Annotated in this window: 50 protein-coding genes and 2 tRNA genes (1 of these 52 cut by a window edge); 19 read left to right on the top strand and 33 right to left on the bottom strand. The window is 62.6% G+C overall.

Annotated elements, in window-relative coordinates; all coding sequences use genetic code 11:
• The 5 genes from hisB to AADW18_RS00470 all read right to left on the bottom strand — a co-directional run.
• Positions 1-663 carry the 5' portion of a bifunctional histidinol-phosphatase/imidazoleglycerol-phosphate dehydratase HisB gene (gene hisB / locus AADW18_RS00490; RefSeq protein WP_337341388.1) on the bottom strand. Its footprint begins 411 nt before the window's first position, so only the first 663 of its 1074 coding nucleotides appear in the window; its start codon is at positions 661-663; the stop codon falls past the left edge of the window.
• A gap of 178 nt (positions 664-841) precedes the next feature.
• Positions 842-1954 (bottom strand): histidinol-phosphate transaminase, encoded by a 1113-nt coding sequence (gene hisC / locus AADW18_RS00485; RefSeq protein WP_337341387.1) that lies wholly within the window; start codon positions 1952-1954, stop codon positions 842-844.
• Positions 1951-3252, bottom strand: a complete 1302-nt coding sequence (gene hisD, locus AADW18_RS00480) for a histidinol dehydrogenase (RefSeq protein WP_337341386.1) — start codon at positions 3250-3252, stop codon at positions 1951-1953. The genes hisC and hisD overlap by 4 nt, the downstream gene beginning before the upstream one ends.
• Before the next feature lie 8 nt (positions 3253-3260).
• Positions 3261-4175, bottom strand: a complete 915-nt coding sequence (gene hisG / locus AADW18_RS00475) for an ATP phosphoribosyltransferase (protein WP_337341385.1) — start codon at positions 4173-4175, stop codon at positions 3261-3263.
• Positions 4176-4186: 11 nt separating this feature from the next.
• The gene (locus tag AADW18_RS00470) at positions 4187-4513 is read right to left on the bottom strand and encodes a YerC/YecD family TrpR-related protein (protein WP_337341384.1); all 327 of its coding nucleotides are present in this window, start codon (positions 4511-4513) and stop codon (positions 4187-4189) included.
• 243 nt (positions 4514-4756) lie between these two features.
• On the opposite strand from AADW18_RS00470, the gene AADW18_RS00465 reads away from it, so the two are divergent.
• The gene (locus AADW18_RS00465; protein WP_337341383.1) at positions 4757-6574 is read left to right on the top strand and encodes a diguanylate cyclase; all 1818 of its coding nucleotides are present in this window, start codon (positions 4757-4759) and stop codon (positions 6572-6574) included.
• Positions 6575-6686: 112 nt separating this feature from the next.
• Here the strand turns inward: AADW18_RS00465 and AADW18_RS00460 are convergent, their stop codons facing one another.
• The gene (locus AADW18_RS00460) at positions 6687-8579 is read right to left on the bottom strand and encodes an aromatic amino acid ammonia-lyase (RefSeq protein ID WP_337341382.1); all 1893 of its coding nucleotides are present in this window, start codon (positions 8577-8579) and stop codon (positions 6687-6689) included.
• Between the two features lie 102 nt (positions 8580-8681).
• Entirely contained in the window at positions 8682-10109 is a 1428-nt protein-coding gene (gene hisS, locus AADW18_RS00455) for a histidine--tRNA ligase (RefSeq protein WP_337341381.1), read from the bottom strand.
• Positions 10110-10234: 125 nt separating this feature from the next.
• Between hisS and AADW18_RS00450 the strand changes: the two genes are divergently transcribed.
• Positions 10235-10311: transfer RNA gene (locus tag AADW18_RS00450), tRNA-Pro, on the top strand.
• 239 nt (positions 10312-10550) lie between these two features.
• On the opposite strand, the gene AADW18_RS00445 is transcribed toward AADW18_RS00450, so the two are convergent.
• Together AADW18_RS00445 and AADW18_RS00440 are read right to left on the bottom strand one after the other, a co-directional pair.
• On the bottom strand, positions 10551-11474 hold the full coding sequence (locus AADW18_RS00445) for a hypothetical protein (RefSeq protein ID WP_337341380.1): 924 nt from the start codon (positions 11472-11474) through the stop codon (positions 10551-10553).
• A complete protein-coding gene (locus AADW18_RS00440) occupies positions 11471-12895 on the bottom strand; it encodes a glycosyltransferase (protein ID WP_337341379.1) in 1425 nt (474 codons plus the stop codon). Before AADW18_RS00440 ends, AADW18_RS00445 begins: the two co-directional genes overlap by 4 nt.
• Before the next feature lie 524 nt (positions 12896-13419).
• Between AADW18_RS00440 and AADW18_RS00435 the strand changes: the two genes are divergently transcribed.
• Positions 13420-14688, top strand: coding sequence for an MFS transporter (locus tag AADW18_RS00435; protein ID WP_337341378.1), 1269 nt, complete (start codon positions 13420-13422; stop codon positions 14686-14688).
• Positions 14689-15152: 464 nt separating this feature from the next.
• Here AADW18_RS00435 and AADW18_RS00430 read toward each other — a convergent pair whose 3' ends face one another.
• From AADW18_RS00430 to AADW18_RS00380, 11 genes are all read right to left on the bottom strand, one after another.
• The gene (locus tag AADW18_RS00430) at positions 15153-16412 is read right to left on the bottom strand and encodes a glutamate-5-semialdehyde dehydrogenase (RefSeq protein ID WP_337341377.1); all 1260 of its coding nucleotides are present in this window, start codon (positions 16410-16412) and stop codon (positions 15153-15155) included.
• 105 nt (positions 16413-16517) lie between these two features.
• Positions 16518-17669 (bottom strand): glutamate 5-kinase, encoded by a 1152-nt coding sequence (gene proB / locus AADW18_RS00425; protein WP_337341376.1) that lies wholly within the window; start codon positions 17667-17669, stop codon positions 16518-16520.
• An 8-nt stretch (positions 17670-17677) separates the two neighbouring features.
• Entirely contained in the window at positions 17678-17932 is a 255-nt protein-coding gene (locus tag AADW18_RS00420) for a YciI family protein (protein ID WP_337341375.1), read from the bottom strand.
• A 135-nt stretch (positions 17933-18067) separates the two neighbouring features.
• Complete coding sequence (argH, locus tag AADW18_RS00415; RefSeq protein ID WP_337341374.1) at positions 18068-19366, bottom strand: argininosuccinate lyase; 1299 nt, start codon at positions 19364-19366, stop codon at positions 18068-18070.
• Positions 19367-19447: 81 nt separating this feature from the next.
• Positions 19448-20398, bottom strand: coding sequence for an N-acetyl-gamma-glutamyl-phosphate reductase (gene argC / locus AADW18_RS00410; RefSeq protein WP_337341373.1), 951 nt, complete (start codon positions 20396-20398; stop codon positions 19448-19450).
• Complete coding sequence (locus AADW18_RS00405; RefSeq protein ID WP_337341372.1) at positions 20395-21021, bottom strand: GNAT family protein; 627 nt, start codon at positions 21019-21021, stop codon at positions 20395-20397. Before AADW18_RS00405 ends, argC begins: the two co-directional genes overlap by 4 nt.
• A gap of 9 nt (positions 21022-21030) precedes the next feature.
• Positions 21031-22362 carry an acetylglutamate kinase gene (locus tag AADW18_RS00400; protein ID WP_337341371.1) on the bottom strand — a complete coding sequence of 444 codons (1332 nt, stop codon included), beginning with the start codon at positions 22360-22362 and terminating at the stop codon, positions 21031-21033.
• A gap of 100 nt (positions 22363-22462) precedes the next feature.
• Positions 22463-23545 (bottom strand): acetylornithine deacetylase, encoded by a 1083-nt coding sequence (locus AADW18_RS00395; protein WP_337341370.1) that lies wholly within the window; start codon positions 23543-23545, stop codon positions 22463-22465.
• A 164-nt stretch (positions 23546-23709) separates the two neighbouring features.
• Positions 23710-24945, bottom strand: a complete 1236-nt coding sequence (locus tag AADW18_RS00390) for an argininosuccinate synthase (protein WP_337341369.1) — start codon at positions 24943-24945, stop codon at positions 23710-23712.
• Positions 24946-25000: 55 nt separating this feature from the next.
• On the bottom strand, positions 25001-26026 hold the full coding sequence (locus AADW18_RS00385) for an N-acetylornithine carbamoyltransferase (protein WP_337341368.1): 1026 nt from the start codon (positions 26024-26026) through the stop codon (positions 25001-25003).
• A 292-nt stretch (positions 26027-26318) separates the two neighbouring features.
• The gene (locus AADW18_RS00380; protein ID WP_337341367.1) at positions 26319-26801 is read right to left on the bottom strand and encodes a hypothetical protein; all 483 of its coding nucleotides are present in this window, start codon (positions 26799-26801) and stop codon (positions 26319-26321) included.
• Between the two features lie 142 nt (positions 26802-26943).
• On the opposite strand from AADW18_RS00380, the gene cysS reads away from it, so the two are divergent.
• From cysS to AADW18_RS00365, 3 genes are all read left to right on the top strand, one after another.
• Complete coding sequence (gene cysS / locus AADW18_RS00375) at positions 26944-28308, top strand: cysteine--tRNA ligase (RefSeq protein ID WP_337341366.1); 1365 nt, start codon at positions 26944-26946, stop codon at positions 28306-28308.
• A 120-nt stretch (positions 28309-28428) separates the two neighbouring features.
• Complete coding sequence (locus tag AADW18_RS00370) at positions 28429-28869, top strand: SufE family protein (protein ID WP_337341365.1); 441 nt, start codon at positions 28429-28431, stop codon at positions 28867-28869.
• Positions 28862-30100, top strand: a complete 1239-nt coding sequence (locus AADW18_RS00365) for an MFS transporter (protein WP_337341364.1) — start codon at positions 28862-28864, stop codon at positions 30098-30100. Before AADW18_RS00370 ends, AADW18_RS00365 begins: the two co-directional genes overlap by 8 nt.
• A gap of 221 nt (positions 30101-30321) precedes the next feature.
• Here the strand turns inward: AADW18_RS00365 and dksA are convergent, their stop codons facing one another.
• Positions 30322-31392, bottom strand: coding sequence for an RNA polymerase-binding protein DksA (gene dksA / locus AADW18_RS00360; protein ID WP_337341363.1), 1071 nt, complete (start codon positions 31390-31392; stop codon positions 30322-30324).
• A gap of 330 nt (positions 31393-31722) precedes the next feature.
• Between dksA and yidD the strand changes: the two genes are divergently transcribed.
• From yidD to AADW18_RS00345, 3 genes are read left to right on the top strand one after another with little or no spacing between them, the layout of a single operon-like run.
• Complete coding sequence (yidD, locus tag AADW18_RS00355) at positions 31723-31971, top strand: membrane protein insertion efficiency factor YidD (protein ID WP_337341362.1); 249 nt, start codon at positions 31723-31725, stop codon at positions 31969-31971.
• A complete protein-coding gene (locus AADW18_RS00350; protein WP_337341361.1) occupies positions 31971-33323 on the top strand; it encodes a dihydroorotase in 1353 nt (450 codons plus the stop codon). Before yidD ends, AADW18_RS00350 begins: the two co-directional genes overlap by 1 nt.
• Positions 33324-33361: 38 nt before the next feature.
• The gene (locus tag AADW18_RS00345; RefSeq protein ID WP_337342085.1) at positions 33362-34171 is read left to right on the top strand and encodes a M23 family metallopeptidase; all 810 of its coding nucleotides are present in this window, start codon (positions 33362-33364) and stop codon (positions 34169-34171) included.
• A 261-nt stretch (positions 34172-34432) separates the two neighbouring features.
• Here AADW18_RS00345 and folE2 read toward each other — a convergent pair whose 3' ends face one another.
• The 7 genes from folE2 to efp form a co-directional block, all read right to left on the bottom strand.
• Positions 34433-35365, bottom strand: a complete 933-nt coding sequence (gene folE2 / locus AADW18_RS00340) for a GTP cyclohydrolase FolE2 (protein ID WP_337341360.1) — start codon at positions 35363-35365, stop codon at positions 34433-34435.
• A 122-nt stretch (positions 35366-35487) separates the two neighbouring features.
• Positions 35488-36213, bottom strand: coding sequence for a phytoene/squalene synthase family protein (locus AADW18_RS00335; protein ID WP_337341359.1), 726 nt, complete (start codon positions 36211-36213; stop codon positions 35488-35490).
• Positions 36214-36372: 159 nt separating this feature from the next.
• Complete coding sequence (locus AADW18_RS00330) at positions 36373-37095, bottom strand: phosphoglycolate phosphatase (protein WP_337341358.1); 723 nt, start codon at positions 37093-37095, stop codon at positions 36373-36375.
• Positions 37088-37822: a bifunctional 2-polyprenyl-6-hydroxyphenol methylase/3-demethylubiquinol 3-O-methyltransferase UbiG gene (ubiG, locus tag AADW18_RS00325; protein WP_337341357.1), complete on the bottom strand. Its 735-nt coding sequence runs from the start codon at positions 37820-37822 to the stop codon at positions 37088-37090. The genes AADW18_RS00330 and ubiG overlap by 8 nt, the downstream gene beginning before the upstream one ends.
• A gap of 104 nt (positions 37823-37926) precedes the next feature.
• Entirely contained in the window at positions 37927-39264 is a 1338-nt protein-coding gene (locus tag AADW18_RS00320; RefSeq protein WP_337341356.1) for a TRZ/ATZ family hydrolase, read from the bottom strand.
• A gap of 7 nt (positions 39265-39271) precedes the next feature.
• Positions 39272-39487 (bottom strand): hypothetical protein, encoded by a 216-nt coding sequence (locus AADW18_RS00315; protein WP_337341355.1) that lies wholly within the window; start codon positions 39485-39487, stop codon positions 39272-39274.
• A 16-nt stretch (positions 39488-39503) separates the two neighbouring features.
• Entirely contained in the window at positions 39504-40070 is a 567-nt protein-coding gene (gene efp, locus AADW18_RS00310; protein ID WP_337341354.1) for an elongation factor P, read from the bottom strand.
• 99 nt (positions 40071-40169) lie between these two features.
• Here efp and epmB point away from each other — a divergent pair, with 99 nt between their 5' ends.
• Together epmB and AADW18_RS00300 are read left to right on the top strand one after the other, a co-directional pair.
• The gene (epmB, locus tag AADW18_RS00305; RefSeq protein WP_337341353.1) at positions 40170-41189 is read left to right on the top strand and encodes an EF-P beta-lysylation protein EpmB; all 1020 of its coding nucleotides are present in this window, start codon (positions 40170-40172) and stop codon (positions 41187-41189) included.
• A 239-nt stretch (positions 41190-41428) separates the two neighbouring features.
• Positions 41429-43504, top strand: coding sequence for an EAL domain-containing protein (locus tag AADW18_RS00300; protein ID WP_337341352.1), 2076 nt, complete (start codon positions 41429-41431; stop codon positions 43502-43504).
• 146 nt (positions 43505-43650) lie between these two features.
• Here the strand turns inward: AADW18_RS00300 and htpX are convergent, their stop codons facing one another.
• Positions 43651-44535 carry a protease HtpX gene (gene htpX / locus AADW18_RS00295; protein WP_337341351.1) on the bottom strand — a complete coding sequence of 295 codons (885 nt, stop codon included), beginning with the start codon at positions 44533-44535 and terminating at the stop codon, positions 43651-43653.
• Positions 44536-44650: 115 nt separating this feature from the next.
• Between htpX and gluQRS the strand changes: the two genes are divergently transcribed.
• The 6 genes from gluQRS to AADW18_RS00265 all read left to right on the top strand — a co-directional run bounded on the left by gluQRS (position 44651) and on the right by AADW18_RS00265 (position 49144).
• Positions 44651-45562: a tRNA glutamyl-Q(34) synthetase GluQRS gene (gene gluQRS, locus AADW18_RS00290; RefSeq protein WP_337341350.1), complete on the top strand. Its 912-nt coding sequence runs from the start codon at positions 44651-44653 to the stop codon at positions 45560-45562.
• A gap of 46 nt (positions 45563-45608) precedes the next feature.
• Positions 45609-46349, top strand: a complete 741-nt coding sequence (gene phbB / locus AADW18_RS00285; protein WP_337341349.1) for an acetoacetyl-CoA reductase — start codon at positions 45609-45611, stop codon at positions 46347-46349.
• 53 nt (positions 46350-46402) lie between these two features.
• Positions 46403-47323, top strand: a complete 921-nt coding sequence (locus AADW18_RS00280) for an oxygenase MpaB family protein (protein ID WP_337341348.1) — start codon at positions 46403-46405, stop codon at positions 47321-47323.
• A 267-nt stretch (positions 47324-47590) separates the two neighbouring features.
• Positions 47591-48103: a polyhydroxyalkanoate synthesis repressor PhaR gene (gene phaR, locus AADW18_RS00275; RefSeq protein WP_337341347.1), complete on the top strand. Its 513-nt coding sequence runs from the start codon at positions 47591-47593 to the stop codon at positions 48101-48103.
• A gap of 80 nt (positions 48104-48183) precedes the next feature.
• Positions 48184-48915 (top strand): acetoacetyl-CoA reductase, encoded by a 732-nt coding sequence (gene phbB, locus AADW18_RS00270; RefSeq protein ID WP_337341346.1) that lies wholly within the window; start codon positions 48184-48186, stop codon positions 48913-48915.
• Positions 48916-48973: 58 nt separating this feature from the next.
• On the top strand, positions 48974-49144 hold the full coding sequence (locus tag AADW18_RS00265) for a hypothetical protein (RefSeq protein ID WP_337341345.1): 171 nt from the start codon (positions 48974-48976) through the stop codon (positions 49142-49144).
• Positions 49145-49249: 105 nt separating this feature from the next.
• Here AADW18_RS00265 and AADW18_RS00260 read toward each other — a convergent pair whose 3' ends face one another.
• From AADW18_RS00260 to AADW18_RS00250, 3 genes are read right to left on the bottom strand one after another with little or no spacing between them, the layout of a single operon-like run.
• Positions 49250-49789 (bottom strand): SRPBCC family protein, encoded by a 540-nt coding sequence (locus tag AADW18_RS00260; RefSeq protein ID WP_337341344.1) that lies wholly within the window; start codon positions 49787-49789, stop codon positions 49250-49252.
• A complete protein-coding gene (locus AADW18_RS00255) occupies positions 49786-50700 on the bottom strand; it encodes a M48 family metallopeptidase (RefSeq protein WP_337341343.1) in 915 nt (304 codons plus the stop codon). Before AADW18_RS00255 ends, AADW18_RS00260 begins: the two co-directional genes overlap by 4 nt.
• Before the next feature lie 9 nt (positions 50701-50709).
• Positions 50710-52452 (bottom strand): formylglycine-generating enzyme family protein, encoded by a 1743-nt coding sequence (locus AADW18_RS00250; RefSeq protein ID WP_337342084.1) that lies wholly within the window; start codon positions 52450-52452, stop codon positions 50710-50712.
• 445 nt (positions 52453-52897) lie between these two features.
• Between AADW18_RS00250 and rnd the strand changes: the two genes are divergently transcribed.
• On the top strand, positions 52898-54007 hold the full coding sequence (rnd, locus tag AADW18_RS00245; RefSeq protein WP_337341342.1) for a ribonuclease D: 1110 nt from the start codon (positions 52898-52900) through the stop codon (positions 54005-54007).
• A 16-nt stretch (positions 54008-54023) separates the two neighbouring features.
• A tRNA-Ala gene (locus AADW18_RS00240) sits at positions 54024-54099 on the top strand.
• A 134-nt stretch (positions 54100-54233) separates the two neighbouring features.
• Here the strand turns inward: AADW18_RS00240 and AADW18_RS00235 are convergent.
• The gene (locus AADW18_RS00235; protein WP_337341341.1) at positions 54234-56993 is read right to left on the bottom strand and encodes a TonB-dependent receptor; all 2760 of its coding nucleotides are present in this window, start codon (positions 56991-56993) and stop codon (positions 54234-54236) included.
• Positions 56994-57427: the final 434 nt, after the last annotated feature.

The following is a 57427-nucleotide window of genomic DNA, read 5'->3' as shown; positions in this document are numbered from 1 at the left end:
CCTGATATTCAGTGCGAAACCACCGTGCTTGCCGATCTGTTCCAGCATGTGATCGAAGAACGGCAAACCCGTGTGTACGTTGGGATCGGCAATACGGTCCAGGTCCACTTCCACTCGGATCTTGGTTTCCTTGGTATCGCGCTGGACTACCGCGCGACGGGGTGCGTCCGCCAATTCATGCGCGATGCCGCTCCAGTCCCATTCGCCGCCGAATTGCGGTGTCTTCAACTGGAAAGCGCGGATGCGCAGGTTCTGGGCGAAGGCGATATCGGTTTCGCGATCACCGACCATCGCCGAGCGCTTCCAGTCGATGCTGCGGTCCTGCAGATAGTGCAACACCATGCCGATGCCCGGCTTGCGGGTCGGCTTGTTCTCTTCCGGCCAGCTACCGTCCACCAACACTTCGCGGAAGCGGATGCCCTGGCTTTCGAAGATCTGCAACATGAGGTTGTTGGGGCCATCGAACGTTGCCTGCGGGTATTGTTCGGTGCCCAGTCCGTCCTGATTGCTGACGATGACGAACTGGTAGCCCGCGTCGCGCAGTTTCAGCAGCGCTGGTATGACGTCTTTGACGAAGCGGATCTTTTCGTAGGCGTCGATCTGGAAATCGGCGGGCTCTTCGATCAGGGTGCCGTCGCGGTCGATGAACAGGAGGGGGGTCATCGAATGTTCTCGTTGGGAAGCGGCTCGCCAAAAGCAAATCCCCCTCGGTCCCCTTTGACCAGCCATTCGGCTGTTGAGAAGCGCCGCAAAAGGGGAGGCAATGCATCATCGCCAAGGGTATCTAATCCGTTCCCCCCTTTGAAAAAGGGAGACGGGGGGGATTTGCTTTTCGCCCAGGTCATGCCGCCATCTCCAACGCCCGGAGTGCGGCAACCACCCGGTCATTCTGTTCCGGCGACCCGATGGTGATGCGCAACGCGTTGCCCAGTTGCGGTGCAGCGCGTTGGTCGCGAACTACCACGCCGGCTGCCAGCAACGAGCGGAATGCCGCTTCGGCATCGCGGAAACGCGCCAAAAGATAATTCCCTTGCGACGGATACACGCGCACGACTTCTGGCAGCACCGCCAGTGCGGCTTGCAGGCGTGATCGCTCCGATTTGACCAGTTCAGTTCGTTGACGCGTTTGCGCCAAAGCTGCGTCCGACAAACCAGCCAGCGCGAGTTCGGCGCATGGTGTGGGCACCGGATACGGCGCCTGGCAACGACGCAGCACGTCGATCAGTTCCGCGTCCGCGATAAGGCTGCCGATGCGTGCGGCAGCTAGCGCATGCGCCTTGGACAAAGTACGCAGGACCGCGATATTGGGGTGCGAAGCCAGCAAGGTAGTCGCCGACGCGCTATCAGAGAACTCGCCATAGGCTTCGTCCACCACCACGAGCGCCCTGCCCTCCAGGCGCTTGGCCAACAATGCGATATCGGCCAATGCAATGACTGAACCTGCGGGATTGGACGGGGAACATAGAAAGACCAGTTTGGCTCGGCCAGCGATGGCCGCTTCGGCAATCGCCTGGAGATCCGCGACGAATCCAGTTTCGCTATCGATCAGCGGCACCTCGGCGATACGCGCATCCTGCAGCCGCGCGCAAACGGCGTACATGCCGAACACCGGCGGCGTGACGACGACAGCGTCGCGCCCAGGGACACAGAGCGCACGCACCAGCAGATCGATGGCTTCGTCGCTTCCGCGGCCGATCAGCAGTTGATCCACTGTGCAGCCGTACAACTCCGCCAGCCGTTCGCGCAGCGCCTGCGGCTGCGGATCAGGGTAGCGGCGGCAAGAGGCTTGCGTGTCGGCGGGATTGGCCCAGGCGGACTCATTGGCGTTCAACCAGATATCGCCGCGCAGGGTTTCGCTGCGCGCGGATTTGTAGCCGGCGAAACCGCGTAGATCTTCCCGCACCAGGTCGAGGACGCGGCTGTCTGGCGCAGGGCTATTGGGCGTCGTGTTCATGCCGCCACCTTGCGAAGGCGCAACGACACCGCATTGGCATGCGCATCCAAACCTTCGGCCTTCGCCAGGACCACCGCGCAAGCGCCGATCGCCGCGATGCCGGCGCGGTCGGCCGATTGCACGCTGACGAAATTCTGGAAGCTGGTCACGCTGACACCGCTGTAGGCCCGCGCCGCGCCGCTGGTAGGCAGCACATGGTTGGTGCCGCTGCAGTAATCGCCCAGTGCTTCGGGCGTGAAATCGCCCAGGAACACCGAACCGGCCGCTTCCACTTTATCCAGCCAAGTCCGCGGCTCGCGCAGGGCCAGGATGAGGTGCTCCGGCGCGTAGGCATTGCTGATGGCGAATGCGTCTTCCAGTGCGTCTACCCGGATGAGTCGTGAAGAGGCCAACGCACCTCGTGCGATGTCCGCGCGAGGCAACCTGACCAGTTGCGTCTCGATTTCCGCCGCGACTTTATCGATGAGCTCGGCGGAATCGGAGATCAACAGTACTTGCGAATCCGGGCCGTGTTCGGCCTGCGAGAGCAGATCGGCGGCGACGAAAGCCGGGTCGGCGCCAGCATCGGCAATCACCAGCACCTCGGAAGGGCCGGCCGGCATGTCGATGGCGGCCGCGCCGCTTTGAGCCACCTGCTGCTTGGCTTCGGTGACGTAGCTGTTGCCCGGCCCGAATATCTTGTCGCACTTGGGCACCGAGGTGGTGCCGTAAGCGAGCGCCGCGATGGCTTGCGCACCACCCAGCTTGAACACGCGCGTCACACCGGTCAGCTGCGCCGCGACCAGCACCGCCGGATCGGCGCTGCCGTCCTTGCGTGGCGGCGTACACAGCACTACTTCGCGACAACCGGCCAAGCGTGCGGGCACGCCCAGCATCAATGCGGTCGAAGGCAGCGGTGCACTGCCGGCAGGTACGTACAAACCGACGCGTGCGATGGGGCGAATGATCCGCTCGCACACCACGCCCGGTGCGGTTTCCACAGCGTAGGGCTGCGCGATACCGGCTTTATGAAAGGTTTCGATGCGTTGCGCCGCTTGTTCCATCGCCGCGCGCAACTCTGCGCCCACGGACGCCTCGGCGGCGGCGAACTCCTCCGCACTCACTTCGAAACGTTCGATCTGCGAACCATCGAAGCGCAGGGTGATATCGCGGAGTGCGGCGTCTCCGCGTTCACGCACATCCGCCAGCAGTACCGCCACCGACTCGCGCGTTTTTGTCGCCACTGTTTGCACCGGCCGGGTTAATGCCGCCCGGCGTGCGGACTCGTCCAGCGCGGACCAATCCAGCTGCTCGCTCATCAACGCACTCATGCCAACGACCTCTCGACCGAAAGCACCATCAGGCTCTGCGCGCCAGCACGTTCCAGTTCTTCCAGGCGCTGCCAAGTAACCGCACCATGGCACATCGTCTGCAACGACAGCGGGCCATCGCCTTCCATCGGCAGCAAAGTGAGCGGGTCGGCATCGGGCAGCAAGCGCGACAGTTCCGCCACCGTATCGCGGTGAGCGCGGAACATCAGCAGCTTGCTGTCCTTGAGTTTCAGTACACCGTCCAGGCGTCGCAACAGCATCGCCGCCAGTCCGGCGCGCGCATCCTCGAATTCGCGAGTGGGCCCCGCCAGTACGGCTTCGCTGTCCAGCAGCGTTTCCACCGGCTTGAGCTGGTTGGCCGCCAAAGTGGCACCGCTGGAAACCAAGTCGCAGATCAGATCGGCGGTGCCCAGCTTGGGCGCGATTTCCACCGAGCCGGACAATTCCACGACACTCGCATCCACACCCTGCGCTACTAGCCAGTTGGCGAGAATCGCCGGGTAGCTGGTGGCGATGCGCATGCCCTGCAACTGCGCCGGTCCATCCCAGTTCCAGTTTTCCGGGATGGCGAGCATCAATCGGCAGGCGCCAAAACCGAGCGGTCGTAGTTCGCGATAAGCCTGCGGCAATCCAATACGAGCGCGCGCACCCGCTTGTTCGTCCAGTTCATTGCGACCGACCACGCCAAAATCGCAGACGCCATCGGCGATCAGGCCGGGAATATCGTCGTCGCGAACCAATAGCAGGTCCACCGGCAGCGATTCGCCGTAGCAGAACAGCTTGTCGCGGCTTTCGCGCCAGCTCAGCCCGCAGGCGGACAGCAGCGCACGCGCCGGCTCGGCCAGCCGGCCGCTTTTCTGGATAGCGATGCGCAGACGGTCGCGCGTCGCGGGAGCGACTATGGGGCTCATGGTGTTCGGACTCAGTGGGAAGCGGGCAAGGAACGCGACGACTGGCTACGCATCGCTCGCGCGTAACCGCCGGCGCCGCGTTCCAGCGTGCGGGCGACCCGGCCGATCGTGGTGACACTGACCTGGGTCAGCTCATGAATTTCCCGATAAGGCACGCCCTTCAGCAATAACGGGACCACCCGCCAGCGGTCCGCCATGGCTTCCAGCTCAGCAGGCGTGCACAGATCCTCCAGGAAGGCGCGAACATCTTCCGGCCGCGTCAGCGTCGCCATTGCGCTCGAAAGCGCCTGCAATGAGGCGCTTTCGGCTGGTTCGGCGGCAGGGGAGCGGCGTTTCATCGGTATCGACCATTCAATGTACTAATGTATTATCACATTAATACACTCTGGGCTCGCCGTCAACCCGCTGCCCTGCGCTGGCCGCGGTTTGCGTTGGAAGGTGCGGACCATCGCAAAAACGGAAGGCGACTCGATGCACAACGGCAGGCGGGACCCGGAACGATGAGTACACTGCGATGCAAGCGGCTCGGGCAGCCGGACGTGGCACGGCCCGGCGAACCGCTTGGGGGAAAGGCGCTGGGCATGAGCCGTTGGCACTTCCGCTGGATTGGCCTACTGATCTTGCTGGTCTGCGGATCGGCGCAGGCACAGCCACGACTGGAACAATCCCGTCTAGAGATGGCCGCCGACTCCACGCAAGAATCGCTGAGCCCATACACCGCTTATTTTCACGACACCGATGGGGGGGCGAACCTTGACGCCGCCCTCGCCCACTTGTCCGCGCAACGCTTCCAGCCACTGCCTGACGGCGATTCCTCTTTCGGCTTCCAGACCGGTGCCTATTGGTTCCATGCCACGCTGCTGAACCACAATCCCACGGAACAGCGCTGGCTACTGGTCCAGGACTACGCGCTAAGCGACAAGATCGATGTCTATGCGCGGTATCCGGATGGACGCGTGGTGCATTACATCGGCGGCGACAACCATCCGTTCGAACAGCGCAGCATTCGTTATCGCCATCCGAACTTCTGGTTGAACCTGCCGGTCGACACGCCAGTGCAGCTGTTTGTGAGGGTGGAAAGCCAGAGCTCCATGCAAGTGCCGCTTTCGCTTTACACGCCCACGGCTTTCACCGAACTGGCACGCAACAGCGAACTGGGCATCGGCATCTATTACGGCATCCTGCTGGCACTGTTCTTCTACAACCTGGTGCTATGGCTAGCGCTGCGCGATGCCAGCTACTTCTGGTACCTGTTCCATATCAGCGCGTTTGGCCTGGTGTTGTTCACGCTGAATGGATTGGGGTTCGAGTATTTCTGGCCGCAGTCGATGTGGCTGGCGGACAAGTCCGTGCCTTTATCGATTTGCCTGGCGCAGATCGGCATGCAGCAATTCGCGCGGAAGTTCCTGGACCTGCGGCAACGTTGGCCGCGAGGCGATCATGTCAGCCTCGGTACGATCGTCTTCTTCGTGCTGCTGGGCATCGCGTCCACGCAATTGCCGTACCACATCTCGGTTCCAGTCGCGTCCGCAGCGGTTTTTCTTAGCATTGCCTGGATCGCCGCCATCACCATCGCGGTGATGCGCACCGGTTATCTCCCCGCGAAGGTCTTTCTGCTGGCCTGGGCCATGTTCCTGTTGGGAACGGCGGTATTTGTAGCGTTGGCCTTCGGCCTGCTGCCCAAGACCTTCATCACCGAGTACGGCGTGCAGATCGGTTCGGCGCTGGAAATGTTGCTGCTGTCGGTGGCGCTAGGCTATCGCTATGCCGCGTTGCGCAATGAAAACGAGCGCATCGTAGGGAACGCCAAGATCCAGCTGGAACAGGAAGTGCAATTGCGTACTGCCGAACTGCGCAGCGCTTTGGGCCAGTTGGAAGACGCGCATCAGCGCCTGCGTGAATTCAGCAGGCATGACGGTCTGACGGATCTATACAACCGCACGCATTTTCGTGAAGCATTCGAACAGCTGCTGTCGCAAGCGCGCAACACGCGTCAGCCGATTTCACTGCTGATGATCGACCTGGATCACTTCAAGCGTATCAACGACACCTACGGCCACCTGGTGGGCGATGACTGCCTTCGTTGGACCTCCGATACGCTGGCCGAAGCGCTGGAGCCTTACAACGCGCTGCTGGCGCGATTCGGCGGCGAAGAGTTCATTGCCGCACTGCCCAACCTGGGACCCGAGCAAGCCCGCGCCGTTGCCGAGCAGCTGCGGCAGAGGCTGCGTGAGCGTCCTTGCCACAGCGGCGAATTCAATATTTCCATTTCCGCCAGCATCGGCGTGCACAGCGTGGATATCGAAGCCAAGAACAGCATCGACTCCGCGCTGCAAGTCGCCGATCAGGCGCTGTATGCGGCGAAGGCCGAGGGGCGGGACTGCGTGAGAGCCTTGTAGAACACGTTTGCCGTAGGAGCGCCGTCTCGCCGCGAGCTCTTCCCTTGAGATCGCGATAGGAGCAAAAAGCCGGCGCCGGGACGACGCTCCTGCCGCAAGATTTCCCAGACGATTACCCGTTACGCACCGCCGCCAGCAACTCCCCTGAGTCAACCAGATGCACCGCGGTAGCGACTTCGCCATCCAGCGCGCGATCGCGTTCCAGGAATGAAATCGATTGGCGGATGACGGCATGCGCAGCGGCGACGGCGGCGCCAGGATGGAACTCTTCACTTGCCGCCAGTTCCGCTCGCAATCCCTCCACCTCGGCAATGAAGGTCTCATGCCCTGCTGCTGTCGGCAGCGGCCCACCGGATATTTTCGATGCCAGTGCCGCAGCGTCCGCGCGACGCGCCAATCCACGCGCGGCATTGATCATATCGCGACGCAGATCGAGGGCCTGGGCGGCGGTGTAAAGCTCCAGCGCCAGCACCTTGGACAGATCACGTGTCATCGCCAGCACGTGCCGCGCTTCGTTGGCGCCCATCGACACATGGTCCTCCGCGTTGGCGCTGGTCGGTATCGAAAATACCGAAGCCGGATGCGCGCGGCTGGCCAGGTCGTTGACGATCGCCGCGGCGGTGTACTGCACGATCATATGGCCCGATTCGGTGCCATCTTCATTGCCGATCAGGAACGCGGGCAGGCCATCGTTCGTAGCAGGGTCGACCAGCTTGTTGAGGCGGCGCTCGGAGATTGATGCCAATACCGGAATCGCCGCTTTCACGTAGCTCATCGCCAACGCCAGCGGCATGCCATGGAAATGGCCGGCGGAGATGACTTGTTCTTCCACGTGCGCCGCATCGGCCTTGTCGGGGAACACCAGCGGATTGTCGGTGACGGCATTCAATTCCACTTCCAGCACGCGCTTGGCTTGCGCGACCGCATCGCGCACCGCGCCGTGCACCTGCGGAATACAGCGAAGCGAATAGCTGTCCTGCGGCTGGTGCTTCTTGCCGCCGCGGAACGGCCGGAACCGCAAGTAGAACTTTTCGCGGCCATGACGCTGATCGGCAGGCACCCAATCCCAGCCGATATCGAAACGCAACTGCTGCGCTTCCTCGGTGTCCCAGCTTTGTGGCAACCACGAACGGAACTTGGGCACCAGGTGATAGGGAATATCCGCCAGCGTGGAACCATGCAGCAGTTCGCGCAGGCGCGAAGCCACATGGACTTGCCCTGGATGCGGTCGCAGAGCATGCACTTCCTCGGCGAAAGCGCCCAGTCGGCCGGCGAAGGCATCGATGGTCATCGCGGCTGCCAGGTCGGCGGTGTCCAGCAGGTTGTCCAGCCGATACAGCGCCAGCACGCCCATCGCCAGCATCTGCGCGGTGCCATTGTTCAGCGCCAGACCTTCCTTGTACGACAGCCGGATGGGCGCCAGGCTGGCGCGGCGCAGCGCTTCGCCACCCGGCATGCGCTCGCCGTTGTAGAAGGCTTCGCCGCCGCCCAGCAATACGATGGCCAGATGCGACAACGGCGCCAAATCACCCGAAGCACCCACGGAGCCCAATTCAGGCACCACCGGCACGATGCCGGCATTGAGCATGGCCGCCAGCGCCTGCAGCGTTTCCACACGAATGCCGGAGTGGCCCTTCAATAGGGTATTGATGCGGATGCCCAGCATGGCGCGCACTACTTCCTGCGACATGGGCTCGCCCACGCAAACGGCGTGAGTGACGATCAGGTTGTGCTGCAACTCTTCATGCAGCGAACGGCCCGAAGGTACGGCTCCAGGCAAGGCATCCCGCAGCGGATGCGCGCCCAGCAGTTTGTCGGCGTTGCTGCCGAATCCGGTAGAGACGCCGTAGATCGGTTCTTCGCGGCGCACTTGTTCGGCAAGGAATTCGGCGGCACGCGCTACCGCTTTCAACGCCTCGGTATCCAGCTCCACGCTGGCGCCAAAGGCAATTTCGACCAGTTTGTCACGGGTCAGGGATTTTCCGTCCAATCGGATCGGCTTCATCGTTTCGCTTCCCAAAAAAGACGGATCGTTTGTGCCGGCGGTTTGCCGGCAGGCATGCCATCGATCAAGCCGATCGGCAGCGCAACAACGCGGATCCGCATGTCAATGTCCTGCCAGCGAGCGGGCCCGCTCCAGTCGGGCCTGCTCCAGCTCCACCTTCAGGCTGCTGGCCAACTCGTCGCGCGTCACTTCGAACTGCTGCTCGCGTTGCAGATCCTTGACCGTCACCACGCCGCGCGCCAGTTCGTCTTCACCGGCGAGTACGACAAAGCGCACGCCAGCGCGCGATGCGTATTGGAATTGCTTGGCCAGCTTGCGCGGCTCCATCTGCACCTCGGTGTTGATGCCACCGGCGCGCAGACGCCGCGCGATGTCCAGCGAATCGGCAAGCTGGGTTTCGTCCATCAACGCTACCAGCGCCTGCACACTGCTTTCCTCACTGCCGGCTATCAGTCCGGCTTCGCGCAGCTGCCAGAACAAGCGTGTCACGCCGATGGAGATGCCGACGCCAGGCAGCTTCGACTTGGTGTAATGGCTGGCCAGATCTTCGTAACGGCCGCCGGAACAAATGGAACCGATCTGCGGGTAGTCGTCGAGCTGCGTTTCGTAAACGGTGCCGGTGTAGTAATCCAGCCCGCGCGCGATGGAGAAATTCAGGCAATAGTCGCTTTCCGGCACACCCAGCGCCTTGACCAGTTCCAATACCTCACGCAGTTCGTTCGCGCCTTCCTGCAGCGATGCACTGGCGCCGGAGGCAAGCTGGACTTGGCTCACCACTTTTTCGATCTGCAGCAGCGCGTCGCTGTGCGAACTGGAGCGCAGCGCGACAAAATCCAGGATCTTCTGGGTGGCGTCGGCGGACAAGCCAAAGCCTTCGCCCATCAATGTCTCGCGCACGTAATCGGCGCCGCGCTTATCCAGCTTGTCCACTTCACGCAATACCAGCGCCTGCAGTTCACCGTTGGCGATGCCTTGCGCTTCGAAGAAACCACGCATGAACTTGCGATTGTTGAGCTGGATGGTGAAAGCACCAATGCCCAGATCACTGAAGACCGCATGTATCACCGCCAGGATCTCGGCGTCGAAGCGGATGGACAACGCGTCCTTGCCGATCACATCGATATCGCACTGGTAGAACTCGCGGAAACGTCCGCGCTGCGCACGTTCACCGCGGTAGACGCGCTGGATCTGGTAGCGCCGGAACGGGAAGGTCAGCTCGTGTTCGTGCTCGGCCACATAGCGCGCCAAGGGCACCGTCAGGTCGAATCGGAGGGCCAGCTCGGGCAACCCTTCCGCACTATCACTGGACTTGGCGAGCGCGCCGGTGGACTGCACGAAATAAACCTGCCGCTCGGTCTCGCCGCCGGACTTGGTCAGCAGCGTTTCCGACAGCTCGAATACCGGCGTTTCCACCGGCAGGAAACCGAACCGCTCGTAGTTGCGACGAATCGTATCCAGCATGCGTTGGAACGCGATTTGCTCGCGAGGCAGCAGTTCCATGACTCCGGGCGGCGTACGCGGCTTGATCAAGCGAAAACTCCAACGGGCGGCAAACTTCCATTTTAAGGCTGAATGCCTATTGGTGCCGGATCCTGCGGAATCTTCGTCGCCCTATTGCCGAGTGACCGGTCGACTGAATACAATGGCGAGCTTCACGGGGTGTAGCTCAGTCTGGTAGAGCGCTACGTTCGGGACGTAGAGGTCGCAGGTTCGAATCCTGTCTCCCCGACCAGCCAGGTGCCTTGCCACCAGCTGTTTTCGGTTTCCCCCTTCTGTTTTGCCCATCTTTAGACCACCAGCTGCTCCGTTCATGCGCTCAAAGTGCATGCGGCGTGCGCGGCTGTGCCAGCTGCGCTCGGCGAATGGCTTGCCAGCCACTGGGTTCATGAACGTGACAAGCCGGACCGGCAATCCGCCCGTCTGTCTTCCAGCCGCCGCGCCGCATTCACCTGCGACGGCGAGCGTCAGTAATCAGAACGCGACCAGCGCCTGCAATCGCAGGTATCGGTAGGCATAGCTGCCAGTACCGGTATCGGTCAGCACCGGAGTGTCGGTGTAGCCGGCGTCCAGGCGCAGCCACGCGTTTTTCCAACGCGGTGTTTCCACTCCGAACTCGACCATCCGCGCGCGCTTCCAGTTTTCTTCCGAACTGCGCTGCCGGCCCCAGCCGGCCTTCGCCGACCATTGGTAGCCGCCCACGTACCGGCGCCAAGCCAGTATCCCCAAGGCTTCGCCATACCACGGCGGCGAGTAGTAATCGCCCTCGAAGGCTTCGCTATTGCGATAGTAGCGAGTGCGCAGCTGCACGCTGATGCCCTGCTCCGGCGCTATCGCGTACACCAGATTGCCGCGCAGGTGCGTGCGCAGGTTGTCGCCCGAACCGAAGTCCTGCGCACCGGCCAGAACGCTGGCAGACCAACGGTCTCCCATCGGCAGATCGATCGCGGCGCCAGCGAACGTCTGTACCAGATCCTGCTCGGTACCCCGACGAGTCTCCAGTACGTCGCGTTCGACAAAGAACTCCTTGCGTCGCGCATCCCGGCTATGCACCGAGAAGTTGCCCAGCAGGTCCTCGCCGTTGCTGCCTATGTCCGCGTCCCAGCGCCACTGCCCCAGATCGCCCGCGCCACTCAGGTATAGCCGCTGTTCGCTCTCGGACCAGCCATCGCCGGAAAAGCGCGCGTATTCGACCTTCGCGCCCTTCCAGTGCTCCAGGTCCCGATGCTGAAAATCCCAGCCCAATGCGTACTTTTGTGTTTCGTTACCGTCGGCGTCGGAGCCGATCCATGCCTCCGTGCGCACGGCCTGGCGCACCGGCGCCTCTTCTTCGGCCGCCATGGCCGGAGTAGTTGCCAGCACCAACAGCAGTGCGGTGGCGATACCACTTGCTTTCATTTCGTTCCCCAGGTCTTGCGGAAGCGCAGTAGTTCGGCGGCGTAACCCATCACGCACACCGGCTGCAAAATCATGGTGTAGGCCATCGTGTAGAAGATGAAACCAGCGATGTTGCGCCGTACGCGCAAGTCCTGGTTTTTGAACATCTTGGACTGCACGCGGAAGATGATCAGATTCCAGATGGCCGCCAGCGGAAGCACCAGCAGCGTCATCACACCCGCGATCCAGTAGTAGCCGAACAGCGCCAGGATCACGCCTGGAATGAAAGCCAACGTGTAGACCAGATCAAGTGGCAGGAACAAGAGGTTCCACCAAATGAACAAGGTCGTCATGCGCGGCTTGACCAGCAGATTGCCGTGACGTGCGAAAGCTTCCATCAATCCGCGCGACCAGCGCTGACGCTGGCGTGCGAACTGGCCGAGTTCGGTTGGCACCTTGGTGAACAGGCAGGCTTCTTCGCAGTAGCCGATGCGCGCGCCGGTCTTCAGCAGCGCCCACGAAACCACGATGTCTTCGCCCACGCACTCCGGCCAGCCGCCGACTTGCTCCAGCGACGCCCGGGTGTACAGCGAGAACGCGCCCTGCGCGACCAAAGTGCCGTGGTACATGCTCTGCATGCGCTTCACCGCGGCGATACCGTGGAAGTAATCCCATTCCTGGCTGCGAGTCAGCCAGTTTTCGCGAGAGTTACGCACCAGTACCGCACCGGCGACGGCTACCGTGCCAGCAGGATCGGACAGGAAGCGCTCCACCAGCTTGCGTAGCGCGTCCGCGCGAAGGTAGGAGTCGCCATCCACGGTGATCACCAGCGATTGCGTGGTCTCCGCCAACCCACGGTTGAGCGCTTGCGATTTGCCGCGATTCTTCGGCTGAGCCAGCACCCGGATGCTCAAGCCAGGACGCGAGTATTCCGCGGCCTTGGCTTGGGCGATGGCGAGGCTGTCATCCACGGAACCATCGTCGATCACCACTACTTCGACGGAGCCCGCATAGTCTTGCCGGGCCAGGCTGGCCAACGTATCGGCGATGTTCTCGCTCTCGTTGTAGCAGGCCACCAGTACGCAGACGTCCGGCAACTCGGTGAATGTGCGAAGGCGAGGACGGCGATCCGACAGGATGGAGCCGATAAGGAAGGCATTCATGAATCCCGGCACGTAGGCGATGAACGCGATCACGAACAGCGCCAGACCGAAGCCGATCGGCTTGGACAACTCATTGAGCCAAGGCTGCGAAAGCTTGACGCTGGCCGCTACCCACGCAAGAGCGACGATCAGTACCAGCACGTATTTCAGACGCACCGGCACATAGAAGCGGCGATGCCCGCCAACCGGCTCCACAACCGCGGGTAGTGAACTGTCCGGCGGGGTTGGGACGATGGTGTCCGCGACAGTGAGTGGCGATGGAGCGTGCGTGTCGTACATGGCGGCGTGCAATCCGGACAGCGGGATAGGTCCCTTGTTGTCCCAACCGAGCAAATTTCATGCCAATCGTCGCCGTCGCGCCACTCGCGGGCCATTCTTGCAATAGTTACTAGTGAAAACATTAACGTGACGTGCCGCACAAAAAAGTGACGCGGTTCGTCACCTTTTACTAGGCCTGCATCAGGTTGATGCTGACCTTAGCCAGCATCGGAGGTACCCAAGCCGCTTGAGGGGCGTGATGCCACGGCCAAAGACTGACGCCCTGAGCCAAGAAGACCAAAAGAATGCCATTTCCCACAGTCCCTCTTGTCGGAGAGCGGATGGGCTGCCGGTTGACCATGACCAGCCACTGCTCGCTGCCGCTTGAGAAAACGTCAACGCGCGTGATCACTCAAGTGAGCCGTCATATCTCGGCGAATAATCGCGCATGGCCAAGTAGTGCTGAGACCAAGAGGGCAACGCGCGTTCGGTGACACAGTGTTCCAAGTCGGATTCCGCCACGCGCGTAGCCGATAATGACGGGAATGAAATCCCCTAGCGCGTCTTCTACATCTCTTCCCGCCAGCGCTTCATTTTGGTCCGGTCGCGGCCTGGTGTTGGCCGGCATCATCTTGTCGGCCTTCAACTTGCGCACGGCTGTGACCTCGTTGACACCGTTGCTGGATCAGCTCGGCGATCTGTTCGGTTTCGGGGCGACCATGACCGGTGTTTTCGGCATGCTGCCCACGGCAGCCTTCGCTGCGTTTGGCGCCCTGACACCCACCATTGCACATCGCATCGGCTTGGAGCGCACCGCATTGTTGGCGATGCTGCTGGCCATGCTGGGTTTGTTGTTGCGCAGTTGTGCAGGTGGAACGGGCGCCTTGCTCGCCGCGTCACTCACTGCGCTCGCCGGCATGGGCATCGGCAATACAGTGCTACCGCCGCTGGTCAAGCGTTACTTCGCCGACCGGGTGGGCACGGTCAGCACGCTCTACATCACGGTCCTGCAAGCCGGCACGATCCTGCCGGCCTTGTTGGCGGTTCCGGTGATGGCTGCGCTGGGTTGGCGAATATCGCTGGGCATGTGGTCGTTGGTCGCGGCTGCCGCGGTGCTGCCATGGTTGGCGGTGCTATGGCGGGAACGTCGCCATGACTGTGCGCTGGCCCAGCTCCATGACCAGGCAGTCACTCCAGGCGATGAAGCGCCGGAATTCACCGCACGGCCTGCGAATGGTCGCGCATGGCGTTCTCCTATCGCGTGGGGTATGGCGTTGATGTTCGGCATGACCTCGCTGATCACCTATTCGATGTTCACCTGGTTACCGAAACTGCTGATCGAATCCGGCGGAAGCCAAGCGCTGGGCGGCGCCATGGTGGCGTTGTTCTCGACCTTCGGTTTGATTTCATCCTTGACCATGCCCGCGCTGGCGGTGCGGATGCGCAATCCATATCGGGTGGTGGTGGCGTGTGCCGGCTTCTACCTGGCCGCGTTCGCGGGCCTGCTTTGGGCGCCGACCACGCTGCCAGCATTGTGGGTGGCCTTGCTCGGCTTGGGGCCCAGCACTTTTCCGCTCGCGTTGACCATGATCAATCTACGCACACGTACTCCGGCAGGTTCTGCGTCGCTGTCCGGCTTCATGCAGGGCGTGGGCTATTCGCTGTCCTGCATTGGTCCGGTCGCCTTTGGGCTGTTGCACGAGCACTCGCACGGTTGGTACTGGCCGTTCGCATTCCTGTGCCTGTGCATCGTGGTGCTGTTGATTGGCGGCTATCTCGCCTGCAAGCCGCGTTATCTGGAAGACACCTGGTAAATAGCTCAGAAGCGAATAGCCGCTGAGGGCGGCTCTCGTAGACCGGAACAAGGTCGGCTCTCCGTTCGCGCCGAAGCAAGAGCAGCCGAGCGAGCTCGGCTCTACGAAAGCGCCCTGCTCGGCGAAGTTCCCTCGGGCTGTCGTGTAGAGCGGAGCTTGCTCCGCTGCTCTTGTTCAGACGGCACATTGGCCGGACGCGGATCGGAGAGCAGCCGAGCGAGCTCGGCTCTACGAAAGCGCCCTGCCCGGCGAAGTTCCCTCGGGCGGTCATGTAGAGCGGAGCTTGCTCCGCTGCTCTTGTCAGACGGCACATTGGCCGGACGCGGGGATCGGAGAGCAGCCGAGCGAGCTCGGCTCTACGAAAGCGCCCTGCTCGGGGAAGTTCCCTCGGGCGGTCATGTAGAGCGGAGCTTGCTCCGCTGCTCTTGTCCAGACGGCACATTGGCCGGACGCGGATCGGAGTTTTAAAGAAGATCAGGGTGACGAACCTGCCCTTCCCCGCGCACGACAAAGCGTTCGACCGTCAACGATTCGGCACCCATGGGGCCGTAGGCGTGCAGGCGTGTCGTCGAAATGCCGATCTCCGCGCCCAAACCTAGTTCGCCGCCATCGGAAAAACGCGACGAGGCATTGACCATCACGACGGCCGAACGTAGTGAATGAACGAAGCGATCGGCGGTGGCTTGATCTCGCGTGACGATCACTTCCGTATGGTCGGAGCCATAGCGGCGAATGTGCGCAATGGCATCATCGAAACTGCCGACCACGCGCACGGCCAGGATCAGATCCAGGAATTCGGCGGCATAGTCCTCTTCGGTGGCCGCTTTGGCGTCAGTCAACCATTCGCGTGAATGCGAGTCCCCACGCAGCTCCACTCCGCGTGCGCGCAGCGCTTCACCCGCCTTGGGCAGGAATGCCGCAGCGACGTCGGCGTGCACCAGCAACGTCTCCAAAGCGTTGCAAACGCCAGGACGCGATGCCTTGCCATCCAGCAGCAAGCGCAGCGCCAACGCCAGATCGGCGCTCTGGTCCACGTAGAGGTGGCATACGCCCTTGTAGTGTTTGATCACCGGCACTCGCGCGTGTTCGGCGACGAATCGGATCAGACCCTCGCCGCCGCGGGGAATGGCCAGATCGATGATGTCAGTAAGCTGAAGCAGTTCCACCATGGTGTCCCGGCGCAGGTCTTCCACCAAGGTCACTGCAGCCTCCGACAGCCCCGCGTCGCGCAACGCGCGTTTCAGTGATGCAGCGATGGCGGTGTTGGAATGGATGGCCTCGGAGCCTCCCCGCAAGATCACACCGTTGCCGGCCTTCAAACACAGCGCGGCGGCATCGGCGGTAACGTTGGGGCGGGCTTCGTAGATCATCGTCACTACGCCCAATGGCACCCGCACACGTTCGATCGCGATCCCGTTGGGCCGTACTTCGCGACGGGTGACCTGCCCCACCGGGTCGGGCAGTTCGGCTACCTCGCGAACTGCATTGGCTATGCTGGCCAGACGTCCTGCATCGAGTCGCAGCCGGTCCAGCATGGCGCCAGTCACGCCCTTGGCGTTGGCTGCTTCCATGTCCCGAGCATTGGCTGCCAGGATGGCTTCGGCATCAGCGGCCAGTGAGGCTGCCATTGCACGCAACAAGTCATTTTTAGCGGCCGTGGACAGTTGCGCGATGTCCTGCGCGGCGTCGCGGCATTGCAGCGCTTGTTGCTTGATGTCAGTCATGGTTGTTCCGAACACACCTAAAAAGATTCTGTAGAAGCGCGATCCCGGCGCGATCTCTTGCCAGGCAACCGGGGAAGAGCTCGCGCCGCGCTCCTACCGACATACTCACAGCAGCGCCAGATCATCGCGGTGGACGATGTTCTCGCCGTAGCTGTAGCCGAGTATGCCTTCGATGTCGCGCGAGTGCCGTTGGGCAATTCGCCGAATATCGACCGCCGAATACTGGACGATCCCGCGGGCGACGCGGCGTTCGCCTTCGCCGTCGCGCAGCGACACCTCCACCATATCGCCGCGGCGAAAATCGCCTTCGGCGGTAACCACGCCTCCGGGCAACAGCGAAGCGCCTTTTTGCGCCAGCGCCTGTGCCGCGCCCGGGTCTATCAGGATTTTCCCACCCGCTTCAGCCGGTGCGTTGCGCAACCAGTACTTGCGTGCGGCCAACCGGTTCTGCGCCGGACGGAAGCGGGTACCTCGCAGTTGCCCTTGCGCCAATAACCGCACCGCCTCAGCGCTGGTGCCGTCGAACAGGTAGGTTTCGATGCCAACCGCGGCTGCTTTGGCCGCCGCTTCCAGCTTGGTGCGCATGCCGCCGGTACCGGCGCCGCTGCCGGCATCACCGGCCATGGCGAAGAATTCGGGCGTCAGCGCTTCGACTTCATCGATAGGTCGCGCGTCAGGATCCAGGCGCGGATTGGCGGAATAGAAGCCAGCGATATCGGTGGCGATGAACAAGGCATCGGCATCGATCAGCGCGGCGACCATGGCCGCCAGATTGTCGTTGTCGCCCAGCTTCAACTCATCCACCGAAACCGTGTCGTTTTCGTTGATGACGGGAAGCGTGTGCAGCGCCAGCAGCTCCCGCAGAGTGGCGCGTGCGTTGAGATACCTGCGGCGGTTGCGCAGATCGTCGTGAGTCAGCAGCACCTGCGCGACGGGTCGCTCGAAGAAACGCTGCCATAACCCTATCAGCTGCGCTTGCCCAAGCGCGGCTAACGCCTGCCGTTCGGCCATCGCCGCGCCGGATTGCGGCTTGCGATGCAGGATGGCGCGGCCTGCCGCCACGGCGCCGGAAGATACGATCACCACTTCACGCCCCGCAGCCAAGCTGGCGGATACGAATTGCGCCAAGCCCAGCGCGTGACGCGGACTGAGGCCTTCGCCATCGGCCGCCAGCAGGCTGCTGCCGACCTTGAGCACGGCCCGGCGCCAATTGGGCAGCGACTGTTCGATAAAACGGGGCACGATAGGCGGGGTCATGGGCTGGCTCAGCGAGTGTTCCATTCGTATATGGTGAGCGTCGAAGATCCGTAAGTAGTTAGCGGATCGCGATGAACGATAGCTTGCGCTTCTTCCAGGTTATCCGCCTTCAGCACATAGGCGCCGCCGCTCTTGTCGCTGAAACCACCGGTCATTTCCAACTGACCAGCACTCCTGAGTTCATCCAGAAAAGCCAGATGCGGCGCGATGACTTCATCGCTGAAGGTTGGTTTGCGCATGGCCATGACTAGGTATCGCTTCATTTCGTCTCGTCGGTTTCTCTGTTCAACGCTGCGGAAGTCATCGCAAGAGAGCCTACCTTGTGGGAGCGACGTGAGTCGCGACCGGAAACATCAACGTCGCGACTCACGTCGCTCCCACAAGGAGGGCCTACGAAATCAGCTGTCCAAGTCAGCTAGCCGCGCGCGCAATTCATCCAAACGCAAATCTGCAGCCGCACCTGGTGAAACACGCGCGGCCAGACTCGATTCCGGCGTACGCCCTTCGCCCGCACTTCCGGCGGACGCCGCCGCCGCTTTGTAAGCTTCGCGAAACGGCACGCCAGCCACCGCAGCATCCACCGCCACATCGGTCGCATACATGCCTGAATCGATCGCCGCGCGCAGCTTGTCTTCGCGCCATTCCAGGTTGGCCAACAAAGCCGGCAGCAGTTCCAGCGCGGGCAGGCCGCGGCTGAAGCCATGGAAGATGGCACCCTTGCTGGCTTGCAGGTCACGGTGGTAGCCGGAAGGCAACGACAGAAGTTGCTCGATCTCAGTGCGCGCCGCGGCGACACTGGCATGGGTGGCCCGCATCAGTTCGATCACGTCCGGGTTGCGCTTGTTGGGCATGATGGAACTGCCGGTGGTGTACTGCGCGGGCAGCGCCACAAAACCGTATTCGGCGCTCGTGAACAATGACAGATCCCATGCGATGCGGCGCAGGTCCAATGTGGCGCTACCCAGGGCCTCCAATGCCGCCATTTCGAACTTGCCGCGCGACAGCTGCGCGTAGATCGGGCTGATCTGCATCCGTGCGAAACCGAGCGTGGCCGTGGTGTGTTCCCGATCGAGCTTGAGGTTGACGCCATAGCCAGCGGCGGTGCCCAGCGGATTGGCATCGACCAGCCTCAAGGTGTCGTTTGCGCGGATGGCATTGTCGATGAACGCCTCCGCCCAGCCCGCCCACCACATGCCGGCCGATGACACTACCGCGCGCTGGATATGCGTGTAGCCAGGAATCGGCAGGTCGCGCTCGGCTTCCGCGCGGTCCAGGGCGACCTTGGCGATACTGCGGGATAGGCCGGCGACACGCCCCAGTTTTTCTTTCAGCCACAAGCGCGTGGCGACCAGAATCTGGTCGTTGCGGCTGCGGCCGGTATGGATCTTGCGGCCGGCATCGCCCAGACGTTCGGTCAGACGTGCTTCGATGGCGGAGTGGCAGTCTTCGTAACGTTCGTCCAGTACAAATCGACCTGTACGAAAGTCTTCCGCCAGCGCTGTGAGTTCGCGCCTCAGGCCTTCCAACTCGTCCGCCGACAGAATGCCGATCCGCTGCAATCCTTCCGCATGCGCGCTGCTGGCCTGGATGTCGTGCAGGAAGAACTCCCGGTCCAGCACCACGTCATCGCCCGCCAGGAATCGCTGGATTTCCGCATCGACGGTGACACCCGGTTTTTGCCACAACAAATCAGACATTACGGTTCTCCTGCGTAGGGCGGGTCTCGGCCCGCCATTCTTCTATGTCGCGATGTTCGAAAGGCGGGTCGAGACCCCGCCCTACGCCACCGAAATCGAGGTCAGTTCCCCGAACCCGAACGCCAGATTCAAATTCTGCATCGCCTGCGTCGCTGCGCCCTTCAGCAGGTTATCCAGTGTCGCCACCACCACTAGCCGCTTGCTGCCCGGCGCCACCGTGAATCCACCGATCTCCACGCCATGCTTGCCGGCAATGCGGCTGACCCAAGGCGCGTCGTCGAGAATGCGAACCAACGGTTCGCCGGCATAGCGTTGTCGGTATAGCTCACGGACGGCTTCCACCTTCACCGGCTGCTGCAGCCACAGGTTTACCGTCATGGTGATGCCACGGAAGTGCGGCGCCACATGCGGCATGAATTCAACCGGCACGCCGAGATGACGCGAAACCTCGCGTTCGTGCATGTGATCGGCCAGCGAATAGGGCATCAGGTTATCGCGCAACAGTTCCGGATTGTTCTTGTCCGAAGGCGTGGTGCCAGCACCGGAATATCCGGACACCCCGAAACACTGCGGCGGACCCGCCAGCTGATCGAGCAATGGTGCAATGGCTAGCTGCATCGCCGTGGCATAGCAACCGGGATTGCTGATGCGCTTCTGTCCGTCATACCGGTCGCGGGTCAGTTCCGGCAAGCCGTAGTACCAGTCCTCGTTGAAGCGGTAGTCCGCCGACAGGTCGACGACGACCGTCGCCGGCGCCTGTGCATCGATCGCGGCCACCAGTTCGGAAGCCTTGCCATTTGGCAACGCCAGGATCACCGCGTCGACGCTGCTGCCGCCAACCTGCTCGTGGCTGAGGCTTTCGTAACGCCTATCGCCCGAGAATTCGGCGATATGGTCGCTGACCTTCTGCCCGGCCAACTCGCGCGAAGAAACGAAACCCAGCTCCAGCTGCGGGTGGCGGGCAATCAGCCTGATCAGTTCGGCGCCGGTGTGGCCGCGCGCACCGACGATGCCGACGGTCTTCTTGCTCATGGGGTGGCTCCTGCCGATTCGGTATGTTGTTCCAGCTTGGACAGCAGATTGCGCTTCACGCCCGGCCATTCGCTGTTGATGATGGAAAAGATCACGGTATCGCGCGGCGTGCCGTCGGGATGGCGACGATGATTGCGCAGCACACCATCCTGTTTGGCGCCCAGGCGAGCGATAGCGGCCCGCGAACGGTGATTGAACCAGCTGGTCTCGAACACCACGCTGATGCAGCCCAGCGTTTCGAAAGCATGGGTCAGCAACAGCAGCTTGGTTTCAGTGTTGACGCCGGTGCGCTGCACCTTGGGCGCATACCAGGTGTAGCCAATGCTTAACTTGGGCACTGTCGGTTCAAGATCGTAGAAGCGGGTACTGCCGACGATCTCACCCTGTGAGTTGCGGATGACGAAAGGCAGCCAGCGGCTTGCAGCCTCGCCCTCCATCACCGCATCGAGGTAAGCGCCCACGTCGGCTGCCTTCGGCACCTGGGTATACCAGAGGCGAGACAGTTCATCGCCCGCTAACGCGGTGCGCAGGCCGTCGATATGGTCGCGTTGCAAGTGTTCCACCGACGCATGCTGGCCTCTCAACCGCGGCACCGTACGCCAAGCTTCGGGAAAATGCTCCATCGTCATCGCTCAGTCGGTCAACGTTACGGGCAACGTACGGCAATGCGCAACGCAGCGCTCGATATCGCGGAAATCTTCGATGCCGTACCAAAACACCTTCCAATTCTCCTGCTTGTAGCAGCCGTCGGATTCGGCGTAGTAGAAGATGTTGACCTGGTTGTTGTGGCGAGAACGCCAGAACAACCGCGGATTTTCCTCACGCATCACATGCCAAACGGCGCGCCCCAGGCCCTCGCCTTGCGCATCGTCCAACACCGCGAACTTGTCGAGGTAAGTGGCGGTGCCATCGTCGAGCAGTTGCTCCTGGGTCAGGATCAGAGCGGTGCGGTAGTTCTCGCTGACGTAGACACGATGCGGTTGTGTACGCTCGAAGTAATCGGGCAACAGCTTGCGGCCGAAACTGGATTCGATCAGGCCACGCAGCCGGTCCAGATCGATGCCTTCCCAGCTATCGAAGCGCAGCACGCGCTCGCCTCGCCGCACCAGCGTGCCGGAACCGCGGTGGGTAAACAGTTCCTTGGCCAGCTCGGCCGGCTTGGTAATCGACACCGACGACGTCAGCGGCAGCTTGTCCAGCAGCGCCTTGATCTGTTCGATCTTGACCCGCATGCCGCCGTTGATCCACGGTTGCGCCATCAGCTCGTCGTACTCGGTGGACAGGTTGATTGAGTCGATCACCTTGCCGTCCGCGCCCAGCAGCCCGCCGGTACCGGTGAGAAAGATGATCTTGTATGGCTGAAGTACCTGCACCAATTCGTTGGCGGCAAAATCGGCATTGATGTTGAGAATCTGGCCGCCCGCCGTTTCGCCCAGGCTGGCGATGACCGGAATGGAACCGGCATGCAGGCTGGCTTCGATAGGCGCCAAGTTGATGCGGTTGACCTCGCCCACCAACCCATACGTGTCCTTGTCCAGGTACTCGGCCTCGAACACTCCGGACACGATGGACGTCGCGCGTGCGCCGGCCTGCTGCAGCGCCTCCACCAGCGCCAGATTCTGCTGCAGGAACACCTTGCGCACGATCGCCAGCACTTCCGGCGTGGTCACCCGCAGGCCGTTGACGGTCTGTTTTTCGATGCCGGCCGCGGTCATTTCCTCATCCAACTGCGGGCCGGCGCCATGCACGACGATAGGCGTCAGCCCTACTTCCTGCAGGAAGGCCAAGGAGGAAGTCAGCGCCTCCAGGTCGTCGCGCAGCACCGCGCCGCCTACTTTGACCACGGCGAAGCGCTTGGCATCCAGCTGCGAGAATCGCTTGACGTACTGCGATATCTCTTTCGCGCTGGCCATGCTGGACAGCAGGCGGATGATGGTCTGGCGGGTTTGTTTGTGCGATTCCATGTCTTCTTTTTCAGTTCTGTAGGGCGGGTCTTGACCCGCCATGTGCGGATTGTTGATCCGTCGTTGACACCCGATACCTGGCAGCGGGTCGAGACCCGCCCTACGCCAATATCCGTACCACGCTATCGGCGTAGCTTTGCAGTTGTTCGAGCGACACCCACTCATCCGCGGTATGCGCCTGCGCGATATCGCCGGGGCCGTACACCAGCGCGGTCAGGCCGGCTTGTGAGAACAACGAGGCCTCCGTCCAGAAATCCACTGCGTTGCCGATCGGCAGACCCAGCTCGTCGGCCAGATCGCGCGCAGCCAGCCGGCGTTCCTCCGCCCGCGCCACGTCGCCGGAAGGCAGTGATGGACCGCGGAAGGTTTCTTCGTATTCCGCCAGCGCATCGGCATTGGCGAAGGCGCGGAACTGCGCGTGCAACGCGTCCATGTCCTGCGAGGGCAACGGACGGAAACCGAACCGCACCTCGGCACTGGGCGCGATCATATTCGCCTTGATGCCGCCTTCTACCCGTCCGATATTGAAGCGCAAGCCGGTGAGCCCGCCGAAACGCAGATGATGCTGGGCCTGCACGAAATCCAGCGTGGTGGTGCCCCAGCGCATGGCGTTATGCAGTGCGCTCAGCGACAACGCGTTCTCGGCCGAAGCGTGCCCCGCCTGCCCCTTGAACGCCATCCGTACCGCACTGATACCACGGTGCGCCAACACGGCCTGGCCTTGGGTAGGCTCGGCGATGATGGCTTCCTGGAATCCGTGATCGCGCGCCAGGAAGGCGGCAATACAACGTGGGTCGTTGGCTTCTTCGTCACTGCTGAAGAGGAACGCCGCGTCACCCTGCGTGACCCGCGCCGCCGCAATCAGGCACGCTGCCGCGCCTTTGATGTCGCACGCGCCCAAGCCGATGGCGCGATCCTCGGTCACTCGCAGCGTCAACGGGTTCGCCGTCCAGGCCGGTGACGAAGGCACCGTGTCCAAGTGCACGTTGAACACACGCTTCGGCTGGCCGCGCACGGCGAACAGCGACACCGCGCCGGCACCGTGATCGATCACTTCGACCGTGAAGTCCGGCAATTGCGCACGGATATAGTCGAAGATGCCGCCCGTGGTGATGGCTCGCGGCGGATTGCGGGTGTCGTGGGAGACCAGGGCTTCGAGGTGTGGGAGGACGGTTTGCAGCATCGTAATTATTTCCGCAGCCAATCATCTGTCTGTCGTCATCCCGGCGAACGCCGGGATCCATTTGCTTTTGATTTTTCGCCATCAAGGTTCTGCAGGGGCAGAGGCGAAAGTCAAAATGGATCCCAGCGTGCGCTGGAATGACGGGCTTTGTTTTTTTCTGAAGATCAGCGGTTGATCTCCGCCCACAACGTCGAGCTCATCCCGAACAGCTTGATGAAGCCTTCCGCCTCTTCCACGCCCCAGTCGGCCGATTGTGCGTAAACCGCGCCCTTGGCATGCAGCAGGTGTGGCGACTTGATGGCAACGGCGTCGACGCGACCGCCACGGGTTTCCAGCACCACTTCGCCATTGACGGTCGCCTGCGAGGATTTCAAGAATGCCTCCAGGTCCGTCTTGATGGGATCGTGATAGAAACCCTCATAGACCACTTCCACCCACTTGCGCGCTACCTCGGGCTTGAAGCGGTTCTGCTGCTTGGTCAGCACGGCTTCTTCCAGTGCACGATGCGCGGCGAGCAATGAGATCAGGCCAGGCGCCTCGTACACGATGCGGCCCTTCAAACCGATGGTGGTGTCGCCGGTGTACATGCCACGGCCAACACCGTAGGGCGCGAACAAGCTGTTCAACTTGGCCAGCAGCTTGGCGCCTTCCAACGGCTGCCCGTCCAGCGTCACGGCTTCGCCATTCTTGAAACCAATCGTGGCCTGCAGTGCCTGCTCCGGCCATTCGCTGCGCGGCGCGCACCAGCCGCGGGAGCCCTCGCCCGGTGCTTCCCAACGATCGATCTCACCACCGGACAGGGTCACGCCCAGCAGGTTCTCGTTGATGGTGTAGCTCTTCTGCTTGGCGCGCACGCCGAAGCCGCGCTCTTCCAGGTACTGCTGTTCGTAGGCGCGGGTCTGTGTGTGCTCTTTCTGGATTTCGCGGATCGGCGCGACGATCTGATAGTCGCCGGAAGCCTTCACCGCCAAGTCGAAACGCACCTGATCGTTGCCCATGCCGGTGCAGCCATGCGCGATAGCCTTGGTGCCGAGTTCGGCGGCACGCTTCAGTGCGGCATCAACGATCAGATAGCGATCGGACACCAGCAGCGGATACTGCCCTTGGTAGCCCTCGCCTGCCCAGACGAATGGCTTGACGAAACCATTCCAGATGGCAGGACCGCCATCGACCGTGACGTGACTGGCGGCGCCTAGCTCAGCCGCACGTTGTTCGATGTACGCACGCTCTTCCGCATCCACGCCGCCCGTGTCGGCGAAGACAGTGTGCACGGCCCAGCCGCGCTCCTGCAGATAGGGAATGCAGAAGCTGGTGTCGAGGCCGCCGGAGAAGGCGAGAACGATGTCTTTAGTGCCGGTAATCGGGAGTGGGGAATCGGGAATCGTGGGGGCGGTGCTCATGTGTTCTTTCCTTGTTACGTTCAAATTGAGGGAAGGCTTTCGCTGAATCGATTCTCTATTCCCGATTCCCCATTCCTGCTTGCGAAGCAAGCGCCGACATGATCGCCTTCTGCACATGCAGGCGGTTTTCCGCCTCATTGATAGCAATGCATTGCGGCGAATCCATGACGGCGTCGGTAGCCTTGACGTTGCGGCGCAGCGGCAGGCAATGGCTGAAGACACCGTTGTTGGTCAGCGCCATCTTCGCTTCGTCGACGATGAAGTGCTTGTACTGGTCGCGGATGGGTTTTTCCGGCTCCCAATTGCCGAAGAACGGCAAGGCGCCCCAGCTCTTGGCATACACCACGTCGGCGCCGGCATAGGCGCTGTCGATGTCGTGGCTGACAGCCAGCGAACCGCCGCTTTCGGCTACGTTCTGTTTGGCCCAGCCCATGTAGCGCTCATCCAGGACGTAATCCGGCGTGGGGCATAGCAGCGTCACATCCATGCCCAACCGGGTAGCGATGGTCAATGCGGAGTTGGCCACCGCGGTGTTCAGCGGCTTGGGGTGGTAGGTCCAGGTCAGCACGTACTTCTTGCCGCGCAGGTCCGAAGTGCCAAAGTGCTCTTGCAATGCCAGCGCATGCGCCAGTTCCTGGCAGGGATGGGTGATGGTCTCCATGTTGATGACCGGCACCGGCGAGTACTTGGCGAAGCTCTTCAGCACGATGTCTTCGCGATCGATCGTCCAATCGACGAACTTCGGGAATGCGCGTACGCCGATCAGGTCGACGTAGCGGCCCAGCACCCGCGCCACTTCCGCGATGTGCTCTTCGGTGTCGCCATCCATCACCGTGCCCAGGTTGAACTCGATGGGCCAAGCGTCCTTGCCGGGCTGCAGCACCACCGCATGGCCGCCCAACTGGAAAGCGCCCAGCTCGAAGCTGGTGCGGGTACGCATGGAGGGATTGAAGAACACCAGCGCGATCGACTTGCCCTTGAGCGCATCGCCCAGCTTGTGCTGCTTGTACAGCGAAGCTTGCGTCAGCAAGGCGTCCAGGTCGGGGCGGCTCCAGTCCTGCGTGTTCAAGAAGTGCTTCATGGCGTATTGATTCCAAGGCCTTTTTGGGGAGCCTGGCCGTGGATGACCGGACTCTTGCGGAGGGAAATGCGTGCGTCAGAAATACATGTTTCAGAAACGAAAAAACCCAGCCTCAGGCTGGGTTCCGGTGTGACAGGTGAAAACGTCCGGGCGACCCAGCTAGGAGCAGGATTCCGGTCGACGGGCACGCGACGTCATGCTCGAGGCCATCCGGGCGGCGCTGTCAGCATGCATGTGCACGTTCATCTTCATGGGGGCGAATGCTCGCACGTGCCGCGCTGGGGCGCAAGGCTCACGGCGTAACGGCAGCTTGGACAGGAGGCACGTAAGGCGCGACCGACACGCGGATGCGCAGCCGGTTGCCAGGATCTTCGGCCAACCGGGAGCGGTACTTGGTGCCCTTATAGATGTAGTCCACGTCGTAGGCGATGGGGCGGCGGAATTCCCGCTCCACTGGCACCACCCGGCAATTCACTTTGATCGGCTCCGACTTGGGTTCCGGCTCCGAACTTTCGTCGGAAAACATGCCACGAAGCGAACTCATCATGCGGTTCCAGCGCCCATCTTCTTCTTTGGCGCTCGGTTCGGCTTTGGGCGGCGACGGAATATCGTCGCACTGCTGCTCGGTGCGGCTGGCCCGCAAGGTCTGATAAACCGGCTCGACGCTCAATACCTGCGCGTAGTCCAAACGCACGTTTTCAGCCTGGACCACCCTTTCCTGGGCAGCAGCCTGCGTGGTCAATAACAGCGCGAGCAGAGCGGAGTAACGAAACAAAGGCGGCAGCCAGAATGAAGGTGAACCCTAGGGGCCACAGTTTAGGGTGCGAGCCTTGAGTGGGGCTGAACACCGGCCCGCCGCCTGCCGCGCCCGCATGCCAGCCTGTAGAATTGCAGGGCTTCCCCTCGCCCCCACCTCCATGACCTTGCGCCTGCACAACAACCTGACGCGCCGGGTCGAGCCCTTCGCGCCGCTCGACCCCGCCTGCCCCACGATGTACATCTGCGGGCCCACCGTCTACAACTATGCGCACATCGGCAACGCTCGAGGCCCGGTGGTGTTCGGTGTACTGGCCGCACTGCTTCGCCGGCGTTATGGCGGGTTGCGCTATGCCCGCAACATCACCGACGTGGACGACAAGATCAATGCTGCGGCCAAGGAAGAGGGCGTACCGATTTCGGTCATCACCGACCGCTATGCCGCTGTCTACCGCGAGGACATGGGGGCGCTGGGCGTGGCGCCGCCGGATCTCGAACCCGAAGCCACGGCCCATATTCCGCACATCATTGGAATGATCGAGCGGTTGATCGACAGCGGTCATGCCTATGTGGCCGAAGGGCATGTGCTGTTCGCGGTCGCCACCTTTTCCGATTACGGCAAGCTCTCGCGCCGGGACCCGGAGGAAATGCTGGCCGGCGCGCGCGTGGAAGTGGCGCCGTATAAGCGCGATGCCGGCGATTTTGTGCTGTGGAAGCCATCCACCGAGGATCTGCCTGGCTGGGATTCCCCTTGGGGCCGCGGCCGGCCGGGCTGGCATATTGAGTGCTCGGCGATGATCAGCGCTCATTTCGGCGAAACCATCGACATCCATGCGGGTGGCGTTGACCTGCAGTTCCCGCATCATGAAAACGAGATAGCGCAAAGCGAATGCGCGCACGGTGGCAAGATCTTCGCGCGCTTCTGGATGCATAACGGCATGCTGAATTTCGCTGGCGCAAAGATGTCCAAGTCGTTGGGCAATATCGAACGCGTGCACGAACTGCTGAAACAGCATCCACCGGAGGCACTGCGCTATGCCCTGCTTTCCGCGCACTACCGACAGCCGCTGGACTGGTCCGACGCCCTGATCGAACAATCCGTGCGCACGTTGGACCGCTTGTACGGCACGTTGCGCGATCTGGCGGATGTGACGGCCAAGGCCGTCATTCCACAAGTCGTGGAAGAGGCATTAGACGACGATCTGAATACGCCCCAGGCCTTGGCCGAAGTGGCGCGTATCGCTGGCGAAGCCCGTAAAGCCGCCGCTGACGATAGACCGCGGCTGAAATCAGAACTGCTGGGAGCGGGCCTGGCGCTGGGCTTGCTGCAACAGGATCCCGCGGCCTGGTTCGCGAGAGGCGCTTCGAGTGATGACGATAGCCGCATCCAGGCCTTGATCGACGAACGCGCCGTCGCGAAGAAGAACCGCGACTTCGCACGTTCCGATGCCATTCGGGACCAATTGGCCGCAGAGGGTATTCTCCTGGAGGACACGCCCCAGGGCGTACGCTGGAAGCGTGGGTAAACCTACGCTCTCCGAAGCAATGGAGACTGTGCAGCTGTAGTGGGGAATGCATGAACCACGCAACCCCTCCCCAACCCTCCCCTGCCTTCGCAGGGGAGGGAGTCGAGACAAGAGCACAACGTGACCGAGAATATTTTCCCGCTGGAACCCACCGCGACCGAAGCGCAGCAAGCCATCAAGGAAGAGTTCGCCTTCTTCGGCGACTGGTCGGAGCGCTATCAGTACCTGATCGACCTGGGACGCAAGCTGCCGGCATTCCCCGAACAGTGGAAGAAGGAAGAGCACCGGCTGCTGGGTTGCCAGTCGCTGGTGTGGATCGTCCCGCAAGGCGATGCGCAGCGACTGGATTTCCATGCCATCAGCGATTCGGCGATCGTCTCGGGCCTGATATTTCTCGCCCTGCGCGTGTATTCCGGTCGTTCGGCGGCTGAGATTCTGGCGACCGAACCTGATTTCATCGCCGACATCGGCCTGGCCAAGCACCTCTCCCCTACCCGCAGCAACGGCCTGACCGCCTTGCTCGCTTTCATACGCGATACCGCGCAAAGCCAGCGTGACTGAAGGCATCACCAACGGGAACGCACCGCTGCTGCGCACGCAGTTCGCGACACTGCTGACCTACCGCGTTCTGTCCATCCTGTCGTACCAGATCACCTCGGTGACCGTGGGCTGGCACGTCTATGAGCTGACCCGCAATCCGCTGTCGCTGGGCTTGATTGGATTGGCGGAAGTGATCCCGTATTTCTGCTTCGCACTGTTCGCCGGCTACGCGGTCGACCACCTGCCGCGTCGCAAACTGGGTTTGGCGGCGTGCGTCTGTCTCAGCATCACCGGGCTACTGCTGACCGCGATCTCCGCTGGTTGGCTGCCCAACCAGAACGTCTGGATGATCTATGCGGCGATCGCGGTCACCGGCGTGGCGCGCGCGTTTCTGACGCCAATCTATAACGCGTTATTCGCACGCGTACTGCCACGAGAACAGTTCGCGCGCGGCGCCAGCTTCGGCAGTGTCGCTTTCCAAGCCTCGCTGGTTACCGGTCCAGCCATTGGCGGTGTGTTAGTGGGCTGGGCCAGCAAGACCGCCGCTTACTCGACCGCAGCGGCATTGGCGCTGCTGGCCGGCATGGTGCTGCTGCGGTTGCGCGTAGAGGAACCCGTCGCCGAAGGCACGCGTGCGCCGATATTCACCAGCATCGGCGAAGGTCTGCGCTTCGTCTTCGGCAATCAGATTGTCCTGAGTGCGCTGGCGCTGGACATGTTCGCCGTGCTGTTCGGGGGCGCGGTGGCGGTACTACCGGCCTTCATCCAGGAAATCCTGCACTACGGGCCGGAAGGCCTGGGCATTCTGCGCGGCGCACCGGCGCTGGGCGCGGTCGCCATGGGGTTATGGCTGACCCGGCATCCGCCCGGGCAACGGGCCGGCCGCTGGCTGCTGATGGCAGTGGCGGGATTCGGCCTATGCATCATCGGATTCGGCCTTTCCACGCATTTCTGGCTTTCGGCGACGTTGCTGCTGATGTCGGGCGTGTTCGACAGTGTGTCGATGGTGATGCGTTCGACCATCCTGCAACTGGCGACGCCAGACCACATGCGTGGCCGGGTGTCATCGATCAATGGCATCTTCATCGGCTCATCGAACGAGCTGGGCGCGTTCTATTGCGGATCGATGGCGCGATTGCTGGGCCTGGTGCCTGCAGTGGTGCTGGGTGGCTTCATGACGCTAGGCGTCGTCGGCATCACTACCTGGAAAGCGCCGGCGTTGCGCAGGTTGAATATCAAGGACTTGCATTGACCTGCCCTGTAGAGCGGAGCTGCGCCTCGCTGATCGCGCGCGCCGACTTACCTACGAGCTATTCGTTATCGCCCGCCGTTGCGATGGCCTGATTGCCATCGGATCGGTGCTATCGCGGGGCGCAGCTCCGCTTTACGTGAAGCGCGCCGCATGCACGGGGATACGCGCATAAAAAACCCCGCACTCGGCGGGGTTTTTCAAACACGGACCAACGCGATTGTTTAGTCGCCTTGCTGCTTCTGCATGTGTTCCCAGCGCTCCTGCGCATCGATGGTGCGTTCGGCGGTCAGGCGCGCTTCCAGGCGCTCCAGGCCGATCTCTTCACCGGTATCTACGCAATATCCATAGTCGCCAGCATCCAGACGCTTGAGCGTGCTGTCGATCTTGCCGATCAGCTTGCGATAGCGGTCGCGGGTGCGCAGCTCCAGCGAGTTTTCGGTTTCGCGAGTAGCACGCTCGGCTTCATCGCCGATGTCGCGCACTTCGTCCTTCAGGTTTTCGATGGTCTGCTTGGACTCTTCCACCAGATCGGCGCGCCAATCGAGCAGCCGCTTGCGGAAGTATTCAAGCTGCAGCGGGCTCATGTACTCCTCTTCCACCGAAGGCTTGTAGCCCGCGGGAATGATGGGACGGCCGGTGGTTTCATCAGTCTTGTACGGCACTTCCTTGACCTTGCCGCGCACCACGGGCGCGCTTGGCCTTGCGGCGACCGCGACAGCGACTTTGCCGACGGGGCGCGGAATGGGGGCTTGCTTGGCAATCACGGGAGTGGCAGCAGGAGCGTTTTTAGCGGATTTCGTGGGGGTTTTCGAGACGGGCACTGGCTTCTGTGGGGGCGGAGCCTTGGCAACGGGCTCTGGTGCCGACTTCACTGCAGCTTTAGGTGCTACAGGTGCTTGGACATGAGAGGACGCTGCCTTGGGGGGGGCAGATTTGGCCGGAGCCGGCTTGACGGCCGGTTTCGGTGCGGGTTTTGCGGCCGGCTTGGCGGCAACCTTCGGCGCAGCCTTTGTGGCTGGCTGGGCTGCCGGTTTGCTTGCTGGCTTTTTCGCCATTGGCTTGGCAGCTGGCTTCTGAGCCGCGGCTTTGCTCACAGCAGGTTTCTTGGCGACAACCGCTTTGCCTGCCGCAGGCTTCTTGGCGGCGGCCGGCTTGGCCGTCGTCTTCTTGGCCGCCGGTTTTGCGACCGGCTTTTTGGCAGCAGCCTTCTTCACGACAGGCTTCTTGGCGGAGGTCTGGGCGGGTTTCTTGGCGGCCTTGGCGGCCTTCTTCGCAGGTTTTTTTGCAGCCACGAACAGCGCTTCCTTGTTCTTCCCGATAACCGGGAAAGCGCGACTTTATAGCCTACCCAGCGTGCAGCGGCAAGCTAGGGCCTGTTACCGCTATGGGGATGAGTCACGTTGCTTCCCGCCTAGCCAGGGTTCGCCCTTGCAGGAGCGCCGTCCTCGGCGCGAGCTTTTGCTTCTATCGCGATTCAGACAGGAAGAGCTCGCGGCAGGGCGCCGCTCCTGTGGCAAACTCCTGGACAAGTGGGGACGCAACCCGGAGAGCCTGCTCCGTTCTTGATACCGAAGCTGCAACCCGATGACGGTAACGAGCCCCAACATGCGTATCATTGCCCGATGATAGGCCGCGCACTCATTGCTGTCCTGCGGGTGTACAAGCGTTTCATCAGCCCTTTGTTGGGTCCGCGCTGCCGTTTCGCCCCCACCTGCTCGGAATACGCGATGGAAGCCATCGCCCGGTTTGGTCCGATGAAAGGTGGCTGGCTGGCCTTGCGCCGGATCGGCCGCTGTCATCCGCTCCATGCCGGCGGACACGACCCGGTACCCGAGAAATCCGCCTCCACCCCACCGCCAGGGAACCCGTGATGCCCGCTTCCGGTACCGTGATAGTCAACGCCCGTCTGGTCAATGAAGGCCGCGAATTCGAGGGTGACCTGCGTTTCGAGAATGGTCGCGTCACTCGGATCGCTGCCGAGATCAGGCCACTTGCCGACGACAAGGTGATCGAGGCTGGGGGCCGCTGGCTGCTACCGGGCATGATCGACGACCAAGTGCATTTCCGTGAACCCGGCATGCCGCACAAGGGCGATATCGCCACGGAATCGGCAGCTGCCGTCGCCGGTGGGCTGACCACTTTCATGGATATGCCCAACACCAGTCCGCCAACCCTGAACGCGGAAGCACTGGCAGACAAGTACCAGCGGGCCAAAGGCCGGGCCTGGGGCAATTACGGTTTTTATCTGGGGGCCAGCAACGACAACCTGGACGACGTCCGCTCCCTGGACCCCAAGACCGCGCCGGGCATCAAGGTATTCATGGGCGCGTCCACCGGCAACATGTTGGTCGACAACCCCGACACCCTGGATGCGATCTTCCGCGAAGCGCCCACCCCCATCATCACTCACTGTGAAGATACGCCGACGATCGACGCCAACATGGCGGCGTTCCAGGCCCGCTACGGCGACGCGTTGAGCGCCGAGCAGCACCCCGACATCCGCAGCCGTGAAGCCTGCATCAAATCGACACGATTGGCACTGTCGCTTGCACGCAAGCACGGCACGCGCCTGCATGTGCTGCATATCTCCACTGCCGACGAACTGGCGCTGTTCATTCCCGGGCCGCTGGTACATGCCGACGGTGCTCGCAAGCGCATCACGGCCGAGACCTGCGTTCACTTCCTGCGCTTCGACCGCAGCGACTACGCGCGGCTGGGCAACCTGATCAAATGCAACCCGGCCATCAAGGATGCCAGTGATCGCGAGGCGCTGATCAAGGCACTGGCCGACGATGTGATCGACGTGTTGGCGACCGATCACGCGCCGCACACATTGGAAGAAAAATCGAAGCCCTATGCGCAGGCACCGTCCGGGCTGCCGCTGGTGCAGTACGCATTGGTGGCTGCGCTGGAGCTGGTGCACGAGCAGAAGCTCACCGCGGCGCAGATCGTCAACAAGTTCGCACACGCGCCGGCGCGACTGTTCGATGTGAAGGAACGCGGATTCCTGCGCGAAGGCTACTGGGCCGACCTGGTGCTGGTCGATGATGAAGCCTTCACGGTAAAGCGCGAGGACGTCCTATCGAAGTGCGGCTGGTCGCCTTTCGAGGAAACGACCTTCCGCTCGCGGATCGGCGCCACCTGGGTCAATGGCCGGATGGTGTGGAACGGCGATCATCTGGTCGGCACGCCCGGCGGCCAGAGGCTGGAGTTCGATCGGTGAGGGTGGCGGCGCTGTCAGCGCTGCTTGTTTCGAGCTTCATCGCCGCCTTTGCACCGCCCGCCAAGGCGCAACAGGCGTCTGCTCCGATGGCAGATGAGCGGATCGTGTTTCCCGCTCAGGCGTCGCAAGGCGCCATGGTCCTGGGAAAGGTGCCTTCGGGCAGCGAAGTGCGCTACGGCGGCCGCACGCTGCGCGCGACTCCCTATGGAACGGTCGTGCTAGGCGTTGGGCGCGACGAAAAAGGACCGCTGCAGGTGGATGTCGCGCTGCCTTCCGGCCGGCATGAAACGGTCTCCATCCAAGTTACTCCACGCGATTGGCCTACCGAATACGTCAAGGGCGTGCCTCCCAAGACGGTGAACCCGCCGCCAGAGATCGCCGAACGGATCAAGCGCGAACAGGCGCTGGTGACTGCCGCGCGGGACCGGGACGACGCCCGCGCAGATTTCGCGCAGGCATTCCAATGGCCGGTGCAAGGCCGTATCAGCGGCCGCTTCGGCAACGCTCGCGTCTACAACGGCCAAGCCGGCGCGGGTCATTCCGGCATGGACATCGCTGCGCCTGCCGGCACTCCGGTCAAGGCGCCGGCAGCCGGCGTGGTGACGTTCGCTTCACCCGATCTCTATCTGACCGGCGGGACCTTGCTGCTGGACCACGGCCACGGCGTCAGCTCCAACTTCCTGCATCTGTCACGTATCGATGTGAACGTGGGCGAGCGTATCGAACAGGGGCAGGTGATCGGCGCGGTGGGCGCTACCGGGCGGGCGACTGGGCCGCATTTGCATTGGGGGATGAATTGGTTCGACGTGCGCATTGACCCTTTGCTGGTACTCGAACGCGGACAATAGTCAAAAACAGTCCGTCGTTCGTCACCCAGGCGCGCTGCGGCGCGTTTTTCAGTGTGCATCCGGAACGGCTATCGGGGCGCGGTACTCGAACGCGGGAAATAATCTTCTCTTGTGGGAGCGACGTGAGTCGCGACCGGAAACATCAACGTCGCGACTCACGTCGCTTCCGCGAGGTTTATTGGTCGCGTCGGAACTTGCTATTCCTAAAGACCGCGAGAAGCAAGACAAGAGCAGCGGAGCAAGCTCTGCTCTACGCATTTCTCAAGCATTGGTGCCGCTGACGCGGGCCACGGCATCATGCGGGTGCAGGCTTTCGTAGTGCGCCACGGTGGCGTCATAGCGCGCGATGCGCGGATCGCTGGCGAGTACTGAGGCGACACGGCGGACGGCGTCTTCGCAGAACATCAGGTTCTCGGCGTTGAGCCGCGCGAACGCCTGCTCATCGACTCGCTTCACCGCCGTTTGCACTGGGGTTGCCAGCACCGCTTCCAACGCATCGATCAACGCCACCAGCGGCAACTCATCGAACTGGGGCCGCAGTTCCACCCTCACCGACGCGCGGCTGCGCTGCGCATGTGGCGTAGCCGCCAGGCCACGCTCGGAAGCCAGCCAGTCGTGAATGACATTGACCGCCAGCGGATGAGCGGCTGCAAAATCCTGCGCGAAACGCTCCGCGTTGGCTTGTCGCGATAGTGCCGCCGAGGCGGGACAGGTGCTGGAGTACTCGACCGAGAACGAAAGCGCCAGCTGTATATGCCCTTCCGCCAGAGTGGCTTCGATTTCCACCGGATAGCGCTTCCAGCCGCTGTAGTCGCTTTCCAGCGCACGCCGCTGCAGCAATGCCTCGTAGCGGATCTTCAGCCGCGCTTGCGACGCCAATCCCTGCTGGGACTCCACACTACCCTGCAGTAGGTGACGCAGGCCTGCCGGCGTAATGGCTTCGCGCGCGAGCCCTTCCTGCAGTTGCAGGTAGAGGCGCGACATATGGATGCCCCGTGCATCGGGGTTAATCAGATCAACGAACAGGTCGATGCTCGCAGCCACCTGCAGCTGGCCACCCGCACCATCGGGGATACGCACGGGTAAAGCGATACCTTCCATGCCGACCCAATCCAGTGGACGCGCCAGCGGCACACTCTGGTGAGCGACATCGGGCAGATCGGCGCGCGGCGCCAGTGGCAGAGAGGAGGACATCGAGATACACAGGGAACGGGGACCGGGCCATTCTACCCCTTGGCCTGAATCCCTAGATGAAACAGTCCGTTACGGCAAGTTCGCTTGGCTATCGCATCGATAGCCGGAGACGACGATCACCTTCACCCGCCGCGGGCGGCCCTCCAAGCGGTAAACACGACTGTCGCGAGGGAAGGCATCGGCGCTGCCTCGCCTGCTTTGGAAAAACGGTGCAGGCGGCCACGTGCCATGGCCGACAGGATGCGCCGCTCGCGACCGCCCTGCTGCACTGGCCAACGCTGCAACAGGATCTCGGCCCAACAACGCGACTGCGCCGACGGGTCGCCTGCTGCCATTACCTTCTCCTCAGCCAGCGGCAGCGCAGCAGTGCCGGCTTCGGCCAAACGCGTTGCGAGCAGTTGCGCGACAACGGCTTCCGCCAGCAAGGCAGAAGCCGATGCGGCGAACAATCTCGCCTCTACATCGGCCACGGCTTCGCCAAAGCCCTGCAAGCCGGAGAACGCCGTTGTGGCATCGACGGGACGATCACGCGCCGTTACCAGTTGCGGCAATGCTTCCGCCAACGCTGCCCATGGCGCGGTTTGCGGTTCCAGTACCCGTCCCAACGGATGCCGCGAACGCTGGCGCGACCAGTCGCGCAGTTCTTCGCCCCACCACGCCAGCTTGGCGTCAGCCGGCGTGGGGTCGCCCGCGACGTTCATCACGTCCTCGAATTCCTGCAACAGCGCGAACCAGGCGATCGCGACAGGGCGGCGCGCCGGCGGCACGAAAACTTCCGCCATCTGCCACTCCGGCCAGCGCGCGCGCCATTTATCGAGGAAGCTGTCTAGAGCGGTGGAATTGGACATGTGGACATGCGAAATCGTGGACGTGTGGGAGCGACGTGAGTCGCGACAAGGAGAATGGGGAAACCGCTGACCACGGATCGGTAGAAAAGGCGGATTATTGGTCCTTCATCTCGCGGGGCGACGCCCTTAATGTCATGCGCGCCAGGCTGTACGGTCGAGCTACGTCGCTCCTACAACGACACCACAGGACGGCCAGGCAGCCGGTTCGATCAAGTCATATGGCAGTTCGTACAGCACGTCGGCGCCCCACTCCTCCGGCCGTTCGCCGGCTTGGCGATAGCCCCACAGTGCAGCGATCGAGGGCATTCGCGCTGCACGTGCGGCGACGATGTCGCGTTCGTCGTCGCCCACATAGACGCAATCTTCGACGGCTACCCCGATCCGTTGCGCCGCCACTTGCAAAGGCAGCGGATGCGGCTTTTTTTCCGCCAGCGTATCGCCACCGATCAACACCGCACAGCGGCTTTCCCACCCCAGTTGCGGCAGGATGTCGCGCGCCAAGTACTCAGGTTTGTTGGTAACGATGCCCCAAAGCGAGCCAGCGTCTTCCAGTGCCGACAGCATGGCGTCCACGCCGTCGAACAGCTGACTGTGCTGACCCAGCTCCTGTCGATAGATCTCCAGGAATTCAGGCACCAAAGCTTCACGCTCAACGGTCTCCAGATGCGGAAACGCGATCGCCAACATGGCGCGAGAGCCTTTGGAAACGTGCGGCCGCAATTCAGCTAACGACACAGCGCCTAGGCCGCGTTCGTCACGCATCCGGTTGGCAGTCACCAGCATGTCCGGTGCGCTATCCAGCAATGTGCCGTCCAAGTCGAACAAGGCAACCCGGGGAAATTTGCCTATCCGCATCTGCTTTTCCGCTTCACTATTACCCATTCCCTATTTCCTGCTTCACCGCACAGGCCAGGTAGTTCACGTCGGTGCGGCCGATCAGGCGGGCGCCGTTGCGCCATGGCTCGTATGCCAGTCCGCTGACATCTTCCAACTGCATATCCGCGTCGCGCAGCCATGCCGCCAACTCAGCCGGTTTGATGAAGTCCTGATAGTGATGAGTGCCTTTGGGCAGCAACCGCGCGACGTACTCGGCGCCGACGATGGCCAAAGCGAACGCGGCGGGCGTGCGATTGAGCGTGGACAGGAACAAGCGCCCACCCGGCTTCAGCAGCGTGGCGCACGCACGAATGATCGCCGCCGGATCCGGCACGTGTTCCAGCATTTCCATGCAGGTGATGGCATCGAAACTGGCCGGACGCTCCTCCGCCAGTGCTTCCACCGACTGCAGGCGGTAGTCCACTTGCACGCCCGATTCCAACCGGTGCAGCTTCGCTACCTTGATCAGTTCCGGCGCCAGGTCGATGGCCGTTACCGAAGCTCCTTCCTTGGCCAACGCCTCACTGAGCAATCCGCCGCCGCAGCCCACATCCAGCACCTGCGCGCCAGCCAACACTGCCCGTCGGCGTACATAGTCCAGTCGCACCGGATTCAAGGCGTGCAACGCTTTTTGCGGACCCTGCTCGTCCCACCAACGATTGGCGAGCGCACCGAATTTATCGAGTTCGGCTTGGTCGAAGTTGTCTGGTGCAGGAGTGGAGGAAGTATTCATGCCGGCAAGTCACGCGAAATCGGAATGGGTCCAGCTTACGCTGGAAACGCTTTTTAACAGCCGAATGGCTGGTCATGACGGCGCCAGCACGCGGCGGGAGCGGTTCAGGCGTGGATCGAACGGATACGCGCGCGCCATTGCCTGGCGTTGGCGACCAACGCATCCACATCGATATCTATCAGCTCGCGCTGGACCATTCGCGGCCGGCCTGCGATCCACACATCGGTCACCTGATGGCGCCCCGTGGCATAGACCAACTGCGAGATCACATGATGCAGCGGCTGCGTCTCCAGCGCTGACAGGTCGACGCAGGCCAGGTCGGCTTGCTTGCCGATTTCGATGGAGCCGACCTTGTCGCCGAATCCCAGCGCCTTCGCGCCGCCGAGTGTCGCGGCACGCAGCGCGGTGGGCGCATCCAACGCAGTGGCATCGCTGGCCACCGCCTTGGCCAGCAGCGCGGCGGTGCGCGTCTCGCTGAACATGTCCAAGTCGTTGTTGCTGGCGCAGCCGTCGGTACCGATGGCCAGGTTGACGCCCGCGCGCTGGAGGGCGCAAGCGGGGCAGAAGCCAGAAGCCAGTTTCAGGTTGGATTCGGGGCAATGCACCACCGATACGCCACGTTCGGCGCACAGATGGATTTCCGCCTCGATGACCTGGGTCATGTGCACGGCGATCAGGCGATCATTGACCAGTCCCAATCGATCGAGCCTTGCCAGCGGGCGTTGACCGTACTGCTTCAGCGAGTCGGTGATTTCCTGCGCGGTTTCATGAGTGTGCAGGTGCACCGGAACATCCAGTTGATCCGACAGCATGCGTACGCGTTCGAAGTTGGCGTCGCTCACCGTGTACGGCGCATGCGGAGCGAAGGCGGTGCCGATCAGGTCATCGCCTCGCCATTGGTCGTGCACTTCACCGGCGCGATCAAAATACTCGTCCGAGCTGCTCGCCCACGCGGTGGGGAAATCGATCACCGGCAAGCCGACCAAGGCACGAAAGCCGTGACGCTTGTAGACCGCTGCCTGCACATCCGGGAAGAAATAGTTCTCGCTTGCGCAGGTGGTGCCGCCGCGCAGCATCTCGGCAATGGCCAGCGCCATGCCATCGGCGACGAACTCCGGGCCGATCACTGCGGCTTCCACCGGCCAGATGTGCTGCTGCAGCCATTCCATCAGCGGCAGGTCGTCGGCGACGCCACGCAGCAGCGTCATCGGGTTATGTGTGTGTGCGTTGACCAGGCCGGGAATCAGCGCCGCCTCCGGGCGCGAGACAACGCGCGCGGCGTCGAAGTGCTGCCGCGCTTCAGGTGTGGGCAGAACGGCGACGATCTCGCCGCCGCGCACCGCCACCGCGTGGTCTTCCAGCACCACGCCGTGGGGTACCACCGGCACCACGAAACCGGCTTCGATCAACAGGTCGCAGGTTTCGCGGGTGTGTTCGGTCATGCGTGCCTCAAATTCCAAAACCCAGGGTATACGTCAAGCCAAAAGCCCCCGCACCGAACAGCAGCCAGCACAGCAGCATCAATGCCAGTGCCCGCCCGTAGCCGAGCCGCGGAACGCGGGGGAACAGCTTGGGCAGTGTGAAATTCCAGCACAGCATGACGCCCAGGCCGGCGAGCAATACACCCGCGGCCCAGCCGATCAGATAAGTGACGTAGGGATTCATCGGATGAAGAAGTTCATTACTTGACGCGGCTGACGTATTCGCCGGTACGGGTATCAACCTTGATGATTTCGTCCTGGCCCACGAACAACGGCACGCGCACGACCGCGCCGGTTTCCAGGGTAGCCGGCTTGCCGCCGCCGCCGGAGGTGTCGCCGCGGACGCCCGGGTCGGTTTCGGTGATTTTCAGTTCAACGAAGTTCGGCGGCTGCACCGCGATTGGCGTGCCATTCCACAGGGTCACCACGCAGGCTTCTTCGCCCTTCAGATATTTTTCGGCGCCGCCCATGCCGGTCTTGTCGGCCTGGACCTGCTCGAAGGTCTCCGGCTGCATGAAATGCCAGTACTCGCCGTCCGAATACAGGTACTGCATGTCGGTATCCACCACGTCGGCTGCCTCGAGCGAGTCGGTGGCCTTCATGGTCAGTTCGACCACGCGGCCGGACTTGATGAAGCGGTATTTCACGCGGGTGAAAGCCTGGCCCTTGCCCGGCTTGACGTATTCGGTGTCGGTGATGACCGCTGGTTCACTGTTGACCAGGATCTTCATCCCGTTCTTGACGTCGTTCATGCCGTAACTGGCCATGCATGTGCTCCTGAAGGTAAAGGCAAACCCGCCGCTGCATACGGCCGGCCGGATAGAATGGGAAGCCCGCCGCGACCGGCGGGTGTTTTCAGACCTGACATGATAACCGCTGCCCCCAACCCTATACAGCCTGCCGCCCTGCAGCCGCCGCGTTGGCAACAAGCGTGGCGCGAGGCGGTGCGCGATCCGGCCGAGTTGCTGTCGCTGCTGGGACTGGACGGTTTGGCTGACCGGGTTTCCGCCGAAGCCACCGCTCAGTTTCCGCTGCGGGTGCCGCGCGGCTTCATTGCCCGGATGCGCCACGGCAATCCGGACGATCCGCTGTTGCGCCAGGTACTGCCACTGGATGACGAAATGCGGCCGGTGCCCGGCTTCGCCCTGGACGCGGTGGGCGACAGTACCGCGCGCGCCGGCACCGGCGTCATCCAGAAGTACCAGGGCCGGTCATTGTTGGTGGCGACCGGCAGCTGCGCGGTGCATTGCCGTTACTGCTTCCGCCGGCATTTCCCGTATGCCGAAGAGACCGCCGCCCGCGACGGCTGGCGCGAGGCCGTGGCGCTGATCCGTGCCGATGCCAGCATCGACGAAGTGTTGCTGTCCGGCGGCGATCCATTGTCGCTGGCGACCTCCAAGCTGGCCGAGCTGACCGACGCCTTGGCTGGCATCCCACACCTGAAACGCCTTCGCATCCACAGCCGTTTGCCAGTGGTGCTGCCCGAGCGTGTCGATGACGCCCTGGTGGATTGGCTGGCTGCCCTGCCCTGGCCGGTCGCTTTCGTGATCCATGCCAACCACGCCAACGAGTTCGACGCTTCGGTCGATGCCGCGCTGTCGCGGCTGAGGCAAGCCGGGGTGCAACTGCTCAACCAGGCCGTCCTGCTACGCGGCGTCAACGACAGCGTGGACGCGTTGGCCGACCTTAGCGAGCGCTGCTTCGCCGCCGGGGTGCTGCCCTATTACCTGCACCAATTGGACCGGGTGGCGGGCGTGGCCCATTTCGAAATCGGGGATGCCCAGGCATTGGCCCTGCATGCCGCGCTGGCTGCGCGGTTATCCGGCTACCTGGTACCGCGGCTGGTGAGGGAAGTCCCAGGCGATACGGGCAAGCGGCCGCTTTAGCAGGAGAAGTCGCGTGCTGCGCACGCTGTAAAGGGTGAATTCGGGCGCTGTGCGCCCTGCCAAGTCAGACCACGGCCCTGTCCGCTTCCCTTCTCAGGCCGCGCAGCGGCCGACTTCCCCATTTACCACTCACCCTTCACAGCGTGCGCAGCGCGCGACTTCCCCCTTTCTGCGACCGCCGCAATGGACGCTTTCCCGCCCATCGTGTATTAAACGCGCTGCCCTGGCGGAAGCGTTGCATGCAGATCGGTAAAGACACCACTCTTCGATTGATGATCGTCGACGACAGCGGCGAAGACGCAGAAGCCGTCGTCAGCGCACTGCGTAATGGCGGTATCGCTGTACGGCCCTTGCGGCCATTGGATGCCAACGAGCTGGGCCAGATGGTGGCGGCGCAGCCGATAGACCTGGTGCTGGCGTCGCGCTCGGCCAAGGCCATTCCGCTGGCCGCGGTACTGGCGCAGGTCGATGCCAGCGGCAAGGACGTCCCGGTCATCGTGTTGGCCGACGCCATCGTCGAGGCGGACCTGATCGCCGATCTGGCCAGTGGCGCGCGCGCGGTAGCTCTCCGTGGCCACAACGAACACCTGTTGAATGTTCTGCGCACCGAGTGGACGGACCTGGACGCGCGCCGGGCGCTGCGCCGGCTGGAAGGCCAGCTGCGCGAGACCGAGCGCCGCTGCGATGCTTTGATCGCCTCTTCGCGCGATCCCATCGCTTATATCCACGAAGGCATGCACATTCGTGCCAACGAGGCGTACCTGGAAATGTTCGGCTTCGAATCCTTCGACGACGTCGAAGGACTGTCGCTCTTGGATCTGGTCGCACCGCAGTACGTCAACGATTTCAAGGCGCTGCTGAAGAACCTGGGCAAAGGCGAAGCGACGCCGCCACGGTTCGAACTGGAAGCACGCAGCCTGGACGGCGAATCCTTTCCGGCGACGCTGGAATTCGCCACCGCCAGCTACGAGGGCGAATCCTGCGTGCAGGTGGTGTTCCGCCGCCGCGAAGAGTTCGATCCGGAACTGGCGCGCGAAGTGGAAGACCTGCGCCAACGCGACATGGTCACCGGCCTGCTCAACCGCCCGACCTTTCTGCGCGAACTGGAAGATGCCGTCAGCCAGGTGGCTCGCGGTGAAAGCCAGTTCGCCTTGCTGCTGGTCGAACCCGATCACTATCAGCGCCTGCTGCAGGACATCGGTATCGATTCGGCCGATGATTTCGTGGCAGCACTGGCGGCGCGGCTGAACGAAAAGCTGGACAAGGGAACCATTGCCGCGCGCTTCGGCGAACGTACCCTTGCCGTGCTGCTGCAAGGCAATCACGCGCGCACGGCAGCATTGGCGGAGAAGCTGCGCGCCGCCTTCGCATCGCACGTAGTCAACGTCGGTGAACGCTCCGCTTCGGTGACTACCAGCATCGGCGGCGTGCAGATTGGCGAAAAAATCGCCAGCGTCGGCCAGGTGCTGACGCGCGCCACCGACAGCCTGCATGCGGCCACTCATCTGGGCGGCAACCGCTTTGAAATCTTCGACCCCGGCGCAGTGGACCGTGCCGAAGAAGAACGTGTGCAGAACTGGATCGATCGCCTGAAGAAAGCCTTGTCCGATGGCGGCTTCCTGCTGCATTACCAGCCAGTGGTCAGCCTGCAGGGCGAACCTGGCGAAGTCTACGAGGCGTTGCTGCGGTTGGAATCCGGCGGCGAGTTGGTAACGCCGCAATCGTTCATTGGCATTGCCGAGGAACACGGCCTGCTGGACGCGATCGACCGCTGGGTCGTCAACCGTGCCATCGAAGTGCTGGCCGAACGCAAGCGAGCCGGCCACGCCACCCGATTGATCGTGAAGGTAAGCCCGGCCTCCTTCGCCGACAACCGGCTATTGGACCTCATCGCCAAGCAGCTGGCGGCGCATGACGTCACCGGCGATTGCCTGTGGCTGCAAACGCCCGAAGCCAAGGTATTCACGCATCTGCGCCATGCGCAGACATTCCAGACCGGCGCTTCCAAGCTGGGCTGCCAAGTGGGCCTGGAGCATTTCGGCGCGGGCCTGGATTCGTTCCAGCTGCTGTCGCACTTCCAGCCGACCTTCCTCAAGGTGGACCGGGTTTTCACTGAGGAACTGTCGAAAACGCCCGAACATCAACAGAAGATCCGCGAGATCGCCGAACGTGCACAAGCATTGGGCATATTGACGGTGGCCGAGCATGTGCAGGACGCCGCGACGATGGCCTTCCTGTTCTCGGCCAGCGTCGATTACGTGCAAGGCAACTTCCTGGCGACTTCTGGCCCGGTGATGAACTACGACTTCAGCTGATATTCCCGAAATAAGTGGTCATGGCCGTAGCGTGCGCTGTGCGCACGGCTTTTCACCTTTCCGGATCGTGCGCATAGCGCACGCTGGATGCCAGAAAAAGAAAAGCCCGCGAATGCGGGCTTTTCTTGTAGCGAAGCAGACAGACGTCAGGCCATCGCCACCTGCGCGCTGCGCAGCGCCGCGATACGTTGCTCCAGCGGCGGATGGCTCAGGAACAACTTGCGTAAACCCTGGCCGAGGCCTCCCGCAATACCGAAGGCTTCCACCTGGGCGGGCAATGTGCTCGGCTTCTGATTGGCCGCCAAGCGCTCCAGCGCCGCGATCATCTTCTGCCGACCGGCCAGATGCGCGCCACCCGCATCGGCACGGTACTCACGATAACGAGAGAACCACATCGCGATCATCGTGGCGAACAATCCGAACACCACTTCCAGCACCATCACGATCAGGAAATACGCCAAGCCAGGTCCACGCTCGCCTTCGCGATTGCCCGACAGATAGCTGTCGATGATGCCGCCAACCACGCGCGCCAGCACGATCACAAAGGTATTCAACACGCCTTGCAGCAGCGCCATCGTCACCATATCGCCATTGGCGACGTGGCTGACTTCATGCGCCAGCACCGCCTCGGCTTCGTCGCGGCTCATCGAGCGCAACAAGCCCGTCGACACGGCGACCAGCGCCTTGTTGCGGTTGGCACCAGTGGCGAACGCATTGATCTCCGGCGCGTCGTATACCGCCACCTCCGGCATGCCGATGCCGGCCGCCTGGGCTTGGCGTTGCACGGTGGTCACCAGCCAGCGTTCAGCCTCGTTGCGTGGCTGCTCGATCACCTGCGCGCCAGTAGCGCGCTTGGCCATGGTCTTGGAGAGCAGCAGCGAAATGAAGGAACCACCGAAGCCGAAGATGGCCGCCATCACCAGCAAGCCGCTCATCTGCCCGGGGTGCACGCCCAACACCGACATCACGATGCCCGCCAGCATCAGCACCGCCAGATTGGTGGCGAGGAAAAGGGCGATACGGTTGAACACAACAAACCTCCGGTCAAAGATTGATATGGATTTCCTCGCTTTAACTGCGGTTGCGCTGGGTAGAATTCAAGCGATTCGCTGAGCGACTATTCAGCTTCCGAGCCATCGCCACACCATGTCCGAACCAGCACCGTATCGCGGCCGATTCGCCCCCTCGCCTACCGGCGCCTTGCATTTCGGATCGCTGCTGGCGGCGTTCGGCAGCTGGCTGTTGGCGCGCCATGCTGGCGGCGAATGGTGGGTGCGGGTGGAAGATCTCGATCCGCCGCGGGAAGTTTCCGGCGCCGCGCAGTCGCAACTGGAAACGTTGACGGCGTTCGGGTTGGACTCCGATGGACCGGTGCTATGGCAGAGCCAGCGCCATGCGGCTTATCAGCAGGCCTTGGACGAACTGCTGACCAGCGGCGATGCATTCGTTTGCCATTGCAGCCGCAGCGATCTGGCAGCAACCGGTGGCATCCATCGCCAATGCGTCGCACGTCGTGAACGGTCCGATCCCGCTATCCGGCTGCGCGTACCGGATGGCGCCGTGGTGAACTTTACCGATGGACTGCAAGGCGAGGAGTGCCAGGACGTGGCTGCGGAGGTGGGCGACTTCGTGCTCAAACGCGCCGATGGTTGCTGGGCCTATCAACTGGCGGTGGTGGTGGATGACGCCGCTCAAGGCATCACTGATGTGGTACGCGGCGCCGACTTGCTGGACTCCACGGCCAGGCAGATTCTGCTGCAACGCGCGCTCGGCCTGCCTACCCCGCGCTATCTGCATCTACCGCTGATAGTGGATGAGCACGGGCAGAAGCTGTCCAAATCGACGGCGGCGCTGCCGGTGGATGCGAATGATCCGTTGCCCGCCATCACGTTGGCCTGGCAGGCGTTAGGCCAGGACACCGCGGCGCTGGCCGCGCACCAAACGATCACGTTTGCGTTGGCGGCAGCCCGGGCGAATTTCGACCCGCAGGCGCTTCCCAAAGTACCGTCGATCAGGCTCGCTGCACTGCACAACAAAACTACCGCGAACGCTGACTAGAATCGGACGGTCGCCTCCCCCTCGGCGGCATTCGGAGAGCTATCACATGACATCACGCGTTGCCCTGGTCACGGGCGGCACCGGAGGCATCGGTACCGCCATCTGCAAAAAGCTGGCCGACATGGGCCACAAGGTAGCCACCAACTATCGTAACGAAGAAAAAGCACAGGCCTGGAAGACGCAGATGCAGGCCGACGGCTACCCCATCACGTTGGTCAAGGGCGACGTGACTTCGCCTGAGGATGCGGAAACCATCGTCAGGACGGTCGAACAACAGCTCGGCCCGGTCGATATCCTGATCAACAACGCCGGCATCACTCGCGACACCACCTTCCATCGCATGACGTCGCAACAATGGGGCGAGGTGGTCAACACCAACCTCAACTCGGTGTTCAACATGACGCGTCCGATCATCGAGGGCATGCGCGAACGCAAATGGGGACGGATCATCCAGATCAGCTCCATCAATGGCTTGAAAGGCCAGTACGGCCAAGCCAACTATGCCGCCGCCAAAGCCGGCATGCATGGCTTCACCATTTCCCTGGCGCGTGAAAACGCCAAGCTGGGCATCACCGTGAACACCGTGTCGCCGGGCTACGTGGCTACCGACATGGTGATGGCGGTGCCGGAAGAAGTCCGCGCCAAGATCGCCGCTGACATCCCGACCGGGCGACTGGGCAAGCCTGAGGAAATCGCCTACGCGGTCGCTTTCCTGGTGGACGATCAGGCTGCCTGGATCACCGGCTCCAATCTGGATATCAACGGCGGCCACCACATGGGGTGGTAAGGAAACCGGAGCGGCAATCGAAGGGCCGGGTGCGTGGGATCATGGAAACTTCCATGAAACCCGCACTCCGCGCCCTCGTTGCTCCCGCTTCCGCCCAGATTCGCCGCTGGGTCCTGAGCGCATTCCCGCGCGGCCAGAGCGGCATAGATTACGACCGCCCGCAGGGCGATCCTGGCCTGTTTGGCCCTGACAGCATCACCTGGCGCATCCACTCCGATTTTCCCGGCATGTTGTCCGGCGGCCTGTGCGCGCTGATGCTGCAGACCTTGCATCCGCTGGCGCTGGCCGGTGTCTGGGACCACTCGAACTTCCGTACGGACCTGGTCGGACGCTTGCGCCGCACCACCAACTTCGTCGCCGGCACCACGTACGCGTCGCGGCCGGAAGCCGAAAAGCTGATAGCACGGGTCGCTGCCATCCACACGCAGGTACGCGGCTTGGCCCAGGACGGCACAGCGTACAGCGCCGACGATCCGCGCCTGCTCACCTGGGTCCACATCACCGAAAGCTACGGCTTTCTGGAAGGCTTCCGCCGCTACGCGCAGATGCCGCTGCCTGACGGCGCCGCCGACACCTATTACGCCGAAGTCCGCCGGGTCGCAGAAGCGCTGGGCGCGCGTGAAGTACCCGCGTCGGAAGCAGAAGTACGCGACTACTTCGCACGTGTGCGCGGCGAGCTGCGCTACGACGAACGCTCACGCGAAGTATTGGCGGTGCTGGCACGGATCCGCCTGCCGGTCCCGGCGGCCGGCCTGTCGCGGGCGTTGTTCCTGGGTGCCGGAGCCGCTCTGCTGCCCGGCTGGGCGGGCCCGCTGCTACAGCGCGGGCCAGCGCAACGCCTGCAGGCGGTCCTGTCGGCACGCACGCTGCGTGCCATCGCTCCGCTGTTCCGCATCGCCCTGGACGACGGCGTAGCCCCTCGTGCCTGCCGCCGGGTAGGCAAGGATCCCGCGTTGCTCGAGCACTGGCCGTAAAGGCGCCGCCCTATCTGACCATTGCCACCGATGATTTGGCGATGGCATAAGATCGATCAAATTCGGCGCTCCATAGCTGCCTCAACGAACCCAACCGCCATCGCAGCCTCGCTCTTCCGTTTCCCATCTCCCCATTCCCCTTCCCCGGCTCTCAAAATGCTGCGCAGCATTCTTTAAGGCTGAACAGGCAACCCGGACCTTCGGCAGTTGCAAGGGCTGTTGCGCTGCGTCATGCTGCGCAACATACGTATTTTAGAGTGTTGCTCAATGGGCGCGATCCGCATCATCAAGAAATACCCCAACCGCCGTCTGTACGACACCGAGATTTCCAGCTACATCACCATCGAGGACGTGCGCCAGCTGATCGTCGATGGCGAAGACTTCGAAGTCCGCGACGCCAAGACGGGTGACGATCTGACCCGCACCGTTTTGCTGCAGATCATCAGTGAACAGGAACAGGACGGCGAGCCGGTGCTGTCCACTCAATTGCTCAGCCAGATCATTCGGTTCTACGGCGATTCGCTGCAGGGTTTCATGGGCAATTATCTGGAGCGCAGCATGCAGTTGTTCATGGAACAGCAGCAGCAGTTCCGCAGCCAGATGGGCAGCATGCTGGGCCAGACCCCGTGGACCATGATGAACCAGCTGACCGAACGCAATCTGGAGCTGTGGCAGGAATTCCAGCGCAACCTCAGCGGCGGGCTGGGTCGTCCCACCGTCGGCGTCAAACCAAAGGAAGCTCCACGCGAACGCGAGACGCCGAAAACGCGCGCCCGCTGATCTTCTTCCGCAACCCCCGAAGCCCGCGCATTCGTGTGCGGGCTTTTTGATGCCATAAATAATCTTTCTGGAGTTAACGCATGACGCAGCGCGTGGCCGTGGTCACTGGCGGTACCGGCGGTTTGGGCAGTGCAATCTGCAAGGCACTTGCGCGCGCGGGACGGCGCGTTATCGCTGCCGACTTGCCGGCGCGTTTTGCCGATTTCCAGAACGAATCGCATGCACTGGATATCCATTTCGAGCCGCTTGATGTAGGCGACTTCGACGCCTGCGGCGCTTTTATCGAACGTGTGCAGCTGCAGCATGGCTCACTCGATATCCTGATCAACAATGCCGGCATCACCCGCGACGCCACCCTGCGCAAGATGGACCGCGCGCAATGGGACGCGGTGCTGGACATCAACCTGAGCGGTGCTTTCAATCTGTGCCGGCACGCGGTGGATGGCATGCTGTCGCGCCGGTTCGGGCGCATCGTCAACATCAGTTCGGTCAGCGGGCAGACCGGCAATTTCGGCCAGACCAACTATGCCGCCGCCAAGGCCGGGCTGCATGGCTTGACCATGTCGCTGGCGCGCGAAGTGGCCGCCAAGGGCATCACCGTCAACAGCGTTTCGCCCGGCTATATCGACACCGGCATGACCCAGGCGATGCCCGCGGAAGTACGCGAACGCACCATCGCTTCGGTGCCGGTCGGGCGCATCGGCGAGCCGTCGGATATCGCACGCACAGTGGCGTTCTTGAGCGACGATGCTGCCGGCTATATCACTGGCGCCAACATCCCGGTCAACGGCGGACTGTTCATGAGTTTCTGATGCACGGCTATGATGTGCGCTTGTGCTTGGATCGTTATAAATAAATCAGGAGATATGGATGAAACTCACCCCACCTACCTTTGGCGTCTGGCTGATCGCGTTGCTCTTGGGCAGCGGCGGCATCGCCGCGCGCTTCGGCTACATCCCGACGCTCGCGCCGCACGCGTTCTGGCTGGTGGTAGGTGGTTTCGTCCTGCTGGTGCTGGCGACGGTGTTCAATCGTCTCTAACGGCGGGGCTTGTGTAGGAGCGGCGTCCCGCCGCGAGCTCTTCCTGTCAGATCGCGATAAAGCGAGAAGAGCTCGCGGCGGGACGCCGCTCCTACGAGGTCTGTCTTACGGCTTGGCCGAAGCGCGTATGTAGTTCGCCAATCCCGCCAATTGCGATCCTTGCACCTTGTCCACCACCGGAGCGAACTTGCTTAGATCATCCGGGCTGTAACCGCCCACGCGGTAATGCAAGGTGATTCGCGTGCCGTCGTTTTCCGGTACGAAGCGCCATTCCAAAGCACCGCTCAGTCCCATGCCCTGCAGTGGCCCCAGACCACCCGTCATTCGCATCAGCTTGCCGGGTTCGACGAAAGTCACCGTCATATGCCATGCCTCGCGGGTGCCGTCGATTTCACAGAAGCAGCCGCCGGCCTTTTCCGAAATAGAAAGCTTGGACGCATCGCCCCACCACGTGTGATCGGCTGGCCACCAACGGCCCACGTCATGCGCAAACGCTTTCCACGCGATCTCCGGCGCTGCCGGCACCCACTGCGAATTCTCCACGGTGAACCCGTCCGGTGCGGCGTCCTTGACTTCAGCGAACGCACAAGGCGCCGCGGCAGTCATTGCTGCCAATACCGTCAGTGCCAAGACGGATTTGTTCACTGCGCCGCCGCTTCTTTGCAGAACCGCTGCCGGTATTCCATCGCTCTGGGCATCAGCGCCGTCAGGTTCTGGATGCGCGTGCCGGGATTGGGGTGAGTGGAAGAAAACTCCGGCGGAGCCTGACCGCCGCTGGCTTCGCTCATGCGTTCCCACAACGGCACGGCTTCCTTGGGATCGAAACACGCAGCGGCTGCCAGCATCAGGCCCACTTCATCGGCCTGGGTCTCGTGGCTACGTGCGTAAGGCAGCAGATAGCCGTAGCCCATCGCCGCCATCACCATCTGTTGCTGTTGCGGATCCATGCCGCTCATGGCGCCCGCCATCTGCCCGATCTGGGTCAGTTTTTGCTGCGACATGCGCTGCGCACCATGGCGCAGCAATGCGTGGGCAATTTCGTGGCCCATCACCACCGCCATGGCATCGGCATTCTTCGCCACCGGCACCAGCCCGGTGTAGACCGCCATCTTGCCGCCCGGCAGGCAGAAAGCATTGGCCTGGTCCGATTGGATGACGTTGACGTCCCACTCGAATGTTTTCCAGTTGCCGCTTGGCTGCGTGCCGCGCTCCTGCGCGATCGCGGCTTCGACTTCCGGAACCTTGTCGATCAGGCGCTGCGCGATCTGCTTGATGTCGCGTGCGATCTGCGAGTTCGGATCGACCGGGCGCTCCTGCGCCAGTATTTCCTGATAGGCCTGCAGACCGAGCGCTTTTTCTTCCTCGACGCCTATCGAGCCGTCGATCAGCACCTTCTCGCCGGTGTAGGGATCGACCACCCGGTTGCTGAAGTAATAGCAGCCGCCATAAACCAGGAAGCCCAGCAGAACCAGCCAGCGCACGTTGCCGAACAATCCGCGCCGCTGCCGGCCGCCGCCCTGTTCGTAACGTCCTTGGCCAAATGGATCGTTCCTCATCACCTTCTCCTAGATGCCACGCACGACGCGGAAACCCACCCGCGCATTAGTCATATCCGAATCCGATAACGAACGCCACGCCGCCCGCGTCTGCGCCGGGGAACTGGCCCAGGAACCGCCCCGCAGCACCCGCGACCGACAACCGGGATTGAACCATGATGCGCCATCGGCCGGGGCGCGCCGGAAACTGGCGTGCCAGCAATCGGCCACCCATTCGCTGGCATTGCCGCTCATGTCGTGAAGGCCCCAGGCGTTGGGCTGGAACCGGTTCACCTGCGCCGGCCCCCAATAGCCATCGCCATACCCTGGAAAGGCGTTGTTCCAGCGCCGGCCGCTGGGAGATACGTCATTGCTGCCGGTCAGGTTGCCAATGCGGCGCGGCGGCGCGCCATTGCCCCAGGGGTACCGCCCCTGAGTACCCGCACGCAGCGCGTATTCGAACTCCGCCTCACTGGGCAACCGATAACTCTGCCCCGTCTGCGCGGCCAGCCAGTTGGCGTAAGCGTCGGCGTCATAGACGCTGACGTGCAGCACCGGCAAATCGTCGCTGGCCTTGCCGCCGCTGTAGTCGGACTGCCAATCCACGCCGCTGCGGCGGGCGAAATTGCCGCTGCGCTCGTCGTAGACAATGGAATGCCCGCGCCGGGTGGCGCGCGGACGATACCCTGTGGCTTCGACGAAACGGCGGAATTCGCCCACCGTCACCTCGTGCCGCGACATCGCGAAGCCGCGGTCGAAGCGCACGTAGTGGGCCGGCTTTTCAGCGTCGGCGGCATCATCTTCCTCTTCGTCGGCGCCCATGCGGAACCCGCCGTGCGGCACCACCACCATCTCAGGCCCGCGGCCGCCGTTCTGCAAGGCATCGGTGAACGCCTGGCCGGGACGGAACAGCCCGTAATAGGTGGCCAGGTCGATGCGTTCGCGGAAGTCGGCAGCCATGCGGTTGCCGGGCTCGGCGATGCGCAGCACTTCGGTCAGTTTCTCGCGGGCGGCTTTCAGACCCAAGGGGGTGGCGAGATCGCGCAGCCCGGCGTCTCGCAACTCGGCGATGCGGGCGATGCGGGTGGAGGCGATGCGTTGCTTGGCATCGGCAATCGTGGGTGCTTCCGTGGGGGCTTCCTCACGCACCTTCGCAGCATGGCGCAGCCAGACTTCGGCGGTGTCGAAATCGCCGGCCGCCGCGGCTTCTTCCGCCCGGCGGATCAAGGCGCTTTCCACCGCGGCCACACCTTGCATAGCACGGGGCTGGCCCGGTTTCCACTTCAGCACTTCGCGGAACCCCGCCAGGGCGCCGCCGCCCTGCTCGCCCAGGCGGCCTTCACGCAGGTCGCGTTCACTGGCGGTATTCAGGCGCGAAAGCTGCTCGACCTCGTCGACGCGGGACAGATAGGCCAATACGGCTTCGTCGTCTGGCTTCAATGTACGCACGACCGCGGCGATCTCGCGGGCGCGGCGCAGCGATTCCGCTTTGTCGTCAGCGTGTTTCAGTGCAGCACTGCCTTGCTGCAGCAACGCATCCAGCGATTTCTCAAGGCCGGCCTTGGCCCGCTGGTCGTCGGGAGCCACCTTCGAAATGGCCAGGTACAGCGGCACCGCATCTTCCGCGGTGGCGTACAAGCGATCCTCCGTCAGTGCCTTGTCGGCCCGGCGGCGCGCAGCGCCCAGCTCGTCAGGTGCAATCTCCACGGCCGGCGGCTGCCAGTTCAGCACCTCAGCGCCGCTTTCATCGCCGCTCACCGTCACGCTGGGCATACGGACGTCGCCGTTTGCCGCGTCGCCTTCGGCGGTGGAAGGCGCCTTGGGCGAACAACCGCACAACAACGCCAACAGCAGCAGGGCTGGTCGTAGAGCACAGCTTGCTCCGCTGCCTTTTCGCATACTGGCCGCGCCCTCTCGTAGAGCGGAGCTTGCTCCGCTGCCTTTTCCCATTTTGGCCGCAGCCTCTCGTAGAACGGAGCTTGCTCCGCTGCCTTTTCCCATTTTGGCCGCAGCCTCTCGTAGAACGGAGCTTGCTCCGCTAGCTTTCCGCATACCGGCTCCAGACACGACCAGCGGAGCAAGCTCCGCTCTACATGCAGGTTCTAGGATCGCTCGCAATGGACCTCCGAGTTCCGAATGCCGGTCCAGCGGTATCCCGGCCGGCGACGTTAGGCTATTGTCGCCTGCCTGAGCAGACAACGCATTCAGCGGAGATTTCGTGCCCCATTGGATTGACACCCCCGCCGCACTGCACGCGCATTTGCAGCAGCGCCCTTCCCGCATCGGTCTGGATACCGAGTTCGTTCGCGAACGCACCTACTGGCCGCAACTGGCGCTGGTGCAGATGGCGATCGGCGCGGAAATCCTGCTGATCGATCCCTTGGCGCCGGGCATGACCGATGCATTGGCCCCGGTGCTGGCGGACACCTCGATCCTCAAGGTCATGCACGGCGCCAGCGAAGACCTGGTGGCGTTCAAGTACACCTGCGGCACCCTGCCGACGCCGCTGTTCGACACCCAGATCGCCGCCGCCCTGGCCGGCGTGGCCGGCGGCATCGGCTACCAGAAACTGGTGGAACAGGTGACCGGCGTGGCGCTGGAAAAAGGCGAAACACGTTCGGACTGGATGCGCCGCCCGCTCAGCGAATCGCAACTGAAATACGCCGCCGATGACGTGCAATACCTGTTCGCGCTGCAGGATGCGCTGGAAGCCAAGCTGAAGGGGTCCGCGCGCATGAACTGGCTGCAGGAAGACTGCGCCCGTTTCGTCGAAAACGCCGCACAGGACGAAGGCGAACGCTGGCCACATCTATCGATGCGCAGCGCGCAATTCCTGGAACCGGATGCACAACATCGCCTGATCCGCCTGCTGCGCTGGCGCGACGCGCAGGCACGCAGCAGCGACAAACCGCGCAGCTGGATTCTTGATAACGAACTGGCGGTCGCACTGGCACGCACGCCGCCAGCGGACCGAGCCGCACTGCTACGCCAGCTGGAAGCCTCGCCCAAGTCGCCGCGCAAGCTGGCCGACGCCATCTGGGACGCATTGAACAGCCCGCTACCCGACGAAGCCGAAGCACCGCTGGCGCGCAACGCCAGCGACGCGGACAAGTCAGTACTGAAGCGCCTGCAAGACGCCGTATCCGCACGTACCGCTGAACTCGGCCTCCCCGACGGCGTGCTAGCTTCCCGTCGCTACCTGGAAGCACTGGTGGAATCCGGTCGCTGGCCCAACGCCCTCGCCGGCTGGCGCCGCGCTGAACTGGAGCCCGTCCTCGGCCCCTTGCTCAAGCCCGCCGACTTGGCATCGGCCTCCCCACAGCGCTAAACTTGCACCGCCCCGTGGGGGGGTAGCTCAGCTGGGAGAGCGCGTCGTTCGCAATGACGAGGTCGTGGGTTCGATCCCCATCCTCTCCACCAAAAACAAAAAAGCCAGGCGAAAGCCTGGCTTTTTTTGTGACGCGAAGCCGTTCACGCAGGCAACTCAATCGACGTAAAAAAGCCCGCCAGCATGACACCGGCGGGCTTTGAAGCATATTGCGGTCGTTGCTGTTTTAGAACTTGTAATTCACACCCAGCAGATAAGTGCGGCCCCACTCGATGTACTCAAGCGGACGGTCCTTCGACTCGGCGTAGGTCCGGTAGGATTCGTCAGTCAAGTTGCTGACCTGGAACAGCACGCTTAGACCAGCCAACGCGCTGTCATCAGCAAACGTATAGCTGAGCTGCGCGTCGGTGATTTCTTCACCGACCACATAGCGCAGTGACCGGTTGCCGTTGAAGTTGCCGATTTCACCGATGAAGTCGGAGCGTTTGCGCTGGCTGACGCGCGCCTCGAATCCGTTGCGTTCGTAATAGGCGGTCAAGTTATAGACCCTGTCCGACAGGCCTGGCAGGCTGATGTCGCCGCTGCCGACGCTGGATGCACTTTCCGGGTCCCTGATCTTGATGTTGCTGTCGCTGAAGCTGGCGCTGGCCACCACGCCGAAACCGGCAAGCGGCTCCCAGAACAGATCCAGCGGCAGCGATGCCGTCAGCTCAAGACCTTGCAGCGTACCGCCCTCGCCGTTGGCGGGCGCGGAATAGCTTCCGGTTTGGGAAATGGGAATGCCGGGATACTCGGGATGCTCTGGAATGCCGGCAGTGAACTGCGAGAAGTCGAAGAACGGATCGGTCTGGGTGTAGATGTAGGAGCGCAGGTCCTTGTAGAAGTACGCGGCGGCGACATAAGCCTTGTTGCCGAAGTACTTCTCGTAGGAGATATCGAACGCATAAGCGCGCCATGGGTCGAGCTGCGGATTACCGCCGCTGCCGGTGACCGTCCGTTCGCCGCTTGAATCCGGCCCGTTCGACACGTCCACTCCGATCGATGCCCGCAGCTGGTCTACGCGCGGACGCGCGACCTGCTTTGCCATCGCCACGCGAAGCGTCTGATCGTTCGCGAACGCGAACGACAGGTTCATGCTGGGCAGTACATCCGTCATGGTCTTGCCGAGGGATATCGGCTCAGGCGTTCCATTATTGGTGAGCTGGACCGCGTCGGAGGATTGCTCGGTACGCTGTACCTGCACGCCGAAATTGCCGCGTACCGCTACGTCGCCCCAATCGGTGTTGATATTGCCCTTGATGAAGGCCGTGGTGGTTTCCTCGTCCACGTCCCAGGACTTCGCTACCAAGTGCGGGGCCAGGGTGTTCGGCTCGAAGATCATGTAACGAGCGACCGCTTCCGGCACGTTCCATGCGGGGATGTAGCCGAGACCGGCGAAACCCAGGTTCACGGGGCGATACTGCAGATCCGCAGCAATCGCAGTCTCACCTTGCGGGCCGACCCTGATATCGCCTTCCGGCTGACGCTTCGACTTTGCGCGGTCGGCGTAGTTCAGGCCCACATCGATGCCGGAAAGCCAACCCAACATGGCAGGAGCCGGCAGCTCCGCCGCCAGCTTGAAGGTCTTCAACTCGTCTTCGACGCTCGGTGTCTTGCCGTAGCCGGAACCATAGATCGTGCCGCGAAGGTACAACTGCGACGGATCGGAATAGTCCAGGGTCGGCACCATCTGCGAGAAGCCGTTGTTGCGGTAGCTCAACTGCACCGTGTCGTATCGGGGATCGGGATTTGGCAAAAGCTGGGTGTTGTTCTCCAGATTGATCTCATCGCGCTTGGCCTTGGAATAACCGAGGTCGGCGACGACGCGTACCTGGCCTACGTTGAACTCGTTGTTCCAGCCGAATGCGTTGATCTCGTCTTCGCGCTTGTTGTACATGCCGCGCACCAGCGGGTAGACACCCGTCAGCGTGCCGCCTGTGAACGTGCCGTTGTCGTTAACGCTGACGTTGCTGTAGACGCATTCCGGATTGCACGGGAAAGAACCGTTGTATTGCGTGTTCATTTCCCACTGGTTGGCGGTGTCTATCTGTGTGGCTTCGGAGTGGAACAGGTCCAACGTGCTGGTCCACGCGTTGGAGGGGCGGAACTGGACGGTGGCCAGTACGCCATCGCGTTCGGTGTTGCCGGTGCGGCGCAAAGCCTTGATGCCGTCGCTGGCGAAGGTGCCCGCGGGCAGACCGGGACGCGCATCCGTCTTCCATGGCTCATACAGGCCAACCTGGTTTTCCTGGATGGGCGTGTCCGAGTGCGAGTAACCGATCGAGAAACCAAACCGGCGGTCTTCGGACTGGGTGATGTAGCTGACGTTGATGCGTTCGCCATAGGCGGAAGCGTCGGCCGCCGCGCCCAGGGAATTACGCTGGCCGCGAAGACCAATGGCACCGACAGGGCCATCGAAGCTCAACGGGCGAACCGTCTGCATGTCCACGGTGCCCGACAGGCCCTGGCCGACCAACCCGGCATCAGGCGTCTTGTAGACGGTCACGCCGTTCACCAGCTCGGAAGGATATTGATCGAACTCAACGCTGCGGTTGTCGCCGGTGCTGACCATCTCGCGACCATTGAGCAAGGTCGTGGAGAAATCGGGCGACAGGCCACGCACGCTGATGACCTGCGCACGGCCCGCAACGCGCTGCGCTGCCAAACCTGGCAAGCGTCCCAGCGATTCGGCGATGCTGACGTCGGGCAGCTTGCCGATGTCTTCGGCCGAGATGGCTTCGACGATGGAAGTGGAATCGCGCTTGACCGCGATGGCGCTCTCGATGCCGCGGCGGATGCCGGTGACCACCACCGTGTCCAGCTGGGTGGCTTCCGGTCCGGTTTGTTCGGGTGCCGGTTCGGCGGTTTGGGCCTGTACACCCGTCGCGGTCAGCGTCATGGCAGACGCCAGCGCCGCGCTCAGCAGATTGCGCTTGAATTGCAACATATTCCCCTCTCCAAGGATGTTGTGTGCGGTGACCCGGGTGCGTCGCCAATGGCGATCGCCCGGGTCTACTACGTCAGGGCAAGGGCCCTGAAACGTGCGGCAATGGTAGTCGTGGCAAGCCCCGCACAAATCGCACTGCATACGTATTCATCGGGGGAAATGGCGTCCGGCAACTTGGTTTGGGTTGCATGGGATAGGTCGGTGCGCACCGGGCGAGACGACGGTACGGGCAATATGAATAGGCCTGTCTGTCTTGACGCTGTGTCTGACCGAACCCATGAGTGGGCGACACTGCGCAGATCGGTATGGCGCCAGCTCGGCATTGCATCCCTGTGGGAGTGGGGGGGGGGGGGGGGGGCCCCCCCCCCCCACCACAAAAAAAAGGGCCCCGAATGGGGGGGGGACCGCAACAAAAAAATAAAAAAAAAAAAAAA

The sequence above is a fragment of the Pseudoxanthomonas sp. CCNWLY206-1 genome, assembly GCF_039710385.1.
In the GTDB taxonomy this organism is placed as follows: Bacteria; Pseudomonadota; Gammaproteobacteria; order Xanthomonadales; family Xanthomonadaceae; genus Pseudoxanthomonas_A.
Note: the sequence above shows the minus strand (reverse complement) of the source record. Positions and strands in the feature narration are given on the sequence as shown.

Excerpts from the sequence above, each read along its gene's own strand:
- phbB (WP_337341349.1), top strand. The coding sequence starts at position 45,609 with ATGACATCACGCGTTGCCCTGGTCACGGGCGGCACCGGAGGCATCGGT.
- epmB (WP_337341353.1), top strand. The coding sequence starts at position 40,170 with ATGATAACCGCTGCCCCCAACCCTATACAGCCTGCCGCCCTGCAGCCG.
- hisD (WP_337341386.1), bottom strand. The coding sequence starts at position 3,252 with ATGAGCGAGCAGCTGGATTGGTCCGCGCTGGACGAGTCCGCACGCCGG.
- AADW18_RS00470 (WP_337341384.1), bottom strand. The coding sequence starts at position 4,513 with ATGAAACGCCGCTCCCCTGCCGCCGAACCAGCCGAAAGCGCCTCATTG.
- AADW18_RS00350 (WP_337341361.1), top strand. The coding sequence starts at position 31,971 with ATGCCCGCTTCCGGTACCGTGATAGTCAACGCCCGTCTGGTCAATGAA.
- argH (WP_337341374.1), bottom strand. The coding sequence starts at position 19,366 with ATGTCTGATTTGTTGTGGCAAAAACCGGGTGTCACCGTCGATGCGGAA.
- folE2 (WP_337341360.1), bottom strand. The coding sequence starts at position 35,365 with ATGTCCTCCTCTCTGCCACTGGCGCCGCGCGCCGATCTGCCCGATGTC.
- AADW18_RS00335 (WP_337341359.1), bottom strand. The coding sequence starts at position 36,213 with ATGTCCAATTCCACCGCTCTAGACAGCTTCCTCGATAAATGGCGCGCG.
- AADW18_RS00405 (WP_337341372.1), bottom strand. The coding sequence starts at position 21,021 with ATGGAGCATTTTCCCGAAGCTTGGCGTACGGTGCCGCGGTTGAGAGGC.
- AADW18_RS00315 (WP_337341355.1), bottom strand. The coding sequence starts at position 39,487 with ATGAATCCCTACGTCACTTATCTGATCGGCTGGGCCGCGGGTGTATTG.
- AADW18_RS00250 (WP_337342084.1), bottom strand. The coding sequence starts at position 52,452 with ATGCCCAGCGTGACGGTGAGCGGCGATGAAAGCGGCGCTGAGGTGCTG.
- phaR (WP_337341347.1), top strand. The coding sequence starts at position 47,591 with ATGGGCGCGATCCGCATCATCAAGAAATACCCCAACCGCCGTCTGTAC.
- proB (WP_337341376.1), bottom strand. The coding sequence starts at position 17,669 with ATGACCCCGCCTATCGTGCCCCGTTTTATCGAACAGTCGCTGCCCAAT.
- AADW18_RS00390 (WP_337341369.1), bottom strand. The coding sequence starts at position 24,945 with ATGAGCACCGCCCCCACGATTCCCGATTCCCCACTCCCGATTACCGGC.
- hisC (WP_337341387.1), bottom strand. The coding sequence starts at position 1,954 with ATGAACACGACGCCCAATAGCCCTGCGCCAGACAGCCGCGTCCTCGAC.
- AADW18_RS00385 (WP_337341368.1), bottom strand. The coding sequence starts at position 26,026 with ATGAAGCACTTCTTGAACACGCAGGACTGGAGCCGCCCCGACCTGGAC.
- AADW18_RS00265 (WP_337341345.1), top strand. The coding sequence starts at position 48,974 with ATGAAACTCACCCCACCTACCTTTGGCGTCTGGCTGATCGCGTTGCTC.
- AADW18_RS00255 (WP_337341343.1), bottom strand. The coding sequence starts at position 50,700 with ATGAGGAACGATCCATTTGGCCAAGGACGTTACGAACAGGGCGGCGGC.
- AADW18_RS00320 (WP_337341356.1), bottom strand. The coding sequence starts at position 39,264 with ATGACCGAACACACCCGCGAAACCTGCGACCTGTTGATCGAAGCCGGT.
- efp (WP_337341354.1), bottom strand. The coding sequence starts at position 40,070 with ATGGCCAGTTACGGCATGAACGACGTCAAGAACGGGATGAAGATCCTG.
- AADW18_RS00435 (WP_337341378.1), top strand. The coding sequence starts at position 13,420 with ATGAAATCCCCTAGCGCGTCTTCTACATCTCTTCCCGCCAGCGCTTCA.
- AADW18_RS00465 (WP_337341383.1), top strand. The coding sequence starts at position 4,757 with ATGAGCCGTTGGCACTTCCGCTGGATTGGCCTACTGATCTTGCTGGTC.
- ubiG (WP_337341357.1), bottom strand. The coding sequence starts at position 37,822 with ATGAATACTTCCTCCACTCCTGCACCAGACAACTTCGACCAAGCCGAA.
- AADW18_RS00330 (WP_337341358.1), bottom strand. The coding sequence starts at position 37,095 with ATGGGTAATAGTGAAGCGGAAAAGCAGATGCGGATAGGCAAATTTCCC.
- AADW18_RS00395 (WP_337341370.1), bottom strand. The coding sequence starts at position 23,545 with ATGCTGCAAACCGTCCTCCCACACCTCGAAGCCCTGGTCTCCCACGAC.
- AADW18_RS00280 (WP_337341348.1), top strand. The coding sequence starts at position 46,403 with ATGAAACCCGCACTCCGCGCCCTCGTTGCTCCCGCTTCCGCCCAGATT.
- AADW18_RS00235 (WP_337341341.1), bottom strand. The coding sequence starts at position 56,993 with ATGTTGCAATTCAAGCGCAATCTGCTGAGCGCGGCGCTGGCGTCTGCC.
- cysS (WP_337341366.1), top strand. The coding sequence starts at position 26,944 with ATGACCTTGCGCCTGCACAACAACCTGACGCGCCGGGTCGAGCCCTTC.
- AADW18_RS00460 (WP_337341382.1), bottom strand. The coding sequence starts at position 8,579 with ATGAAGCCGATCCGATTGGACGGAAAATCCCTGACCCGTGACAAACTG.
- AADW18_RS00420 (WP_337341375.1), bottom strand. The coding sequence starts at position 17,932 with ATGAAGCGATACCTAGTCATGGCCATGCGCAAACCAACCTTCAGCGAT.
- AADW18_RS00300 (WP_337341352.1), top strand. The coding sequence starts at position 41,429 with ATGCAGATCGGTAAAGACACCACTCTTCGATTGATGATCGTCGACGAC.
- hisG (WP_337341385.1), bottom strand. The coding sequence starts at position 4,175 with ATGAGCCCCATAGTCGCTCCCGCGACGCGCGACCGTCTGCGCATCGCT.
- yidD (WP_337341362.1), top strand. The coding sequence starts at position 31,723 with ATGATAGGCCGCGCACTCATTGCTGTCCTGCGGGTGTACAAGCGTTTC.
- AADW18_RS00440 (WP_337341379.1), bottom strand. The coding sequence starts at position 12,895 with ATGTACGACACGCACGCTCCATCGCCACTCACTGTCGCGGACACCATC.
- gluQRS (WP_337341350.1), top strand. The coding sequence starts at position 44,651 with ATGTCCGAACCAGCACCGTATCGCGGCCGATTCGCCCCCTCGCCTACC.
- AADW18_RS00430 (WP_337341377.1), bottom strand. The coding sequence starts at position 16,412 with ATGACTGACATCAAGCAACAAGCGCTGCAATGCCGCGACGCCGCGCAG.
- AADW18_RS00400 (WP_337341371.1), bottom strand. The coding sequence starts at position 22,362 with ATGGAATCGCACAAACAAACCCGCCAGACCATCATCCGCCTGCTGTCC.
- argC (WP_337341373.1), bottom strand. The coding sequence starts at position 20,398 with ATGAGCAAGAAGACCGTCGGCATCGTCGGTGCGCGCGGCCACACCGGC.
- phbB (WP_337341346.1), top strand. The coding sequence starts at position 48,184 with ATGACGCAGCGCGTGGCCGTGGTCACTGGCGGTACCGGCGGTTTGGGC.
- AADW18_RS00445 (WP_337341380.1), bottom strand. The coding sequence starts at position 11,474 with ATGAAAGCAAGTGGTATCGCCACCGCACTGCTGTTGGTGCTGGCAACT.